The sequence below is a fragment of the Enterobacter cloacae complex sp. IR5458 genome, from assembly GCF_049238025.1.
GTDB classification, from domain to species: Bacteria; Pseudomonadota; Gammaproteobacteria; order Enterobacterales; family Enterobacteriaceae; genus Enterobacter; species Enterobacter kobei.
In genome coordinates, this window is the sequence record NZ_JBMKIF010000011.1 from 56263 (window position 1) to 113933 (window position 57671).

General features: G+C 56.8%; 50 protein-coding genes (1 of these 50 running past the window's edge). 22 read left to right on the plus strand and 28 right to left on the minus strand.

Features of this window, described 5'->3' with window-relative positions; translation table 11 throughout:
- Positions 1-58 precede the first annotated feature (58 nt).
- The 4 genes from yrfG to pckA all read left to right on the plus strand — a co-directional run bounded on the left by yrfG (position 59) and on the right by pckA (position 4024).
- Complete coding sequence (gene yrfG, locus ACOTYN_RS11405; RefSeq protein ID WP_332957822.1) at positions 59-742, plus strand: GMP/IMP nucleotidase; 684 nt, start codon at positions 59-61, stop codon at positions 740-742.
- Positions 739-1140, plus strand: coding sequence for a ribosome-associated heat shock protein Hsp15 (gene hslR / locus ACOTYN_RS11410; RefSeq protein ID WP_332957820.1), 402 nt, complete (start codon positions 739-741; stop codon positions 1138-1140). The genes yrfG and hslR overlap by 4 nt, the downstream gene beginning before the upstream one ends.
- 18 nt (positions 1141-1158) lie before the next feature.
- Positions 1159-2043 (plus strand): Hsp33 family molecular chaperone HslO, encoded by an 885-nt coding sequence (gene hslO / locus ACOTYN_RS11415; protein WP_162184515.1) that lies wholly within the window; start codon positions 1159-1161, stop codon positions 2041-2043.
- A gap of 361 nt (positions 2044-2404) precedes the next feature.
- Entirely contained in the window at positions 2405-4024 is a 1620-nt protein-coding gene (pckA, locus tag ACOTYN_RS11420) for a phosphoenolpyruvate carboxykinase (ATP) (protein ID WP_023338845.1), read from the plus strand.
- Positions 4025-4125: 101 nt separating this feature from the next.
- Here pckA and envZ read toward each other — a convergent pair whose 3' ends face one another.
- Positions 4126-5472, minus strand: a complete 1347-nt coding sequence (gene envZ, locus ACOTYN_RS11425) for a two-component system sensor histidine kinase EnvZ (RefSeq protein ID WP_014885538.1) — start codon at positions 5470-5472, stop codon at positions 4126-4128.
- Positions 5469-6188: a two-component system response regulator OmpR gene (gene ompR / locus ACOTYN_RS11430; protein WP_001157751.1), complete on the minus strand. Its 720-nt coding sequence runs from the start codon at positions 6186-6188 to the stop codon at positions 5469-5471. Before ompR ends, envZ begins: the two co-directional genes overlap by 4 nt.
- A 228-nt stretch (positions 6189-6416) precedes the next feature.
- On the opposite strand from ompR, the gene greB reads away from it, so the two are divergent.
- The 5 genes from greB (at position 6417) to feoC (ending at position 12450) form a co-directional block, all read left to right on the plus strand.
- Complete coding sequence (gene greB, locus ACOTYN_RS11435; protein ID WP_014885539.1) at positions 6417-6890, plus strand: transcription elongation factor GreB; 474 nt, start codon at positions 6417-6419, stop codon at positions 6888-6890.
- An 87-nt stretch (positions 6891-6977) separates the two neighbouring features.
- Positions 6978-9308, plus strand: coding sequence for a Tex family protein (locus tag ACOTYN_RS11440; protein ID WP_045268726.1), 2331 nt, complete (start codon positions 6978-6980; stop codon positions 9306-9308).
- Between the two features lie 318 nt (positions 9309-9626).
- On the plus strand, positions 9627-9854 hold the full coding sequence (feoA, locus tag ACOTYN_RS11445) for a ferrous iron transporter A (protein ID WP_008503050.1): 228 nt from the start codon (positions 9627-9629) through the stop codon (positions 9852-9854).
- Positions 9855-9884: 30 nt separating this feature from the next.
- Positions 9885-12203 (plus strand): Fe(2+) transporter permease subunit FeoB, encoded by a 2319-nt coding sequence (gene feoB / locus ACOTYN_RS11450; protein ID WP_045268725.1) that lies wholly within the window; start codon positions 9885-9887, stop codon positions 12201-12203.
- 10 nt (positions 12204-12213) lie between these two features.
- Positions 12214-12450: a [Fe-S]-dependent transcriptional repressor FeoC gene (feoC, locus tag ACOTYN_RS11455; protein WP_014885542.1), complete on the plus strand. Its 237-nt coding sequence runs from the start codon at positions 12214-12216 to the stop codon at positions 12448-12450.
- 44 nt (positions 12451-12494) lie between these two features.
- Here the strand turns inward: feoC and ACOTYN_RS11460 are convergent, their stop codons facing one another.
- On the minus strand, positions 12495-12764 hold the full coding sequence (locus ACOTYN_RS11460) for a YdgH/BhsA/McbA-like domain containing protein (protein ID WP_014885543.1): 270 nt from the start codon (positions 12762-12764) through the stop codon (positions 12495-12497).
- A 111-nt stretch (positions 12765-12875) separates the two neighbouring features.
- Positions 12876-13649 carry a pimeloyl-ACP methyl ester esterase BioH gene (gene bioH / locus ACOTYN_RS11465; RefSeq protein ID WP_023331493.1) on the minus strand — a complete coding sequence of 258 codons (774 nt, stop codon included), beginning with the start codon at positions 13647-13649 and terminating at the stop codon, positions 12876-12878.
- 36 nt (positions 13650-13685) lie between these two features.
- Between bioH and gntX the strand changes: the two genes are divergently transcribed.
- The 3 genes from gntX (at position 13686) to gntT (ending at position 16683) form a co-directional block, all read left to right on the plus strand.
- The gene (gntX, locus tag ACOTYN_RS11470) at positions 13686-14369 is read left to right on the plus strand and encodes a DNA utilization protein GntX (protein WP_234617351.1); all 684 of its coding nucleotides are present in this window, start codon (positions 13686-13688) and stop codon (positions 14367-14369) included.
- Positions 14370-14430: 61 nt separating this feature from the next.
- Positions 14431-15006, plus strand: coding sequence for a Fe-S biogenesis protein NfuA (gene nfuA, locus ACOTYN_RS11475; protein ID WP_003861601.1), 576 nt, complete (start codon positions 14431-14433; stop codon positions 15004-15006).
- Between the two features lie 360 nt (positions 15007-15366).
- A complete protein-coding gene (gene gntT / locus ACOTYN_RS11480) occupies positions 15367-16683 on the plus strand; it encodes a gluconate transporter (RefSeq protein WP_014885546.1) in 1317 nt (438 codons plus the stop codon).
- Positions 16684-16793: 110 nt separating this feature from the next.
- Here gntT and malQ read toward each other — a convergent pair whose 3' ends face one another.
- Both malQ and malP read right to left on the minus strand, forming a co-directional pair.
- Complete coding sequence (gene malQ, locus ACOTYN_RS11485) at positions 16794-18872, minus strand: 4-alpha-glucanotransferase (protein WP_050862876.1); 2079 nt, start codon at positions 18870-18872, stop codon at positions 16794-16796.
- Positions 18873-18881: 9 nt separating this feature from the next.
- Complete coding sequence (gene malP / locus ACOTYN_RS11490) at positions 18882-21275, minus strand: maltodextrin phosphorylase (RefSeq protein ID WP_047343549.1); 2394 nt, start codon at positions 21273-21275, stop codon at positions 18882-18884.
- A gap of 585 nt (positions 21276-21860) precedes the next feature.
- Here malP and malT point away from each other — a divergent pair.
- The gene (malT, locus tag ACOTYN_RS11495; RefSeq protein WP_014885549.1) at positions 21861-24566 is read left to right on the plus strand and encodes an HTH-type transcriptional regulator MalT; all 2706 of its coding nucleotides are present in this window, start codon (positions 21861-21863) and stop codon (positions 24564-24566) included.
- Between the two features lie 98 nt (positions 24567-24664).
- On the opposite strand, the gene ACOTYN_RS11500 is transcribed toward malT, so the two are convergent.
- From ACOTYN_RS11500 to glpE, 3 genes are read right to left on the minus strand one after another with little or no spacing between them, the layout of a single operon-like run.
- On the minus strand, positions 24665-25423 hold the full coding sequence (locus ACOTYN_RS11500) for a DeoR/GlpR family transcriptional regulator (RefSeq protein WP_014885550.1): 759 nt from the start codon (positions 25421-25423) through the stop codon (positions 24665-24667).
- 16 nt (positions 25424-25439) lie between these two features.
- On the minus strand, positions 25440-26270 hold the full coding sequence (gene glpG, locus ACOTYN_RS11505; protein WP_014885551.1) for a rhomboid family intramembrane serine protease GlpG: 831 nt from the start codon (positions 26268-26270) through the stop codon (positions 25440-25442).
- Positions 26271-26317: 47 nt separating this feature from the next.
- Positions 26318-26650, minus strand: a complete 333-nt coding sequence (gene glpE / locus ACOTYN_RS11510) for a thiosulfate sulfurtransferase GlpE (protein ID WP_014885552.1) — start codon at positions 26648-26650, stop codon at positions 26318-26320.
- 286 nt (positions 26651-26936) lie between these two features.
- Between glpE and glpD the strand changes: the two genes are divergently transcribed.
- Positions 26937-28445: a glycerol-3-phosphate dehydrogenase gene (gene glpD / locus ACOTYN_RS11515; protein WP_014885553.1), complete on the plus strand. Its 1509-nt coding sequence runs from the start codon at positions 26937-26939 to the stop codon at positions 28443-28445.
- Between the two features lie 86 nt (positions 28446-28531).
- Here the strand turns inward: glpD and glgP are convergent, their stop codons facing one another.
- The 6 genes from glgP to asd all read right to left on the minus strand — a co-directional run bounded on the left by glgP (position 28532) and on the right by asd (position 39234).
- The gene (glgP, locus tag ACOTYN_RS11520; protein ID WP_014885554.1) at positions 28532-30979 is read right to left on the minus strand and encodes a glycogen phosphorylase; all 2448 of its coding nucleotides are present in this window, start codon (positions 30977-30979) and stop codon (positions 28532-28534) included.
- An 18-nt stretch (positions 30980-30997) separates the two neighbouring features.
- Positions 30998-32431 carry a glycogen synthase GlgA gene (gene glgA, locus ACOTYN_RS11525; protein ID WP_023331499.1) on the minus strand — a complete coding sequence of 478 codons (1434 nt, stop codon included), beginning with the start codon at positions 32429-32431 and terminating at the stop codon, positions 30998-31000.
- Positions 32431-33726 carry a glucose-1-phosphate adenylyltransferase gene (gene glgC, locus ACOTYN_RS11530; protein ID WP_023337914.1) on the minus strand — a complete coding sequence of 432 codons (1296 nt, stop codon included), beginning with the start codon at positions 33724-33726 and terminating at the stop codon, positions 32431-32433. The genes glgA and glgC overlap by 1 nt, the downstream gene beginning before the upstream one ends.
- A 17-nt stretch (positions 33727-33743) precedes the next feature.
- On the minus strand, positions 33744-35717 hold the full coding sequence (gene glgX / locus ACOTYN_RS11535; RefSeq protein WP_071922817.1) for a glycogen debranching protein GlgX: 1974 nt from the start codon (positions 35715-35717) through the stop codon (positions 33744-33746).
- Positions 35714-37900: a 1,4-alpha-glucan branching enzyme gene (gene glgB, locus ACOTYN_RS11540; RefSeq protein ID WP_014885558.1), complete on the minus strand. Its 2187-nt coding sequence runs from the start codon at positions 37898-37900 to the stop codon at positions 35714-35716. The genes glgX and glgB overlap by 4 nt, the downstream gene beginning before the upstream one ends.
- 230 nt (positions 37901-38130) lie before the next feature.
- Positions 38131-39234, minus strand: coding sequence for an aspartate-semialdehyde dehydrogenase (asd, locus tag ACOTYN_RS11545; RefSeq protein WP_023331502.1), 1104 nt, complete (start codon positions 39232-39234; stop codon positions 38131-38133).
- 177 nt (positions 39235-39411) lie between these two features.
- Here asd and yhgN point away from each other — a divergent pair, with 177 nt between their 5' ends.
- On the plus strand, positions 39412-40005 hold the full coding sequence (yhgN, locus tag ACOTYN_RS11550; RefSeq protein WP_003861574.1) for an NAAT family transporter YhgN: 594 nt from the start codon (positions 39412-39414) through the stop codon (positions 40003-40005).
- Between the two features lie 100 nt (positions 40006-40105).
- Here the strand turns inward: yhgN and tusA are convergent, their stop codons facing one another.
- Positions 40106-40348 carry a sulfurtransferase TusA gene (gene tusA / locus ACOTYN_RS11555; protein WP_014885560.1) on the minus strand — a complete coding sequence of 81 codons (243 nt, stop codon included), beginning with the start codon at positions 40346-40348 and terminating at the stop codon, positions 40106-40108.
- A gap of 167 nt (positions 40349-40515) precedes the next feature.
- Here tusA and ACOTYN_RS11560 point away from each other — a divergent pair, with 167 nt between their 5' ends.
- On the plus strand, positions 40516-41181 hold the full coding sequence (locus tag ACOTYN_RS11560) for a 7-cyano-7-deazaguanine/7-aminomethyl-7-deazaguanine transporter (protein WP_014885561.1): 666 nt from the start codon (positions 40516-40518) through the stop codon (positions 41179-41181).
- Positions 41182-41253: 72 nt separating this feature from the next.
- The gene (locus ACOTYN_RS11565) at positions 41254-41811 is read left to right on the plus strand and encodes a DcrB family lipoprotein (RefSeq protein ID WP_023309515.1); all 558 of its coding nucleotides are present in this window, start codon (positions 41254-41256) and stop codon (positions 41809-41811) included.
- A 3-nt stretch (positions 41812-41814) separates the two neighbouring features.
- Here ACOTYN_RS11565 and ACOTYN_RS11570 read toward each other — a convergent pair whose 3' ends face one another.
- Positions 41815-43032, minus strand: coding sequence for an MFS transporter (locus ACOTYN_RS11570; protein ID WP_045135451.1), 1218 nt, complete (start codon positions 43030-43032; stop codon positions 41815-41817).
- A gap of 145 nt (positions 43033-43177) precedes the next feature.
- Here ACOTYN_RS11570 and ACOTYN_RS11575 point away from each other — a divergent pair, with 145 nt between their 5' ends.
- Positions 43178-44227 carry an AI-2E family transporter gene (locus ACOTYN_RS11575; RefSeq protein ID WP_014885564.1) on the plus strand — a complete coding sequence of 350 codons (1050 nt, stop codon included), beginning with the start codon at positions 43178-43180 and terminating at the stop codon, positions 44225-44227.
- Between the two features lie 100 nt (positions 44228-44327).
- Positions 44328-44924, plus strand: a complete 597-nt coding sequence (gene acpT / locus ACOTYN_RS11580; RefSeq protein ID WP_063434672.1) for a 4'-phosphopantetheinyl transferase AcpT — start codon at positions 44328-44330, stop codon at positions 44922-44924.
- Here acpT and arnF read toward each other — a convergent pair.
- From arnF to ACOTYN_RS11620, 8 genes are all read right to left on the minus strand, one after another.
- Complete coding sequence (gene arnF, locus ACOTYN_RS11585; RefSeq protein WP_069602432.1) at positions 44881-45285, minus strand: 4-amino-4-deoxy-L-arabinose-phosphoundecaprenol flippase subunit ArnF; 405 nt, start codon at positions 45283-45285, stop codon at positions 44881-44883. The two genes, acpT and arnF, sit on opposite strands and share 44 nt — an antisense overlap.
- Positions 45282-45617 carry a 4-amino-4-deoxy-L-arabinose-phosphoundecaprenol flippase subunit ArnE gene (arnE, locus tag ACOTYN_RS11590; protein WP_014885567.1) on the minus strand — a complete coding sequence of 112 codons (336 nt, stop codon included), beginning with the start codon at positions 45615-45617 and terminating at the stop codon, positions 45282-45284. The genes arnF and arnE overlap by 4 nt, the downstream gene beginning before the upstream one ends.
- Positions 45617-47272 (minus strand): lipid IV(A) 4-amino-4-deoxy-L-arabinosyltransferase, encoded by a 1656-nt coding sequence (gene arnT / locus ACOTYN_RS11595; protein WP_332957809.1) that lies wholly within the window; start codon positions 47270-47272, stop codon positions 45617-45619. The genes arnE and arnT overlap by 1 nt, the downstream gene beginning before the upstream one ends.
- On the minus strand, positions 47269-48171 hold the full coding sequence (gene arnD / locus ACOTYN_RS11600) for a 4-deoxy-4-formamido-L-arabinose-phosphoundecaprenol deformylase (protein WP_332957807.1): 903 nt from the start codon (positions 48169-48171) through the stop codon (positions 47269-47271). The genes arnT and arnD overlap by 4 nt, the downstream gene beginning before the upstream one ends.
- Complete coding sequence (gene arnA / locus ACOTYN_RS11605; protein WP_014885570.1) at positions 48168-50150, minus strand: bifunctional UDP-4-amino-4-deoxy-L-arabinose formyltransferase/UDP-glucuronic acid oxidase ArnA; 1983 nt, start codon at positions 50148-50150, stop codon at positions 48168-48170. The genes arnD and arnA overlap by 4 nt, the downstream gene beginning before the upstream one ends.
- Positions 50147-51130 carry an undecaprenyl-phosphate 4-deoxy-4-formamido-L-arabinose transferase gene (gene arnC / locus ACOTYN_RS11610; protein ID WP_045135446.1) on the minus strand — a complete coding sequence of 328 codons (984 nt, stop codon included), beginning with the start codon at positions 51128-51130 and terminating at the stop codon, positions 50147-50149. Before arnC ends, arnA begins: the two co-directional genes overlap by 4 nt.
- 1 nt (position 51131) lies before the next feature.
- Positions 51132-52271 carry a UDP-4-amino-4-deoxy-L-arabinose aminotransferase gene (gene arnB / locus ACOTYN_RS11615; protein WP_023331508.1) on the minus strand — a complete coding sequence of 380 codons (1140 nt, stop codon included), beginning with the start codon at positions 52269-52271 and terminating at the stop codon, positions 51132-51134.
- 323 nt (positions 52272-52594) lie between these two features.
- Positions 52595-53101: a phenolic acid decarboxylase gene (locus tag ACOTYN_RS11620; RefSeq protein ID WP_332957805.1), complete on the minus strand. Its 507-nt coding sequence runs from the start codon at positions 53099-53101 to the stop codon at positions 52595-52597.
- Positions 53102-53200: 99 nt separating this feature from the next.
- On the opposite strand from ACOTYN_RS11620, the gene ACOTYN_RS11625 reads away from it, so the two are divergent.
- Positions 53201-54082, plus strand: a complete 882-nt coding sequence (locus ACOTYN_RS11625; RefSeq protein ID WP_050861827.1) for a LysR family transcriptional regulator — start codon at positions 53201-53203, stop codon at positions 54080-54082.
- Between the two features lie 32 nt (positions 54083-54114).
- Entirely contained in the window at positions 54115-54909 is a 795-nt protein-coding gene (locus ACOTYN_RS11630) for an SDR family NAD(P)-dependent oxidoreductase (RefSeq protein ID WP_047027090.1), read from the plus strand.
- 5 nt (positions 54910-54914) lie between these two features.
- On the opposite strand, the gene ACOTYN_RS11635 is transcribed toward ACOTYN_RS11630, so the two are convergent.
- Positions 54915-55361: an NlpC/P60 family protein gene (locus ACOTYN_RS11635; protein WP_332957857.1), complete on the minus strand. Its 447-nt coding sequence runs from the start codon at positions 55359-55361 to the stop codon at positions 54915-54917.
- Between the two features lie 321 nt (positions 55362-55682).
- On the opposite strand from ACOTYN_RS11635, the gene ACOTYN_RS11640 reads away from it, so the two are divergent.
- The gene (locus ACOTYN_RS11640) at positions 55683-56345 is read left to right on the plus strand and encodes an HAD family hydrolase (protein WP_072093626.1); all 663 of its coding nucleotides are present in this window, start codon (positions 55683-55685) and stop codon (positions 56343-56345) included.
- Positions 56346-56405: 60 nt separating this feature from the next.
- On the opposite strand, the gene ACOTYN_RS11645 is transcribed toward ACOTYN_RS11640, so the two are convergent.
- Together ACOTYN_RS11645 and ACOTYN_RS11650 are read right to left on the minus strand one after the other, a co-directional pair.
- Entirely contained in the window at positions 56406-57431 is a 1026-nt protein-coding gene (locus ACOTYN_RS11645; protein WP_014885578.1) for a TerC/Alx family metal homeostasis membrane protein, read from the minus strand.
- A gap of 87 nt (positions 57432-57518) precedes the next feature.
- Positions 57519-57671, minus strand: the final stretch of a protein-coding gene (locus tag ACOTYN_RS11650) for an NAD(P)/FAD-dependent oxidoreductase (RefSeq protein WP_045135459.1). Its footprint extends 1047 nt past the window's final position; 153 of the gene's 1200 nt are visible here — the last part of the coding sequence; the start codon falls outside the window, past its right edge; its stop codon occupies positions 57519-57521.

Consider the following 57671-nt stretch of genomic DNA (forward strand, 5'->3'; position numbering starts at 1 on the left):
TGCGCGACAAGATGTGCTACCCTGTCGCGCACGTTTCTTCTGGCTGGAGTTCCCCCTTATGCATCTTGATATCGACTGGCAGCAGGTCGACACCGTTCTGCTGGATATGGACGGCACGCTGCTCGATCTCGCCTTTGATAACTATTTCTGGCAAAAGCTGGTACCGGAAACCTACGGCGAACAGCAGGGTATCTCCCCGGCAGAAGCACAGGCATTCATTCGTTCGCAATATAGCGCAGTGCAACATACGCTAAACTGGTACTGTCTTGACTACTGGAGCGAGCGCCTCGGTTTGGATATTTGTGCCATGACCACCGCCCAGGGCCCGCGCGCGGTACTGCGCGAAGATACGGTTCCGTTCCTGGACGCGCTGAAAGCCAGCGGCAAGCACCGTATTTTGCTGACCAACGCGCATCCACATAATCTGGCCGTGAAGCTGGAGCACACGGGGCTGGCATCGCACCTTGATTTATTGCTTTCTACCCACACATTTGGTTATCCGAAAGAGGATCAGCGGTTGTGGCATGCGGTGAAGGAAGAGACCGGCTTGCAGCCGGAACGCACGCTGTTCATTGACGACAGCGAGCCCATTCTGGATTCCGCGGCAACGTTTGGCATTCGCTATTGTCTGGGCGTCACCAATCCTGACTCTGGCCTGGCTGAAAAACGCTATCTGCGACATCCTGGACTGAACGACTACCGCCAGATGATCCCCTCACTGACCGTGAAGGAGACGCCATGAAAGAAAAATCCTCTGACGGGGTAAGACTGGATAAATGGCTGTGGGCGGCCCGTTTTTATAAAACGCGCGCCCTTGCCCGCGAGATGGTTGACGGCGGTAAAGTGCATTACAACGGCCAGCGCAGCAAGCCGAGCAAGCTGGTTGAGCTGAACGCCACCTTAACGCTACTCCAGGGCAACGATGAAAAAACGGTGGTGATTAAAACCATTACCGAACAACGTCGGCCCGCATCGGAAGCCGCACTGCTTTATGAAGAGACAGCGGAAAGCGTTGAGAAACGCGAGAAGACCGCGCTGGCGCGCAAAATGAATGCGCTAACCATGCCCCACCCGGACCGGCGGCCGGATAAAAAAGAGCGCCGCGATCTGATGAAATTTAAACACGGTGAGACAGAGTAACCCTCACCCGCACGAGAGATGAAAATGGCCCAACACGACCAATTACACCGCTATCTGTTTGAACAATTCGCCGTGCGCGGCGAACTGGTCACCGTATCCGAAACCTGGAAACAGATTCTGGAAAACCACAATTACCCGCTGCCGGTGAAGACCCTGTTGGGCGAACTGCTGGTTGCCACCAGCCTGCTGACCGCGACGCTGAAATTTGCCGGTGATATTACCGTGCAGTTGCAGGGTGACGGCCCAATGACGCTGGCAGTGATCAACGGCAATAACCAGCAGCAGATGCGCGGCGTCGCACGCGTTCAGGGCGATGTGCCTGAAAATGCAGACCTCAAAACGCTGGTGGGGAATGGCTACCTGGTGATCACCATCTCCCCTGAGGAAGGTGAACGCTATCAGGGCGTGGTCGGCCTCGAAGGGGATACCCTGGCAGCCTGCCTGGAAGATTACTTCATGCGTTCTGAACAGCTGCCGACGCGTCTGTTCATCCGCACCGGTGAAGTGGATGGTCAGCCTGCTGCAGGCGGTATGCTGCTGCAAGTTCTGCCAGCCCAGGACGCACAGACCAATGACTTCGAGCACCTGGCGACGCTGACCGAAACCGTCAAAGCAGAAGAGCTGTTTAACCTGTCGGCGACTGACGTGCTGTGGCGTCTGTACCACGAAGAAGAAGTGACCGTTTACGACCCGCAGGCAGTGGAGTTCAAATGCACCTGTTCTCGCGAACGCTGCGCGGGTGCGCTGAAAACCCTGCCAGATGAAGAGATCGACAGCATCATGGCGGAAGACGGCGAAATTGATATGCACTGTGACTACTGCGGTACGCACTATGTGTTCAATTCAATGGATATCGCTGAGATCCGCAACAACGCCTCCCCGGCGGATCCGCAGGTTCACTAATACCCTTCCCTCTCCCCATCCTGTTCTCTCTCCCTGTGGGAGAGGGAACTGGGTGAGGGCAAAAAACCTCGCTTAAGCTGAATCGTTTTCCGTATGTAACTCTTACGTAATTTTCTTACGTGTATGCGATTACATTCACATTCTCTCCGATAAAATCACCAGCCTTTAACCTTTTCGGAACATTTTCCCCAACCAAAAAGCGATTCCTGCGATAATCCGCCTGCACTGTGACTGGAGTCGCAGCGTTTTCCGTTAGTAAGGGTTTTGTCCAGATGCGTAAATCTATGAGCCCCGTCGCGGTTAACAACCCCAGAAAAACCCTACAATTTCAGGCAGTACATATTGGCTAAGGAGCAGTGATATGCGTGTTACTGGTTTAACCCCGCAAGATCTCAAGGCTTATGGTATTCACGACGTCCAGGAAGTCGTCTACAACCCCGACTACGATACGCTGTATCAGGAAGAGCTCAATCCAGCACTGGAAGGATACGAGCGCGGTGTGTTGACGAATCTTGGTGCTATCGCCGTCGATACCGGTATTTTTACCGGTCGTTCGCCGAAAGATAAGTATATCGTCCGAGACGAAACCACCCGCGATACGCTGTGGTGGGCTGACAAAGGCAAAGGGAAGAACGACAACAAACCGCTCTCCCCGGAAATCTGGCAGCATCTGAAAGGGCTCGTCACCCATCAACTTTCTGGCAAGCGTCTGTTTATCGTAGACGCTTTCTGCGGCGCTAACGCCGACACCCGTCTCTCCGTACGTTTCATTACCGAAGTAGCCTGGCAGGCGCATTTCGTGAAGAACATGTTTATTCGTCCAACCGACGAAGAGCTGCAGGACTTCACGCCTGACTTCATCGTAATGAACGGTGCGAAATGCACTAACCCGCAGTGGAAAGAGCAGGGCCTGAACTCCGAAAACTTTGTCGCCTTCAACCTGACCGAGCGTATCCAGCTGATCGGCGGTACCTGGTACGGCGGCGAGATGAAGAAAGGGATGTTCTCGGTCATGAACTACCTGCTGCCACTGCGCGGCATCGCGTCCATGCACTGCTCGGCGAACGTCGGCGAGAAAGGCGATGTGGCGGTGTTCTTCGGCCTTTCCGGCACAGGGAAAACCACCCTCTCCACCGACCCGAAACGTCGTCTGATTGGCGATGACGAACACGGCTGGGACGATGACGGCGTGTTTAACTTTGAAGGCGGCTGCTACGCGAAGACCATTCGCCTGTCTGAAGAGGCTGAGCCGGATATCTTCCACGCAATCCGTCGCGATGCGCTGCTGGAAAACGTCACCGTACGTGCCGACGGCTCTATCGACTTTGACGACGCCTCGAAAACCGAAAACACGCGCGTGTCATACCCGATCTACCACATCGACAACATCGTGAAGCCGGTGTCAAAAGCGGGTCATGCTACGAAGGTGATTTTCCTGACGGCGGATGCCTTTGGCGTGCTGCCTCCGGTATCTCGCCTGACCGCCAGCCAGACGCAGTACCACTTCCTTTCTGGCTTTACGGCCAAACTGGCGGGTACCGAGCGCGGCGTGACGGAGCCAACCCCAACCTTCTCCGCCTGCTTCGGCGCAGCATTCCTGTCGCTGCACCCGACGCAGTACGCTGAAGTGCTGGTGAAACGCATGCAGGCGTCTGGCGCGCAGGCCTACCTGGTGAACACCGGCTGGAACGGGACTGGCAAACGTATCTCTATCAAGGATACTCGCGCCATTATCGACGCCATTCTGGATGGTTCTCTCGATAACGCCGAAACCTTCACGCTGCCGATGTTTGACCTGGCCATTCCAACGTCGCTGCCGGGTGTGGATACGCATATCCTCGACCCGCGCAATACGTACGGATCGCCGGAACAGTGGCGCGAGAAGGCAGAATCGCTGGCGAAGCTGTTTATTGAGAACTTCGAGAAATATACCGATACACCAGCGGGCGAAGCGCTGGTGAGTGCGGGACCGAAGCTGTAGGTAAAAGCAAAAAGGCAACGAAAGTTGCCTTTTTTAATGTTTTCCCCCTCTCCCAGTGGGAGAGGGCCGGGGTGAGGGCATCAGGCCGCACCGTTTAATGATTAACTCTCTTTCACCTGTCCGCGCGTCACCGGCACCGGTAACCAGGCGCGAATGCTCAGCCCACCCCGCTCGCTGGTGCCGATCTCCAGCAATCCGTTATGGTTATCGATAATACGCTGCACAATCGCCAGGCCTAAGCCCGTACCACTGGTGCTGCGCGCACTGTCGCCACGCACAAACGGCTGGAACAGATGCTTACGCTGCTCGGGCTTAATACCCGGACCGTCATCTTCCACCTGGAACCAGGCGCGGTTGAGTTCAGACCCGCTGCTGACTTTAATCCAGCCGTTACCGTAGCGCGCCGCGTTGACCACCATGTTCGCCACCGCACGCTTAATGGAGAGCGGGTGCATACGGACCTGAATTTCACCGGCCTGAAGGGCAGTATCAATTTCACGTTCATAACCACTTTCCGCGGCCACCACTTCACCCAGCACCGCGTTCAGATCCGCCATCTCCATCGGCATCTCCTGCCCGGTACGGAGATAGTCGATGAACTGCTCGATGATGGCGTTACACTCTTCGATGTCCTTGTTGATGGACTCGGCGAGATAACCATCTTCTTCGCCCATCATCTCCGTTGCCAGACGGATACGCGTCAACGGCGTGCGCAGGTCATGACTGACGCCCGCCATCAGCAGCGTACGGTCATCCGCCAGCTGCTTCACGCCTGCGGCCATGTGGTTAAAGGCCCGCGTAACAGAACGCACTTCCGAGGCGCCATACTCGCGCAGCGGGGGAGGAATAATGCCTTTACCGACCTGCAGCGCAGCGTGCTCCAGGTCGACCAGCGGTCGGTTCTGTATACGGATAAACAGCCAGGCCCCGCCTATCGCCAGCAGCATAATGGCGAGCGTATAGCGGAACAGCGGCGAGAAATCGCCCTGATGGATTTCCGTCAGCGGAACGCGCACCCAGATGTTGGGTGACAGCCAGGTTTTCAGCCAGACGACAGGCGAGCTTTTGTTAACCTCAACGCGGACTTCCGTTGGGCCACCCAGCTGCTGCGCCATCTGCTGGCTAAGAAATTCGTAGTGCTGCGCCCAGCGCAAACCCGCGTCTTCTGCCGCCTCATTCGAGTAGAGCGAAATGCCCAGTTCACGGTAGATTTCACGGCGAAACGCCGGGGGAACGACCAGTTGCGTGCCGTCCTCCAGTTGCAGTTTATCGGTCATCAGCATACGGACTTCGTATGCCAGGACCTTATTAAACTGCTGGAGGCTCGGCAAAATCGCAAAGTTCAAAACCACCAGGTAGGTCGTCACCAGGCTGACGAACAGCAAGGTGACGATCAGTAACAGGGTGCGGGCAAATGAGCTTCGCGGCGAGAAGCGCATTCGCCTCATGCTTTAGAGCCGTCCGGAACGAACACGTAGCCCAGACCCCATACGGTCTGAATATAACGAGGATGCGCCGGATCTTCTTCCACCATGCGGCGCAGACGGGAGATCTGCACGTCGATGGAGCGTTCCATTGCCGAGTATTCGCGACCACGCGCCAGGTTCATCAGCTTGTCACGGGAAAGCGGCTCACGCGGGTGGCTGACCAGCGCTTTCAGCACCGCAAACTCACCGCTGGTGAGCGGCATTGGCTCGTCTTCACGGAACATCTCACGCGTACCGAGGTTCAGCTTGAACTTGCCGAAGGCAATCACCGCTTCTTCCTGCGACGGTGCGCCAGGCAGCTCGTTCGCCTGACGACGCAGCACGGCACGAATACGCGCCAGCAGTTCACGCGGGTTAAACGGTTTTGGAATGTAGTCATCCGCGCCGATTTCGAGGCCCACGATACGGTCAACTTCTTCACCCTTCGCGGTCACCATGATGATCGGCATCGGGTTACTCTGGCTACGCAGACGACGGCAGATAGAGAGCCCGTCCTCGCCCGGCAGCATCAGGTCGAGAACCATCAAATGGAAAGATTCACGGGTTAGCAGACGATCCATCTGCTCAGCGTTCGCGACGCTACGAACCTGGAAGCCCTGCTCGGTCAGATAACGCTCCAGCAGCGCACGCAGGCGCATGTCGTCATCCACGACCAGAATTTTGTAGTTCTCTTGCATTGTGTGTACTCCCAAAGGTTCGGATAGTCTTTGTGACAGCGTATTCTAAAAAAGTGCACGTATTCGACCAGCGAAATCTGGTATAAATTCTAGTCGAAATTGTTACAAAGCATATTTAACAGCAGCTTATCTGCTCATTTCATCACATAAATCATTATTAATCCTGTCTGTTACACTGTGTGGTACGTATTGTGCGCCAGACAGAAAACAGGCAGCAAAGGCTTTACCATGAAAACGCCCCTGATCACCCGCGAAGGGTACGAAAAACTCAAAAAAGAGATGGATTACCTGTGGCGAGAAGAGCGCCCTGAAGTAACCAAAAAGGTGACCTGGGCGGCAAGCCTGGGCGATCGCAGCGAAAATGCTGACTACCAGTACAACAAAAAGCGACTGCGTGAGATTGACCGTCGGGTACGCTACCTGACCAAGTGCCTTGAGAACCTGAAAATTGTCGATTACTCCCCGCAGCAGGAGGGCAAAGTGTTCTTCGGCGCGTGGGTGGAGATTGAAAACGACGACGGTGACACCCTGCGTTTTCGCATTGTCGGCTACGATGAAATTTTTGGTCGTAAGGATTACATCTCCATCGACTCCCCGATGGCCCGCGCGCTGCTGAAAAAGGAAGTGGGTGATTTGGCCGTCGTTCAGACTCCCGCCGGTGAAGCCAGCTGGTACGTCAATGAGATCGTCTACGTAAAATAGTCCGAGAGCGCCCTCCCCGGCTGGCATTTTGCCGTGTCAGCCCGTATAACTATCCCCTGATTTTTCGACTCAACAGATGATAAAGCCATGATGAAAGATTCGCTCTGCCGCATTATTGCGGGTGAACTTCAGGCCAGAGCCGAACAGGTAGAAGCTGCCGTTCGCCTGCTTGATGAAGGGAACACCGTGCCGTTTATTGCACGTTATCGTAAGGAAGTCACCGGCGGTCTGGATGACACGCAGCTGCGTAACCTGGAAACCCGTCTGGGATACCTGCGTGAACTGGAAGACCGTCGTCAGGCGATCCTCAAATCCATTGGCGAACAGGGCAAGCTGACCAGCGAACTGGAAAGCGCCATTAACGGCACCCTGAGCAAAACCGAACTCGAAGATCTCTATCTGCCTTACAAACCGAAGCGCCGCACGCGCGGGCAGATCGCGATTGAAGCAGGCCTTGAGCCGCTGGCCGACCTGCTGTGGAATGAGCCGTCCCACCATCCGGAAACTGAGGCGGTGAAATTCATCGATGCCGACAAAGGCGTCGCGGACACCAAGGCCGCCCTTGACGGTGCGCGTTACATTCTGATGGAACGCTTTGCCGAAGACGCAGCCCTGCTGGCTAAAGTGCGTGATTACCTGTGGAAGAATGCGCACATCGTCTCTACCGTCGTGGCGGGGAAAGAGGACGAAGGCGCGAAATTCCGCGACTACTTTGATCACCACGAACCGATTTCTACCACCCCTTCACACCGTGCGCTGGCAATGTTCCGCGGCCGCAACGAAGGTGTGCTGCAGCTCTCTCTGAACGCTGATCCGCAGTTTGACGAGCCGCCGAAAGAGAGCCACTGCGAGCAGATCATCATTGACCATCTCGGCCTGCGCCTGAACAACGCTCCGGCAGACAGCTGGCGCAAAGGCGTGGTGAGCTGGACCTGGCGCATCAAGGTGCTGATGCACCTCGAAACCGAGCTGATGGGCACCGTGCGCGAGCGCGCCGAAGATGAAGCGATCAACGTTTTCGCCCGTAACCTGCATGACCTGCTGATGGCGGCGCCTGCTGGCCTGCGCGCGACCATGGGTCTCGATCCGGGCCTGCGTACCGGCGTGAAAGTGGCGGTGGTTGACGGCACCGGCAAGCTGGTCGCCACTGACACCATCTATCCGCACACCGGACAGGCAGCGAAAGCGGCTGTCGTGGTTGCCGCTCTGTGTGAAAAATACAACGTCGAGCTGGTCGCCATCGGTAACGGTACGGCGTCCCGCGAGACTGAACGTTTCTTCCTCGACGTGCAGAAGCAGTTCCCGAAAGTCACGGCGCAGAAGGTGATCGTCAGCGAAGCGGGCGCATCAGTCTATTCCGCCTCCGAGCTGGCGGCGCAGGAATTCCCGGACCTGGACGTTTCATTGCGCGGCGCGGTATCTATCGCCCGTCGTTTGCAGGATCCGCTGGCGGAGCTGGTGAAAATTGATCCGAAATCCATCGGCGTGGGCCAGTACCAGCACGATGTGAGCCAGACTCAGCTGGCACGCAAGCTGGATGCGGTCGTAGAAGACTGCGTAAACGCCGTCGGTGTTGACCTGAATACCGCCTCCGTGCCGCTGCTGACCCGCGTGGCGGGCTTAACCCGCATGATGGCGCAGAACATCGTCGCCTGGCGTGATGAGAACGGCCAGTTCCAGAACCGTCAGCAGCTGCTGAAGGTGAGCCGTCTGGGGCCGAAAGCGTTTGAGCAATGCGCGGGCTTCCTGCGCATCAACCACGGCGATAACCCGCTGGATGCCTCCACCGTTCACCCGGAAGCCTACCCGGTGGTGGAACGTATTCTGGCCGCCACCCAGCAGGCGCTGAAGGACCTGATGGGCGATAGCAGTGCCCTGCGCAACCTCAAAGCGGTGGATTTCACCGACGACAAATTTGGTGTGCCAACCGTCACCGATATCATCAAAGAGCTGGAAAAACCGGGCCGCGATCCGCGTCCTGAGTTCAAAACGGCGACCTTTGCTGACGGCATCGAGACCATGAACGATCTGCTGCCCGGCATGGTGCTGGAAGGCGCGGTAACTAACGTCACCAACTTCGGCGCGTTTGTGGATATCGGCGTGCATCAGGATGGCCTGGTTCACATCTCTTCTCTCGCCGACAAGTTCGTTGAAGACCCGCACACCGTGGTCAAAGCGGGCGACATCGTGAAGGTGAAAGTGCTGGAAGTGGACCTACAGCGCAAACGTATCGCCCTGACCATGCGTCTGGACGAGCAGCCAGGCGACACCAACGCGCGTCGTGGCGGAAACGGCGGCGCTCGTGACTCCCAGCGCCCGGCCGCGAAAGCGGCAAAACCGCGCGGGCGTGATGCTCAGCCAGCGGGCAATAGCGCGATGATGGATGCGCTGGCGGCCGCGATGGGCAAGAAGCGCTAAGTGATAAACGCCCGGTGGCGCTACGCTTACCGGGCCTACGGTTTTGTAGGCCGGGCAAACGCAGTGCCGCCCGGCAAGCAGGCCGCAAAGAATTAAAACAAATAGAGTGCATCCATATTTAAACCACAAATTATCACTTCATTAACAAATAACTCTCTTCTCTTTATCTCCGCATTTCAGCAAATATTGAGCAAGGTCAAACAGGCCGTAAATTAATACACCAAACAACATTCCGTCACAGTTTTATTATTGCTGATAAAAACTATTCTCATTATCATCCCATAGTAGATAATTTAACCTTTCGTGGAAGCAGGCGTTATGCAATTCACTCCAGACAGTGCGTGGAAGATTACCGGTTTTACCCGCGAAATTAGCCCGGCCTATCGGCAAAAGCTGCTCTCGCTGGGCATGCTGCCCGGCTCGTCATTCCAGGTGGTGCGCGTGGCGCCGTTAGGCGATCCGGTTCACATTGAAACCCGACGCGTGAATCTGGTCCTGCGTAAAAAAGACCTCGCATTAATAGAAGTCGAAGCCTTATCCCGATAACGAGCCAGCGGTTTCAGTGAGTCTAAAAAAATGAAAAAATTAACTATTGGCTTAATTGGCAATCCTAATTCCGGCAAGACCACGCTATTTAACCAGCTCACGGGCGCGCGCCAGCGCGTCGGTAACTGGGCAGGCGTAACCGTTGAACGTAAAGAAGGCCAGTTCACGACAACGGATCATCAGGTCACTCTGGTTGACCTTCCCGGCACCTATTCCTTGACCACCATTTCGTCGCAGACCTCGCTCGATGAGCAAATTGCCTGCCACTACATTCTGAGCGGCGACGCGGATCTGCTGATCAACGTGGTCGACGCCTCCAACCTCGAGCGCAACCTCTACCTGACGCTGCAACTGCTGGAGCTGGGTATTCCCTGCATCGTGGCGCTCAACATGCTCGACATTGCAGAGAAACAAAAGCTGCGCATCGACGTCGATGCCCTCTCCGCGCGCCTGGGTTGCCCGGTAGTGCCGCTGGTATCAACGCGCGCTCGCGGGATTGATGCCCTGAAGCTGGCGATTGACCGTCACACGGGAAATCACGACGTTGAGCTGGTGCATTACGCCCGCCCGCTGCTGCGCGAAGCCGATCTGCTGGCGCAGGAGATGGACAAAAGCATGCCTGCAAAACAGCGCCAGTGGCTCGGCCTGCAGATGCTGGAAGGCGATATCTATAGCCGCGCCTATGCCGGACATGCGGCAGATAAACTGGACGCGACGGTGGCCCGTCTCGGCGACGAGCTGGACGACCCGGCGCTGCACATCGCCGATGCACGATACCAGGCCATCGCCTCGATTTGCGACGTGGTCAGTAATGCCCTGACGGCGGAACCCAGCCGCTTTACGGCGGCGGTGGATAAGATTGTACTCAACCGCTTCCTCGGTTTGCCGATCTTCCTGCTGGTGATGTACGTGATGTTCCTGCTCGCCATCAACATCGGCGGCGCACTCCAGCCGATTTTTGACGCCGGTTCCGTCGCGATCTTTGTACACGGGATTCAGTGGGTGGGTTACACCCTGCACTTCCCGGAGTGGCTGACCATTTTCCTCGCTCAGGGGCTCGGCGGGGGCATTAACACCGTTCTGCCGCTGGTACCGCAGATCGGCATGATGTATCTGTTCCTCTCGTTCCTGGAAGATTCAGGTTATATGGCGCGCGCCGCGTTCGTCATGGACCGCCTGATGCAGGCCCTGGGTCTGCCCGGCAAATCCTTCGTACCGCTGATTGTCGGCTTCGGCTGTAACGTGCCGTCGGTCATGGGTGCCCGTACCCTGGATGCTCCGCGTGAACGCCTGATGACCATTATGATGGCGCCGTTTATGTCCTGCGGTGCGCGTCTGGCCATCTTCGCCGTCTTTGCGGCCGCCTTCTTTGGTCAGCAGGGCGCGCTGGCAGTCTTCTCGCTGTATGTTCTGGGCATCGTGATGGCGATACTGACCGGTTTAATGCTCAAGCACACGATTATGCGCGGTGAAGCCTCACCGTTTGTCATGGAGCTGCCGGTCTATCACGTTCCACACCTGAAAAGCCTGGTGATCCAGACCTGGCAACGCCTGAAAGGGTTTGTGCTGCGCGCTGGTAAGGTGATTGTCATCGTCAGCATTTTCCTGAGCGCGCTGAACAGCTTCACCCTCAGCGGTCAGGCAGCAGATAACATCAACGATTCTGCCCTCGCCTCTGTCAGCCGCATCATCACGCCGGTCTTCAAACCGATTGGCGTGCATGAGGATAACTGGCAGGCGACCGTGGGCCTGTTCACCGGTGCGATGGCGAAAGAGGTGGTTGTCGGCACCCTGAACACGCTCTACACCGCGGAGAACATCCAGGAACAGGAATTTAATCCGGCAGCGTTTCACCTCGGTGATGAACTGCTGGGTGCCGTCGAGGAGACCTGGCAGAGCCTGAAAGATACCTTCAGCCTGAGCGTGCTGGCGAACCCGATTGAGGCCAGCAAAGGCGACGGTGAAATGGCGACGGGTGCCATGGGCGTGATGGGAGAGAAATTTGGTAGCGCATCTGCGGCCTACAGCTATCTCATCTTTGTTCTGCTCTATATTCCGTGCATCTCCGTCATGGGAGCGATTGCGCGTGAATCCAGTCGCGGCTGGATGGGCTTCTCCATTCTGTGGGGGCTAAATATCGCTTACTCGCTGGCGACGCTGTTTTATCAGACCGTTAATTTCAGTCAGCACCCACGCTACAGCCTGGTTTGTATCCTCGCGGTTGTCCTGTTTAACGTGGTTGTTCTTGGCCTGCTGCGCCGGGCACGCAGCCGCGTCGATATCGACCTGCTGGCAAATCGTAAAACCGCCGCGACCTGCTGCAACAGCCCGGCGGGCGACTGTCACTAAGGAGCACACCATGGCGTCATTGATTCAGGTGCGTGACATGCTGGCTCTGCAGGGCCGGATGGAGGCGAAACAGCTGAGCCTCAGCCTGCATACGCCCCAGCCGATGATCGATGCCATGCTGGAACGCCTTGAAGCCATGGGTAAAGCCGTGCGGATCCAGGAGGAGGCAGAGGGTTGCCTCTCTGGCAGTTGTAAAAGTTGTCCGGAAGGAAAGGCTTGCCTGCGGGAGTGGTGGGCACTGCGCTAATACTGCACTCATAAAGCCGGGCATCGCTGCCCGGCTTTATCATATTACTTATAGACGTCCGCGGTGGCGCGTACGTTTTTGGTCTGTTTTTCTGCACTGGTGACGACGTAGTACGTCCCGCCCATCTCATCCGCTTTCTTCGACAGCTCTTTTCTCGCATCCATCGGCGCGGTGGTGTCAGACGTAGAAATCTCACCGATTTTCGTCAGATTCATGCCGGCAACTTTATCTTTTTCCAGCTCTTTTGCCGCAAAGACGCCAAATGACAGTGACCCAATAACCAGAGAAGTGACAATACCTGTAACAAGTTTCATAGCCTGACTCTCCATAGGATTGTTGTTTTGATCATCGTAGGTATAACAACCGCAACGACATCTGGAGTATGGTTGCGGTGTGTTACTTTTTCCAGGCTGGATAGAAAATAATCAGTCTAAACGTTGACTTAACGCAATGAGCGCTGAACAAAATTCCGTCGGATGAGAGATAAACGGGGCATGCGCGGCTTTGGCAATGACCTGCGATTCGCTGTCCGGCCAGAGGGAGTCCAGCAAGGGCACCACTTTGCGCGGCACCAGCCCGTCAAGATAACCATAGATACGCAGATGCGGCATCGTCAGCGCGGCCAGCGGCTCACGCAGATCGACCGTTTTCAGAATTTCAAGGCCGCCGTTGAGCACCTCAACGTCCGGCATCGGCAAAGAGAGCACCACCTGCTTCAGCGCTCTGGCATCCTGTCGCGCGGTTTCGGTGCCCATCGTCTGTAGCGCGAGGAACCGCTCTACGGTCCGCTGGAAATCGTCACTCAGCTGCTGCTGGAAACCCGCCAGCACGTCAGGCTTTATGCCGGGCCACGTCTCCTGCGCGCTAAAGCAGGGCGATGAGGCCACCGTCACCAGCGCGTTTACGCGCTCGGGCCAGGAAAGCGCAATCTGGCTTGCCACCAGCCCACCCAGGCTCCAGCCCAGCCAGATGGCATGTTGTGGCGCCGCGTTCAGCACCTCCTGCGCCATCTCTTCGAGCGTCATCGCTCCATAACCGTGGCTACGGCCATACCCCGGTAGATCAACCAGATGTAACGTAAATTGCGAGGCTAGTTCCTCGTTTATGCAATGCCATACTTCTGCATTCAGGCCCCATCCGTGCAGCAGCACAAGATGGCAATTTCCTGTCCCTACGGTCTGCCACCACAGCGTCTTCATCAGTTACTGTTCTCTTTTTTCACATGGAGGTTGAACATGCTAACAGTGCCCGGCTTGTGCTGGCTATGCAAAATGCCGCTTGCCCTTAGCGCCTGGGGCGTCTGTTCCGTCTGCACGCGTTCGCTGGAAAGGCGTATCACCACCTGCCCACAATGTGGTTTACCCGCCGCGAACCGCTATTTACCCTGTGGCCGCTGCCTGAAAAAACCCCCGCCGTGGAGCGCACTGGTGGCGGTGGATGATTACGTTCGGCCGCTGAGCAGGCTGATTCACGCCCTGAAGTTTTCCGGCCAGAGTTCGCTGGCACCGCCCCTTGCCCGCCTGTTATTGCTGGCGGTTTTACAGGCACGGCGAACCCGCGCCCTGCCGAAAATTGATATGGTGGTCAATGTTCCCCTGTATCGCCGTCGCCACTGGCGGCGTGGTTACAATCAGAGCGACCTGCTCTGCCGTCCGCTCGCCCGCTGGCTCGGCTGTCGATACACTGCCAGCGCACTCACCCGCGTACATGCCACCGCCGTTCAGCATCAGCTCAACGCCCGGCTGCGCAAAAGAAACCTCAAAAATGCCTTTCGCCTTGAATTGGCGGTTAACGGCCTCCATATCGCGATTGTGGATGATGTCGTCACCACAGGCAGTACCGTTGCTGAACTTTCCCGACTGCTTTTGCGAAGCGGTGCCGCGTCGGTTCAGGTATGGTGTCTGTGCCGTACCTTGTAGCCCTTCTTCAATGGGCGTATGATTATACCCAGGTAATTTAGTCAACTATTAGGCCAAAGCTATGATCCGTATTTCCGATTCTGCACAAGCGCACTTTGCCAAACTGCTGGCAAATCAGGAAGAAGGGACGCAGATCCGCGTGTTTGTGATTAACCCGGGCACGCCGAATGCAGAATGCGGTGTCTCTTATTGTCCGCCAGACGCTGTGGAAGCAACTGACACTGCCCTTAAGTTTGAACAGCTCACCGCTTATGTTGATGAGCTGAGCGCGCCGTATCTTGAAGATGCGGAGATCGACTTCGTCACCGACCAGCTGGGCTCTCAGCTGACCCTGAAAGCGCCGAACGCCAAAATGCGTAAAGTCTCAGACGATGCCCCGCTGATGGAGCGCGTTGAATATCTGCTGCAATCCCAGATCAACCCCCAGCTGGCGGGTCATGGTGGTCGCGTTTCCCTGATGGAAATCACGGAAGACGGCCTGGCGATCCTGCAGTTTGGCGGCGGCTGTAACGGTTGCTCTATGGTCGATGTGACGCTGAAAGAAGGGATCGAGAAGCAGCTGCTGAACGAGTTCCCGGAACTGAAAGGCGTACGTGACCTGACCGAGCACCAGCGCGGCGAGCATTCTTACTACTAAGCCGTCTGCTTTTGCCCGGTGGCGCTGCGCTTACCGGGCCTACAAAACAGTTACTGCATCCGAATCGCAGGCCGGGTCAGGCGAAGCCGCCACCCGGCTTTTGTTTTCCCGCCGCGCCTCCTCTATATGTTGACCTGCGTCTCATAATTCACATTTTGCCTGCCAGGGTGATTCTCAATCACGCCATGTTACCCGTATCATTCTCGTGGGCACTAAGCACACTCATAACAGCCGACTAAACTTAATGGTTTGCAAGGCATCAGTATTAGTGCCGTTACTTCTCTGTTCCCAGTTGGGACAATCGGAATGTGTCGTTGAAACAATGACGTTACCCATAACAATTCAAAGGCCAGGTAAATCATGCCATTAGTCATCGTTGCTATCGGTGTTGTGTTATTACTGCTCTTGATGATCCGTTTCAAAATGAATGGATTTATCGCTCTGGTTCTGGTGGCACTTGCAGTCGGTCTGATGCAGGGTATGCCGCTGGTTAAAGTTATCAGCTCCATTAAAGCCGGTGTCGGCGGCACGCTCGGCAGCCTGGCGCTGATCATGGGCTTCGGTGCCATGCTCGGCAAAATGCTGGCAGACTGCGGCGGCGCGCAGCGTATTGCCACCACGCTTATCGACAAATTTGGTAAGAAGAACATTCAGTGGGCGGTGGTGTTGACCGGTTTTACCGTCGGTTTCGCGCTGTTCTATGAAGTGGGCTTCGTGCTGATGCTGCCACTGGTGTTCACCATCGCAGCGGCAGCTAACATTCCGCTGCTGTTTGTGGGTGTGCCAATGGCTGCGGCGCTGTCCGTGACCCACGGCTTCCTGCCACCTCACCCGGGCCCAACGGCAATCGCCACTATCTTCCACGCCGATATGGGTAAAACCCTGCTGTTCGGTACGATTCTGGCAATCCCGACCGTGATTCTGGCAGGCCCGGTATATGCCCGCTTCCTGAAAGGTATCGATAAGCCAATTCCGGAAGGTCTGTACAGCGCGAAAACCTTCACCGAAGAAGAGATGCCTGGCTTTGGCGTCAGCGTCTGGACCTCACTGGTACCGGTGATCCTGATGGCGATGCGCGCCGTGGCAGAGATGATCCTGCCGAAAGGTCATGCGTTCCTGGGCGTGGCAGAATTCCTGGGCGATCCGGTCATGGCTACGCTGATTGCCGTCCTGATCGCGATGTTCACCTTCGGTCTGAACCGGGGTCGTTCAATGGATCAGATCAACGACACATTGACCTCTTCCATCAAAATTATTGCCATGATGCTCCTGATCATCGGCGGTGGCGGTGCGTTCAAGCAGGTGCTGGTTGACAGCGGCGTGGACAAATACATCGCTGCGATGATGCATGAAACCAACGTGTCGCCGCTCCTGATGGCCTGGTCTATTGCCGCGGTTCTGCGTATTGCGCTGGGTTCTGCAACCGTTGCTGCGATTACTGCAGGCGGTATCGTTGCGCCGCTGATTGCCACCACGGGCGTCAGTCCTGAGCTGATGGTTATCGCGGTCGGTTCCGGTAGCGTGATTTTCTCTCACGTGAACGACCCGGGCTTCTGGCTGTTTAAGGAGTACTTCAACCTGACCATCGGTGAAACCATCAAGTCCTGGTCCGCGCTGGAAACCATTATTTCGGTGTGTGGCCTGGTTGGGGTGCTGCTGTTGAATATGGTGGTTTGATGTCATAAGTCGGGTGGCGGCTTCGCCTTACCCGACCTACTGGCTCCATGTAGGCCCGGTAAGCGTAGCGCCACCGGGCAATAAAAAACCCGCCACTGGCGGGTTTTTTATCACTTCTTAGCAGCCGCTTTTCGCCGCTTATCCAAATCCTTAATCAGCCTGTTCACCCCGTCATCGGCAAACATCTTCTCAAGCGTTGTGGACAATTTGCGACGCCAGTTCTTGTACTGATAGCTGGTGCCCGGGATGTTCACCGGCTCCGCCATATCAATCCAGTCTTCCGGCTGAAGGCCAAGCAGAGCGCTGTTGCTGTCGGCAATATAGCGCTGCAAACCGCGGTTGAGCGTTGGCGTCATCGCCATCAGCGACGCCTTGTGACCGGCGCGCTTCGGCAGGCAGCCATGCTTATGCAGCGCATCCAGCAGCCCCTGCTTCGCCAGCTCGCGATCCTGATACAGCCCGCGCAGAACCTCTTCATCAGGATAGAGACCCAGCGTTTTCCCGAGCGTCAGATCGCCGCTTTCCCAGTAGCCTCTGAGCGTAGGAAGATCATGCGTCGTCGCGACTGCCATTGACTGTTCTGGATACGCTTTCGGCGCGCGGAAGGTTTTCTCATGGTCGTTTTCAAAATAGAGCACTTTATAGGAGTACACGCCGCTGTCGCGGAGCTTGCTGACAATTTCCACCGGCACGGTACCGAGATCTTCCCCGATCACCATACACTGGTGACGCTTACTCTCCAGGGCCAGGATCGACAGCAGATCGTCTACCGGATACTGGACGTACGCGCCGTGATCGGCCGTTTCGCCGTAAGGGATCCACCACAGGCGCAGTACGGACATGACGTGGTCAATACGCAGCGCGCCACAGTTTTGCATGTTCGCACGCAGCAGGTCGATAAACGGCTCGTACGCGCGCGCCGCCATCACGTGCGGATCCATCGGCGGCAAGCCCCAGTTCTGACCGAGCGGCCCAAGGATATCCGGCGGCGCACCGACGGACGCTTTCAGGCAGTAAAGCTCACGGTCACACCAGGTTTCCGCGCCCCCTTCTGCCACGCCGACGGCCAGATCGCGATACAGGCCGATCGGCATGTTGTAGCCCTGGCTTACCTGCCAGCAGGCGGCAAACTGGCTATAGGCCAGCCACTGCAGCCACAGATAGAAGTCCACCTCGTCGGCATGCGTTTTACAGAAGGCTTTGACTTCCGGGGTGTCCACGGACTGGTACGCTTCCGGCCAGACCGGCCAGCCCCAGCGCATTTCGTCCTCTTTCACCTGATGCGCGTGCAGCGCATCGAATGCCGCCTGCCAGTAGAGGCTTTCGCCTTCCTGCGCCACAAACTGGCGGAAGGCCGCCATCTGATCGTCATTGCGCTTAGCAAAGCCTTTCCAGGCCAGACGCAGCGCCGCCATTTTTAGCGCGGTCACAGTAGCGTAATCGACCCAGTCCGCTTCGCGGGCCTGTTTCAGCATCTGCTTCGTGGTCTCAAGCTTCCACCACGCCTGCGCGTCTTTACTGTTTTTAAAATCATCCAACGCGTTAACGTCGATATAAATGACGTTCAGCCAGCGACGGGAGGACGGGCTGTACGGGCTGGCGCTTTCCGGGTTCGCCGGATAGAGCGCGTGGATCGGGTTGAGGCCGATGAACGCGCCGCCGCGCTCACCCACGGAGGCCAGCATATTCTTCAGATCGCCAAAATCGCCGATACCCCAGTTGCTGTCGGAACGCAGCGTGTAGAGCTGCACGCAGGCGCCCCACAGCTTTTTGCCTTCGAGCAGCGCCTGCGGCTCATAGCAGCGTTTTGGCGCGACGATCACCCGGCAGTGAAAACGCTGCTCGTCCTGGGTGAGCGTCAGGCTGTGATAGCCCTCCGGCAGTTTCGCCGGAAGGTTAAACGCTTTGCCGCCGGTGGCGTGGCCTTTATGCTGATGCCCCTCTTCGGTGGTGAGCAGCCAGCTAAACTCGCCGCGCCCCTCCACCGTTAGCGACATTTTTTTGCCCGCAGTAAAGACCTTTACGTTTGGCACCGGTAGTGCCGACGCTTTCGCGTCGGCTTTGTGCATGGCATTCAGCAAACGTCTTTTGGTGTCCGCACCAATAGACTGCGGTTTGCCGTGCGCATTGATGTAACTGAGGCTAATTCCCGCCGCCTGCGCGGCACTGTCCAGACGTTTACTCTCCATCGCGCTTCCTTAGCGTTTTGCCTGCCAGATACGAGCCTGATAATCACGGATTGAGCGGTCAGAGCTGAACATACCGCAGCGCGCCGTGTTCAGAATGCATGCCCGGGTCCACGCGTCCTGGTCGCGATACAGCACGTCGACCTGCTTTTGCGCGTCCACATAGGCAGTGAAATCGGCCATCACCAGATACGGGTCACCGCCATGCTTGTCCATGCTGTGCAGCATCTGGTCAAACGCGTGCTTGTCACCGTCGCTGTATTTACCGCTCTCCAGCTCTTTCAGCACCGCATCCAGCACTTTGTCTTTCTTACGCCATTTCACCGGGTCGTAGCCTTTGGCCTTGATGGCTTTCACCTCTTCCACGGTATGACCGAAGATGAAGATATTCTCTTCACCGACCTGCTCAGCGATTTCGACGTTCGCACCGTCCAGCGTGCCAACGGTCAGCGCACCGTTCAGCGCCAGCTTCATGTTACCGGTGCCGGAGGCCTCTTTCCCTGCGGTCGAGATCTGCTCGGAAATATCCGCCGCCGGGATCAGCATTTCAGCCGCCGAGACGCAGTAATCCGGCAGGAACACCACCTTCAGCTTGTCGCCCACCTTCGGATCGTTGTTGATCGCCGCCGCCACTTTATTAATGGCGAGGATGATATTTTTCGCCAGGTAGTAGCCCGGTGCCGCTTTCGCACCGAACAGGAACACGCGCGGCACGCGGTCGGCCTGCGGGTTCTCGCGGATCTCTTTATACAGCGCCAGGATGTGCAGCAGGTTAAGGTGCTGACGTTTGTACTCATGCAGGCGCTTGATCTGGATATCGAAAATGGCATTCGGGTTGATCTCAATCCCGGTGCGCGCTTTCACAAACGCTGCCAGACGAACTTTGTTCTCCAGCTTGATGGCACGGTACTGCTCGCGGAACTTCGCGTCATCCGCGTATTTTTCCAGGTTGATGAGCTGGTCCAGATCGTTGGCCCACTCTTTCTTCAGGGTCTTATCCAGCAGATCGGCCAGCAGCGGGTTGCACTGCTTGATCCAGCGACGCGGCGTGATGCCGTTGGTCACGTTGTGGAATTTGGTCGGCCACAGCTGGTGATATTCCGGGAACAGATCTTTAACCACCAGATCAGAGTGCAGGGCCGCTACGCCGTTCACCGCAAAGCCGCTCACCACGCACATGTTCGCCATGCGAACCTGCTTATCGTGGACCACTGCCAGCTTCGCCCAGACCGCTTTATTGCCTGGCCAGGTTTTATCCACCAGGGTTTTAAACCGATCGTTAATCTTGTTGATGATCTGCATATGGCGCGGCAGCAGCGCTTTCACCAGCTTCTCATCCCAGCACTCCAGCGCTTCCGGCATCAGGGTGTGGTTGGTGTAGGCGAAGGTGCGGCTGGTAATCGCCCAGGCGTCATCCCAGCTCAGCTGATGCTCGTCGATCAGCACGCGCAGCAGTTCAGGAATGGCGATGGTCGGGTGCGTGTCGTTGAGCTGAATCACTTCGAAGTCCGGCAGCTGTGCCAGCTTGCGACCCGCCAGGTGATGACGGCGCAGAATGTCCGCCACGGAGCAGGCGCACTGGAAATACTGCTGCATCAGACGCAGCTTTTTACCCGCCAGATGGTTGTCGTTCGGGTAGAGGACTTTGGTCAGCTTCTCGGCGTCGATACCCTGCTGCTCGGCACGCAGGAAATCGCCGTCGTTGAATTTGGTCAGGTTGAACGGATGAGCGTGCTTCGCCTGCCACAGGCGCAGCGGCTGCGCCACGCCGTTACGGTAGCCAAGCACCGGCAGATCCCAGGCTTCACCGGTGATGGTGAAAGCCGGTTCCCAGAGGCCTTGCTTTGTGACTTTCCCACCGATGCCGACCTGCACGTCCAGCTGCGCATTGTGGCGGAACCACGGGTAGGTATTGCGGTGCCAGTCATCTGGCGCTTCCATCTGGTGACCATCAGCGAACGACTGACGGAACAGGCCATACTGATAGTTGAGGCCATAGCCAATGGCGGACTGGCCAACCGTTGCCATGGAGTCAAGGAAGCAGGCCGCCAGGCGACCCAGACCACCGTTACCGAGAGCCGGGTCAATCTCTTCTTCCAGCAGGTCAGTCAGGTTGATGTCGTGCGCTTTAAGCACATCACCCACCTCCTGATACCACCCAAGGTTCAGCAGATTGTTGCCCGTCAGGCGGCCAATCAGGAATTCCATCGAGATATAGTTGACGTGACGCTGGCCTTTGACGGGCTTCGCCACGGGTTGAGCATCCAGCTGCTCTGCGAGCGCCCCGCTCACCGCCTGCCACCACTGGTGAGGCGTCATCTCGTTTGCAGCATGAAGGCCAAAACGCTGCCACTGACGCGTCAGGGCAGCCTGGAATTGAGCTTTGTTGAAGGTAGGCTGTGACATAGGGGATCGGCATCCTTTAGAAAGAAAACACAAGTTGGCGCTAGTGTGCCTGGCTCATTTCACCTCTTCCTCATCCTGTGGGGGATTAGACAGGGAGGAGTAGCGGGGATGAGCATAAAAGTGTGATCGAGGCCACTCTCAGAGCATAGCCTGAGTGTGCCCGGAAGAGGAAAACGTCACCGGGAAGAATGTCAAAGAAATGAAATGCAGTTTCGGATGAAATTAATCCGCGCTGAAATGATTACTTACGTAGAATAATATTTCTGCAATTGGGTCATATCTAAGGAGATTATTAAGCTCACTGAACTTTACCCGGACTTTATTAAATTTGGCGTCACTATCCCTTTCTGAAACCAGTTTCAGCATAACCGCAAGAGAACCATACAAGCCAGCACTGGCGCGGCGTCACAGCCCTTTCAGGAAAGTTCCATCATCTGCCTGAATGTTTTGTGACAGAGTGCAAATTCAGAGCCACCAAATCCAGACATAACTTGCAATAGTTCTCTATCTGTCCGACCTTATAGCTATTAATTACGAAGCGCAAAAAAAATAAAATCTCTCGTTCCCCACAGTGAAGTGAAACCTATGTTGATTCCGTCTAAATTAAGTCGCCCGGTTCGTCTCGACCATACAGTGGTCCGCGAGCGTCTGCTGGCTAAACTTTCCGGCGCGCATAATTTCCGACTGGCGCTGGTTACGAGCCCTGCAGGTTATGGAAAAACAACGCTCATTTCGCAATGGGCCGCAGGTAAGAGCGATCTTGGCTGGTACTCCCTTGATGAGGGCGATAACCAGCAAGAGCGTTTTGCCAGCTATCTGATTGCTGCCATTCAACAGGCCACGAATGGACACTGCGTCGCCAGTGAGGTGATGGTGCAAAAGCGCCAGTACGCCAGCCTGTCCTCCCTTTTCTCTCAGCTGTTCATTGAACTGGCTGAATGGCATCGCCCGCTTTATGTGGTAATTGATGATTATCATCTGATTTCAAATCCGGTTATCCACGAGTCGATGCGTTTCTTCCTGCGCCATCAACCGGAAAACCTGACCCTGGTGGTGCTGTCGCGCAACCTGCCGCAGCTGGGCATTGCCAACCTGCGCGTGCGCGATCAGCTGCTGGAGATTGGCAGCCAGCAGTTGGCCTTTACCCATCAGGAAGCGAAACAGTTCTTCGACTGTCGTCTGACCTCGCCGATTGAGGCCGCTGAAAGCAGCCGCCTGTGCGATGACGTCGCGGGCTGGGCCACGGCGTTGCAGCTGATTGCCCTCTCTGCGCGGCAAAACAACAGCCCGACACACCAGTCGGCACGGCGTCTGGCCGGTATCAACGCCAGCCATCTCTCTGATTATCTGGTGGACGAGGTGCTGGACAGCGTTGATCCTTCAACCCGTCATTTCCTGCTGAAAAGCTCCCTGCTGCGTTCGATGAACGACGCGCTGATCGTGCGCGTTACCGGCTGTGAAAACGGCCAGTTACAGCTGGAAGAGATTGAACGTCAGGGCCTGTTCCTGACACGCATGGACGATCCCGGCGAGTGGTTCAGCTACCATCCCTTGTTTGGTAGCTTCCTGCGCCAGCGCTGTCAGTGGGAGCTTGCCACAGAACTGCCGGAAATCCATCGCGCCGCCGCTGAAAGCTGGATGGCGCAAGGCTTCCCGAGCGAGGCCATTCACCACGCGCTGGCTGCCGGTGACGCCAGTATGCTGCGCGATATTCTGCTCAACCACGCGTGGGGGCTGTTTAACCACAGCGAACTGACGCTGCTGGAAGAGTCGCTGAAAGCCCTGCCGTGGGAGAGCCTGCTGGAGAACCCGCGTCTGGTTCTGCTGCAGGCCTGGCTGATGCAAAGCCAGCACCGCTACAGTGAGGTCAATACCCTGCTGGCGCGTGCCGAGCAGGAGATGGAAAGTGAAATGGATACTACCCTGCACGGCGAATTTAACGCCCTGCGGGCGCAGGTCGCAATTAACGACGGCGACCCGGATGAAGCGGAACGGCTGGCGATGGTCGCGCTGGATGAACTGCCGCTGGCTAATTTCTACAGCCGCATCGTGGCGACCTCGGTACACGGGGAAGTACTGCACTGCAAGGGCGAGCTGACGCGTTCCCTTTCCCTGATGCAGCAAACCGAGCAGATGGCGCGCCGCCATGATGTGTGGCACTACGCCCTGTGGAGTCTGATTCAGCAAAGTGAAATTTTATTCGCTCAGGGGTTCCTGCAGGCTGCCTGGGAAAATCAGGAAAAAGCGTTCCAGCTGATTCGTGAACAGCATCTGGAACAGCTGCCGATGCACGAGTTCCTGTTGCGCATTCGCGCTCAGCTGCTGTGGGCATGGTCGCGCCTCGATGAAGCAGAAAGCTGCGCCCGTCAGGGTGTGAACGTGCTCTCTGGCTTCCAGCCGCAGCAGCAGTTGCAGTGCCTGGCGCTGCTGGTGCAGTGCTCGCTGGCGCGCGGCGATCTCGATAACGCCCGCAATCACCTTAACCGTCTGGAAAACCTGCTCGGCAACGGCCAGTACCACAGCGACTGGGTGTCAAACGCCGATAAGGTCCGGGTGATTTACTGGCAGATGACGGGGGATAAAAAATCCGCCGCCAACTGGCTGCGTCATACGCCAAAACCAGAGTTTGCCAATAACCACTTCCTGCAAAGCCAGTGGCGCAACATCGCCCGCGTGCAGATCCTGCTGGGTGACTTCGAGCCTGCCGAGATCGTACTGGAAGAGTTAAACGAAAACGCCCGTAGCCTGCGCCTGATGAGCGATCTGAACCGCAACCTGCTGCTGCTTAACCAGCTTTACTGGCAGGCGGGACGCAAAAATGACGCCCAGCGCGTGCTGCTGGAAGCGCTGCAGCTGGCGAACCGTACCGGGTTTATCAGCCACTTTGTGATTGAAGGTGAAGTGATGGCGCAACAGCTGCGCCAGCTGATTCAGCTGAATACCCTGCCGGAGCTGGATCAGCATCGTGCTCAGCGTATTCTGCGCGAGATTAACCAGCATCATCGCCACAAATTTGCGCATTTTGATGAGAACTTCGTTGAACGTCTGCTGAACCATCCGGAAGTGCCGGAGCTTATTCGCACCAGCCCGCTCACCCAGCGGGAATGGCAGGTGCTGGGGCTGATCTATTCCGGCTACAGCAACGAGCAGATTGCCGGTGAGCTGGCGGTGGCGGCGACCACCATCAAAACGCACATTCGTAATCTGTATCAGAAGCTGGGTGTGGCGCATCGTCAGGATGCGGTACAGCATGCGCAGCAGCTCTTGAAGATGATGGGGTATGGCGTTTAGGTTTTGTGCGGCCTGATGCCCTCACCCCGGCCCTCTCCCACAGGGAGAGGGAGAACAATTTGTAGGTCGCGTAAGCGCAGCGCCACCCGACACAATTCCTAGCACAATTCTAACTGCAAATTATTATCTTTAATCACCTGCATCACGCCCGCTGGCGGCATCGCGTCGGTGTAGACCGCATCCACAATGCTGATGCTGCCCATGTTCACCATCGCGTTACGGCCAAACTTCGAATGGTCCACCACCAGCATCACGTGGCGTGAATTTTCAATAATCGCGCGCTTGGTGCGCACCTCGTGGTAATCAAACTCCAGCAGCGAGCCGTCGCTGTCGATACCGCTGATCCCCAGAATGCCGAAGTCGAGGCGGAACTGAGAGATAAAGTCGAGCGTCGCTTCACCGATAATGCCCCCGTCGCGGCTGCGCAGTTCACCACCGGCGAGGATGATCCGGAAATCGTCTTTCTGCATCAGAGTGTTGGCGACGTTCAGGTTGTTAGTGACCACGCGCAGGTTCTCGTGATCCAGCAGCGCGTGAGCAACCGCTTCCGGCGTGGTGCCGATGTCAATAAACAGCGTCGCCCCGTTTGGGATTTGGCTCGCCACTTTACGGGCTATGCGTTCTTTTTCCGCCGTCTGCGTGGCTTTACGGTCATGCCAGGAGGTGTTGACCGAGCTGGACGGCAGCGCCGCCCCGCCGTGGTGGCGCAAAATACGGTTCTGATCGGCCAGATCGTTCAGGTCACGACGGATCGTTTGCGGGCTGACGGCAAACTGCTCGACGAGCTCTTCGGTGCTGACGTATCCCTGTTTTTTGACCAGTTCGATAATGGCGTCATGACGTTGTGTTTGTTTCATCAATTATCCCTGAGAATTATGTTCGTTTTCGCGCATGGAGCGTGTCGGCAAGCGCCATTGCCAGCCCGACCGCCAGGCCAGTGACGTGCGCACCATTGGCGATAGACATACCAAACAGATCAAACCATCCGGCAATTAGCCATATTAACGCAAAGGCTATTAATCCGCGTTGTAAATAGATGCCGCTTTCCGGGTCGCGCTCTCCGCGAAGCCAGACATAGCCCATCAGGGCGTAGACGACGCCCGACAGACCACCGAACCACGGGCCGCTGAATTTATGCTGCACGTAGCCGCTCAACAGGGCGCTAATCACGGTGATTACGATCAGCTTACCGCTGCCGAGTCGCTTCTCGACAATCCCGCCGAGATACCACCACCACAGCAGGTTGAAGAGAATATGCATCACTGAGAAGTGCATCAGCGCATGAGTGAAGTAGCGCCAGACGTCAAACTCCAGAGAGGGGTCATACGGCCACGCCAGGGCGATCATCACGCTCTGGTCGCCCACCACGTTCATGATAATGAAGACGATAATACAGGCGGCCATCAGCAGCAGCGTAAACGGCCCTGCGCGCTCGCGAATCGTGGCAAGAAAAGGAAAACGACTGTAATGCAATCCGCTGCCCGTCTGGCCGGATTGCCAGCTTGCCGCCAGATAGCGCGGGTCGCCAGGATTCTCAAGAAAACGCGCCAGCTCCTCGTTTACCCGCCCGGCCTGGCTCTCATCGGCCAGCCAGACATCGGTCTGCGTATGTTGCTGAATGGTCAGAATAACGCCCTGCGTTGCCATATAGTCGACAAACGCCTGGGCGACGCGCGGATTGGTAAAAGAGGTGATCATCAACATGGGCAGCGGTCGCTTATTTCCACACAAAAGGGAACAGTATAGCGGGATTAGCGCTCAAAGGCGTATTCCACTTCTGCCGGGAAATGACGATGCCAGGCATCGAAGCCGCCGTCGACGCTGTACACCGCGTCGTAGCCCTGCTGAAGCAGATACTGCGCCGCGCCTTTGCTGCTGTTGCCGTGGTAACACATCACCATCACCGGCGTATCGAAGTCGTTATCGCGCATAAACGCGCCCAGCGTGTCGTTGGTGAGATGGAACGCGCCCGGCGTATGGCCCATCGCAAAACTCTGCGGATCGCGGATATCCACCAGCACCGCCGTTCCCTGGTGCATCTTCTGATGGGCTTCTTCTACGTTAATACATTCAAACTGATCCATGGTGTTCTCATCTTATATTCGGGTGTGGTGCGGTTTTCCCCCTCACCCTACCCTCTCCCGGAGGGAGAGGGAAACGGATCCCCCTCTCCCCGTGGGAGAGGGCTGGGGTGAGGGCATCAGACCGCACTATTTTACCCCGTAGTGTACGTCCTGGCGGCGGGTAAACGCCATTATGTTATCCATATCACTCTAAATTGTTTTTTTGATGTTACCAAAAGCGCGTTCCTTTGCTATTATGAGCGATATCGAACATTTTTGAGCTTTAACGAAAGTGCATGAGGGTGTTATGGAAACCAAAGATCTGATTGTGATAGGCGGTGGCATCAACGGTGCCGGTATTGCGGTCGATGCCGCAGGACGCGGTTTATCCGTGCTGATGCTGGAAGCTAACGATCTCGCCTGCGCGACGTCGTCCGCCAGCTCCAAGCTGATCCACGGTGGCCTGCGCTACCTGGAACACTACGAATTCCGCCTGGTCAGTGAAGCGCTGGCCGAACGTGAAGTGCTGCTAAAAATGGCGCCGCATCTGGCGATCCCGATGCGTTTCCGTCTGCCCCATCGCCCGCACCTGCGTCCGGCGTGGATGATCCGAATTGGTCTGTTTATGTACGATCATCTGGGTAAACGCACCAGCCTGCCGGGTTCGAACGGTTTGCGTTTTGGCTCAGAATCGGTCCTGAAGCCTGAAATCGTGCGCGGTTTCGAATATTCCGACTGCTGGGTGGACGATGCACGTCTCGTGCTGGCGAATGCGCAGATGGTGGAGAAGAAAGGTGGCGAGGTGAAAACCCGTACCCGCGCTACCGCCGCGCGCCGTGAAAACGGCCTGTGGATCGTCGAAGCAGAAGACATTGATACCGGCGAGAAATTCAGCTGGAAAGCGCGCGGTCTGGTGAACGCCACCGGTCCGTGGGTGAAGCAGTTCTTCGACGACGGCATGCATCTGCCTTCGCCGTACGGCATCCGCCTGATCAAGGGCAGCCATATTGTGGTGCCGCGCGTACACACGCAAAAACAAGCGTACATTCTACAGAACGAAGATAAGCGCATCGTGTTTGTGATCCCGTGGATGGACGAATTCTCGATCATCGGCACCACCGACGTGGAGTACAAAGGCGATCCGAAAAACGTTGAGATCGACGAGAGCGAAGTGAACTACCTCCTTAAAGTGTATAACGCACACTTTAAGAAACAGCTGTCCCGCGATGACGTGGTATGGACTTACTCCGGCGTGCGTCCTCTGTGCGATGACGAGTCTGACTCACCGCAGGCCATCACCCGCGACTATACGCTCGATATTCACGACGTAGACGGCCAGGCGCCGCTGCTGTCGGTGTTTGGCGGCAAGCTCACCACCTACCGCAAGCTGGCGGAGCACGCGCTGGAAAAACTGGCTCCGTACTATAAGGGCATTGGCCCGGCATGGACCAAAGGGGCGGTATTGCCCGGCGGTGATATCGGCGACAACCGCGACGATTATGCCGCGAAGCTGCGCCGTCGCTTCCCGTTCATTACCGAAGGCATGGCGCGCCACTACGCACGCACCTACGGCAGCAATACCGAGCTGTTCCTCGGTGATGCGAAGGACATTGCGGATCTGGGCGAGCATTTCGGTCACGAGCTGTACGAAGCCGAGCTGCGTTACCTGGTCGAGCACGAGTGGGTTCGCCGCCTGGACGACGCCATCTGGCGCCGTACCAAAGAAGGGATGTGGCTGAATGCCGAACAGCAGTCGCGTGTGGCGCAGTGGCTGCAGCAGCATGCGGGAAAGCGTGAGCTGTCGTTAGCGTCTTGATGTAAAAAAGCCCGGTGGCGCTACGCTTACCGGGCCTACGGGATCGAGTAGGCCGGGTAAGGCGAAGCCGCCACCCGGCTATGTTTTTACAGCCTCACCGGATCAATATGCCAGATCGTCTCGGCATACTCCTTAATGGTCCTGTCGGACGAGAAATACCCCATATTGGCGATGTTATGCATCGCAGCACTGGTCCACTTCTCCTGCTGACGGTACAGTTCGTCCACCTTATCCTGACAGTCCACGTAGCTGCGATAATCCGCCAGCACCTGGTAGTGATCGCCAAAGTTAATCAGCGAATCCACCAGATCGCGATAGCGGCCCGGCTCGTCCGGGCTGAATACACCGGTCGCGATCTGCGTCAGTACCTGACGTAACTCTTCATCTTTTTCATAGAACTCACGCGGCGAGTAGCCTTTTCTGCGCAGCGCCTCCACTTCTTCCGTGGTGTTCCCGAAGATAAAGATGTTCTCAGCCCCTACGTGCTCCAGCATCTCAACGTTCGCCCCGTCCAGGGTGCCAATGGTCAGCGCACCGTTGAGGGCAAACTTCATGTTACTGGTCCCGGAGGCTTCCGTACCCGCCGTCGAAATCTGCTCAGAGAGATCCGCCGCCGGGATGATCAGCTGCGCCAGGCTTACGCTGTAGTTCGGGATGAACACCACCTTCAGCTTGTCGCCAATATCCGGATCCAGGTTGACGACCTTCGCCACATCGTTGATGAGATGGATAATGTGCTTCGCCATGTAATAGGCGGAAGCGGCTTTACCGGCGAAGATTTTCACGCGCGGCACCCACTCGGCCGTCGGGTCGGCCTTAATCCGGTTGTAGTGGGTAATCACATGCAGCACGTTCATCAGCTGACGCTTGTACTCGTGAATACGTTTGATCTGCACGTCAAACAACGCTTTCGGGTTGGCGACCACGTTCAGATGCAGCGCAAGGTAAACCGACAAACGCTTTTTGTTCAGCAGCTTGGCTTCGCGCACGGCTTTGTTCACCGTCGGGAAATCAATATGCTGTTCCAGCTCGCTCAGCTGGCTCAGGTCGGTGCGCCAGGTGCGGCCAATGTTCTGATCCAGCACGTCAGAAAGCGGCTGGTTCGCCAGCGCCAGCCAGCGACGCGGCGTGACGCCGTTGGTCACGTTGCAGAAACGCGTCGGGAAGATCTTCGCGAAATCCGCAAACAGCGACTGCACCATCAGGTTTGAGTGGAGCTCAGACACGCCGTTTACCTTGTGGCTGATCACTACCGCCAGCCAGGCCATGCGTACGCGACGACCGTTGGATTCATCAATGATCGACGCCCGGCTCAGCAGGCCGGTATCGTTCGGGTACTGCTCCTGCAGCGTCTTGAGGAAGTAGTCGTTAATCTCGAAGATAATCTGCAGATGGCGCGGCAGGATTTTGCCGAGCATATCCACCGGCCAGGTTTCCAGCGCTTCGCTCATCAGCGTGTGGTTGGTGTACGAGAACACCTGGCAGGTCACTTCGAATGCCTCATCCCAGCTGAACTTATGCTCGTCGATAAGCAAGCGCATCAGCTCTGGAATAGAGAGCACCGGGTGCGTGTCGTTGAGGTGAATCGCGGTTTTCTCCGCCAGATTGGCGTAGGTTTTGTGCAGCTGGTGATGGCGGCTGAGAATATCCTGAATCGTCGCCGAGACGAGGAAATACTCCTGGCGCAGGCGCAGCTCGCGGCCGGAGTAGGTTGAGTCATCGGGATAGAGCACTCGGGACACGTTTTCAGAGTGGTTTTTATCTTCCACCGCGGCGAAATAGTCACCCTGATTAAATTTACCGAGGTTAATCTCGCTACTGGCCTGGGCGCTCCACAGGCGCAGCGTGTTGGTGGCATCGGTGTCATACCCGGGGATGATCTGGTCGTAGGCCACGGCCAGGATCTCTTCGGTCTCCACCCAGCGGGATTTTTTACCTTCCTGCTGAATACGCCCGCCAAAGCGCACCTTGTAGCGGGTATTGTGACGCTTGAACTCCCACGGGTTGCCATACTCCAGCCAGTAGTCCGGCGACTCTTTCTGACGCCCGTCGACGATGTTCTGCTTGAACATGCCGTAGTCGTAGCGAATGCCGTACCCGCGTCCCGGCAGCGCCAGGGTCGCCAGCGAGTCGAGGAAGCAGGCGGCAAGACGCCCCAGGCCGCCGTTGCCGAGGCCTGGGTCGTTCTCTTCGTCAATCAGCTCTTCTAAATCCAGCCCCATCTCTTCGAGGGCGGTTTTAACGTCGTCGTAAATGCCGAGCGACAGCAGCGCGTTGGAGAGCGTGCGGCCAATCAAAAATTCCATCGACAGGTAGTAAACCTGACGCGTTTCCTGCGAGAGCTGGGCGCGGTTTGATCGCAGCCAGCGTTCAACTAAACGGTCGCGCACCGCAAACAGAGTGGCGTTCAGCCACTCGTGTTTGTTGGCGATGACCGGATCTTTCCCGATGGTGAACATCAGCTTATAGGCGATGGAGTGCTTTAACGCCTCAACGCTGAGCGTGGGTGAAGAGTAGCTAAATGGAGCATTCATATCAGTAACTTCGCCTCGTTACATCAAGCGTTGATAAAGATCGCGGTACGACTGCGCCGCAACGTGCCAGCTAAAGTCCATGGACATCGCCTGACGTTGTACGTAACGCCACAGCGACGGACGGGACCACAAGACGAAAGCACGCCGAATCGCCCGAAGCAGCGACCAGGCATTACTGTCTTCAAAAACAAACCCGCTGGCGATACCGTCCGCCAGATTTTCCAGTGAGCTATCAGACACCGTATCCGCCAGCCCGCCCGTGCGGCGTACCAGCGGCAGGGTGCCGTATTTCAGGCCATAGAGCTGCGTCAGGCCGCAGGGCTCGAAGCGGCTTGGCACCAGAATGACGTCTGCGCCGCCCATAATGCGGTGCGAAAATGCCTCGTGGTAACCAATCTGCACGCCCACCTGCCCCGGGTGTTCCGCTGCCGCCGCGAGGAAACCTTCCTGCAGCACCGGGTCGCCTGCGCCGAGCAGCGCCAGCTGTCCGCCCTGCTCGAGCAAGCCGGGCAGCGCCTCCAGCACCAGGTCCAGCCCTTTCTGGCTGGTCAGGCGGCTCACCACCGCGAAGAGCGGCACTTTGTCGTTGACCTTCAGCCCCATTGCAATCTGCAGCTGGCGTTTGTTTTCCGCTTTGTCTTCCACGGAATCGCGACCATAGCGTGCCGCCAGCAAGAGATCGGTTTCCGGACTCCAGATCTGTTCATCCACGCCGTTCAGAATGCCCGACAGGCGGCCTTCCCGATGGCGCTGTTGCAGTAGCCCTTCCATGCCGTAGCCAAACTCCGGCTGGGTGATTTCTCGCGCATAGGTTGGGCTGACCGCCGTGATGTGATCGGCGTAGTACAGCCCCGCCTTCAGGAACGAAATCTGCCCCTTAAACTCCAGCCCGTGCATGTTATAGAACGACCATGGCAGATCGATGTCATTCATATGATGCGCGTAGTACATCCCCTGATAGGCGAGGTTATGCACCGTAAAGACCGATTTTGCCGGGTGACCGCGCGCGGCGAGATACGCCGGAGCCAGCCCGGCATGCCAGTCGTGCGCGTGCACCACATCCGGACGCCAGAAAGGATCCAGCCCCGTCGCCATTTCTGCACCGACCCAGCCGAGCAGCGCAAAGCGCAGCACGTTGTCGGTATAGGCGAACAGGTTCGTATCGTGATACGGGCTGCCCGGTCGGTCGTATAAGTGTGGCGCGTCGATCAGGTAAATCCCTACGCCATTGTAATGTCCAAACAGCAGGGTGATGCGTCCGGCAAACGTCTCACGGCGGGTCACAACCTTTGCATCAGGAATGCCGCGCCGGATATCCGGGAAGGCAGGCAGCAGGACTCGGGTATCCACGCCTCCGGCGATTTGTGCCGCCGGTAATGCACCAAGAACATCCGCCAGACCGCCCGTTTTTAACAACGGGAACATCTCAGAACATACGTGTAAAACCTGCATCATCGCTCCTGTTTGATCTGCAGCTTCCGCAACATTTCCCGTGTGACTAACACGATCCCCTCTTCCGAACGGTAGAAACGACGCGCGTCTTCTTCCGCGTTTTCACCGATGACCATCCCCTCAGGGATGACGCAGGCGCGGTCGATCACGCAACGACGCAGACGACACGAACGCCCTACCCAGACATCCGGCAATAAGACCGCCGAATCGATATTACAGAATGAATTTATCCGCACGCGCGGGAACAGCACGGACTGCACCACCACCGAACCGGAGATAATGCACCCGCCAGAGACCAGCGAGTTCAGCGTCATACCGTGGCTGCCGGAGCGGTCCTGCACGAATTTGGCCGGCGGCAAGGATTCCATGTGGGTACGAATCGGCCAGTTCTGGTCGTACATATCCAGCTCAGGCGTGACTGAGGCCAGATCGAGGTTCGCTTTCCAGTACGCTTCCAGCGTGCCCACATCGCGCCAGTAAGGCTCGGCATTCGGGTCTGACTGCACGCAGGACAGCGGGAAAGGATGTGCATACGCCATGCCAGCTTTGGTGATTTTCGGGATGATGTCTTTACCGAAGTCGTGGCTGGAGTTTTCGTCTTTGTCGTCGTCTTCCAGCAGCTCATAAAGATAATCTGCATCAAAGACATAGATCCCCATGCTGGCGAGGGATTTGGTGTCATCGCCCGGCATGGTTGGCGGGTTCGCCGGTTTTTCGACGAAGTCGATGATTTTATCGTCGGCGTCCACGTGCATCACGCCAAACGCCGTCGCCTCGGCAACGGGCACCGGCAGACACGCCACGGTGCAGCGCGCCCCTTTTTCGACGTGGTCGATGAGCATGTGGGAGTAATCTTGCTTGTAGATGTGATCCCCGGCGAGGATCACAATGTATTCCGCGTTATAGCGACGAATGATGTCGAGGTTCTGCGTCACCGCATCCGCCGTCCCGCGATACCAGTTCTCGCCGTGAACACGTTGCTGAGCAGGAAGGAGATCGACAAACTCGTTCATCTCTTCACTGAAGAATGACCAGCCGCGCTGAATATGCTGAACCAGCGTGTGCGACTGATACTGCGTAATGACGCCAATACGGCGAATGCCTGAGTTCAGGCAGTTGGAGAGCGCAAAGTCGATGATGCGGAACTTACCACCAAAGTGAACGGCCGGCTTGGCGCGCTTGATGGTCAAATCTTTCAGACGGGTACCACGCCCGCCCGCAAGTATCAGGGCAACCGTTTTTAATGGTAGCTGGCGTGCCAACATTAAGGGATCGTTCTTCTCTAATCTAACCATGACTAACTCCTTTTTTATCATCTTTGGAATACGCACACTCCGTGCGCAGGCCCGTGCCAGACAGCCATTACTACCGGATTATCCGCTCCGGCAAAGGGGGGAACAGCGCGCCATTCCCCGTCAGGTAAAACAATCTCTGCGACGTCATCCGTCGCGTTCAGCGTCACCAGCCACTTATCCGACAGCAGGATTTGCAGACAGGTGATGCCGTGTTGCCACTCTTGCGCACTCAACGGTTGCGCGTCTTTATTCAGCCAGCGAACGTTGCCGTCGCACTCTTCCCACCAGCGATCGGCGGTGAGCGCGGGGATCTGCTGGCGAAGGTGGATCAGCGCTGCGGTGAAATGGGTCAGTCCACTGTTCGCCTCACCCCAGTCGAGCCAGGTCAGGGTATTGTCCTGGCAATAGGCGTTATTGTTGCCGTGCTGACTGTGGCCGTGCTCATCGCCCGCCAGCAGCATCGGCGTGCCCTGCGATAACAAAAGCGTCGTCAGCAGCGCATGAACGCTGGCGCGACGCCGCTCAATCACGTCCAGGCTCCCGCCTAATCCTTCTATACCATGATTAAAGCTATGGTTATTGTTAGTGCCATCGCGATTCTCTTCGCCGTTCGCTTCATTGTGTTTCTGATTGAAACAAACGCAGTCGCGCAGCGTAAAACCGTCGTGCGCCGTCACCAGATTAATGGTGGCCGACGGCCGTTTGCCGTCGCGCCTGAAGAGATCGCTGGAGGCGGCAAAGCGCCCGGCGAACTCCCCCAGTGACAGATCGCGCGCCAGCCAGAAGCGGCGCATGGCATCGCGATAATGGTCGTTCCACTCGGCAAACAGCGGCGGGAAATTCCCCACCTGATAGCCACCCTCACCGATGTCCCACGGCTCGGCGATCAGTTTCACCTGCGAGAGCATCGGGCAATTTTTGATGGCCTCAAACAGAGGAGCCTGCTGGCTGAATGCCGGCGTGCGCCCCATGACGGGCGCCAGGTCGAAACGAAAACCGTCGACGTGGAACGTCTCAACCCAGTATTTCAGGCATTCATAAGCAAAATGCGTGACCGCTGGATGGCTGAGGTTGAGGGTGTTACCGCAGCCGGTCCAGTTCTCGTAATCGCCATCCTCTCTGATCCAATAATAGCTACGGTTATCAATTCCGCGCATGGAGAGCGTCGGGCCGTCGAGATCGCTTTCAGCGCTGTGGTTCAGCACCACGTCCAGAATGACCTCAATGCCCGCCGCGTGCAGCGCCTTCACCGCATCACGAAACTCGTCCCGCGCCGTCTCCGGATGGGCGGCGTAGCGGGGTTCAAGGGCAAACATCGCCAGCGGGTTGTAGCCCCAGTAGTTGCTCAGCCCCAGCCGCTGCAGACGGGGTTCATTGGCGAAATGGGCGACGGGGAGCAGTTCCAGCGCGGTGATACCGAGGTGTTTCAGATAGGCAATCATCGTCGGATGGCCGAGTGCCTGATAGGTGCCGCGCATCGCGTTGGGTATCGACGGGTGCAGCCAGGTCAGCCCTTTGACATGCGCTTCATAAATCACGGTGTTGCCCCACGGCGTGCGCGGCGGAGCATCGTCTTCCCAGTCGTAGAGGTCGTTCACCACCACGCTTTTGGGCACGACCGGCGCGCTGTCGCGGTGGTCGGGCTCACCGTAGCCGACGTGAAACAGCGGGTCGTCTTTAAACTCGCCATCGACGCGGTGCGCGCACGGGTCAATCAACAGCTTCGCCGGGTTAAACCAGTGCCCCTGAGCCGGTTGCCACGGACCGTGTACGCGAAAACCGTAATGCATCCCCGGACGCCCGCCGGACAGGTACCCGTGCCAGATATCCCCTGTGCGAGACGGTAAATCGTAACGGTGCTCGTTACCTTCCCCGTCAAACACACAAAGTTCCACCCGCTCCGCGTGAGCGGAAAAGAGCGAGAAGTTCACGCCCTTACCGTCAAAACGCGCGCCGAGCGGTTCGGGATGACCTGCCGTAAGCTGCGTCATTCACCCTCCCGCATCAGCCAGATAGTGCCAAGCGGCGGCAGCGTCAGGCTCAGGGAGTTTGGCCGCCCGTGGCTTTCGATGGCGTCGCTCTGTACCAGCCCGCCGTTACCGGCGTTGCTGCCGTGGTAGTGCATGGAATCGGTATTCAGAATTTCGCGCCATTTCCCCGGCTGGTTAATGCCAAAGCGGTAGTGTTCGCGCGGTACCGGCGTGAAGTTACTGGCGACGATGATTTCGTTGCCGGCTTTATCACGACGCACAAAGACAAATACCGAACGCTCATGGTCGTCCACTACCAGCCACTCGAAGCCGTAGGGGTCGAAATCCAGCTCGTGGAGGGCTTTGTGATGGCGATAGGTCAGGTTCAGGTCACGCACCAGACGCTGCACGCCGTGGTGCCAGTTGTCGCCGCCTTCCAGCAAATGCCAGTCGAGACTGGAGTCGTGGTTCCACTCGCGCCCCTGGGCAAATTCATTGCCCATAAACAGCAGTTTTTTACCCGGGAAGGCAAACATCCAGCCGTAGTAGGCGCGCAGGTTGGCAAACTTCTGCCACGCATCGCCCGGCATACGGTCGAGAATGGATTTTTTGCCGTGCACCACTTCATCGTGCGACAGCGGCAGCATGAAGTTTTCGGTGTAGTTATAGAGCAAGCCGAAGGTGAGCTTGTCGTGATGGTACTGACGGTACACCGGGTCGAGCTTCATGTAGTCGAGCGTGTCGTGCATCCAGCCCAGGTTCCACTTATACCAGAACCCCAGACCGCCTGATGACGGGGGTCGGGAGACGCCTGCAAAGTCCGTCGACTCCTCCGCCATGGTAACCGCACCCTCGACCTGCTCACCGATAATACGGTTAGTGCTGCGCAGGAATTCAATCGCTTCCAGGTTTTCGCGGCCGCCATACTCGTTCGGGATCCACTCGCCCTCTTTGCGGCTGTAGTCGCGGTAGATCATTGACGCCACCGCATCCACGCGCAGGGCATCAATGCCGAAGCGCTCAATCCAGTACAGGGCATTACCGACCAGATAGTTCGCGACTTCACGACGACCATAGTTGTAGATCAGCGTGTTCCAGTCCTGGTGATAGCCTTCGCGCGGGTCGCTGTGCTCGTACAGTTTTGTGCCGTCAAACTCTGCCAGCGCAAAGTCATCAGAAGGGAAATGACCAGGCACCCAGTCGAGGATCACGTTCAGCCCGGCGGCGTGCGCGGCATTAATGAAATAGCGGAAGTCATCGCGCGTGCCGAAGCGGCGTGTTGGGGCATACAGCCCGGTTGGCTGGTAGCCCCAGCTGCCGTCGAACGGATGCTCGTTAACCGGCAGCAGTTCGAGGTGGGTAAAGCCCATCCATTTAGCGTACGGCACCAGCTGGTCGGCGAGTTCCCGGTAGCTCAGCCAGAAGTTGTTATCGGTGTGGCGGCGCCAGGAGCCGAGATGCACTTCATAGACGGAGATCGGCGCATCAAAGCGGTTGGCCTGTTTACGCTCTTCCGTCTGGACCACCTTCTCCGGCAGGCCGCAAATCAGCGACGCCGTGTCCGGACGCATCTGCGCCTCGAAAGCATACGGGTCGGCTTTAATGCGCAGCTTGCCGTGAGCATCGATCATTTCGAATTTGTAGAGCTGGCCGTTATGCGCCCCCGGGATAAACAGCTCCCAGATGCCCGTCTCCCGGCGCAGACGCATCGGATGGCGACGACCGTCCCAGTAGTTGAACTGCCCGACAACGGAGACGCGCTGGGCGTTAGGCGCCCACACCGCAAAACGCGTGCCGGTGATGCCGTCCATGGTATCCGCATGAGCACCCAGCGTTTCATAAGGGCGCAGATGCGTACCTTCAGACAGCAGCCAGGCGTCCATCTCTTTTAAGAGCGGACCGAAGCTGTAAGGATCATCAATCAGGTTTTGCTGGCCGTGCCAGATAACGGCGAGTTGATAACGAAAGGGGTTTTTACGACGGGGCATGATGCCCGAGAAGAAGCCACGCGAGTCGAGGCATTCAAGATTGGCCACCTTGCGGCCGGTTTTGGGCTCAATGACCCACACTTCGGTCGCATCCGGTAACAACGCCCGAACTTCCAGCCCGGCCTCTGTACGGTGCATCCCCAGCACGGAAAAGGGGTCGGCAAAATGACCCGCAATAAGCGCATTAATCACGTCTCTATCCACACGATCGGACATGGTATTCATCCTGTTTTTTATGTCGTCCTTTTTTAGCGCCTGGGACGACTTTAATGTGACCTGACGGGTATCCACTCAGTCCCGTCCTAACCTCAGGTAAGAAATGACTCTTCCTTAAAGCATAGCCAACGCTCTACATGACTCCTGATAAAAAATAAGACATACGCGTGTTACTCCATGTAGTACGCAAAAAAAGGGGGTGAAAATCACCCCCGGTCATTAACAAATTATTACGCCAGCTGGCGTAGCATGCGGCGCAGCGGTTCGGCGGCGCCCCACAGGAGCTGGTCACCGACGGTGAACGCGGAGAGGTACTCCGGCCCCATGTTCAGCTTACGCAGACGGCCAACCGGCGTGGTCAGCGTGCCGGTGACGGCAGCCGGGGTCAGCTCACGCATGGTGATATCGCGATCGTTTGGTACCACTTTCGCCCACGGGTTGTGCGCGGCCAGCAGCTCTTCCACGGTCGGAATAGACACATCTTTTTTCAGTTTAATGGTGAAGGCCTGGCTGTGGCAGCGCAGTGCGCCGATACGCACGCACAGACCGTCAACCGGAATGGTGTTCGCGGTATTGAGGATTTTGTTGGTCTCAGCCTGACCTTTCCACTCTTCGCGGGTCTGGCCGTTATCCAGCTGTTTGTCGATCCACGGGATCAGGCCACCGGCCAGCGGTACGCCAAAGTTATCCACCGGCAGCGCGCCGCTGCGGGTCAGATCGGTGACTTTACGCTCGATATCGAGGATCGCGGATGCCGGGTTTGCCAGCTCGGTTGCGACGCTGTGGTGCAGCTGGCCCATCTGGGTCAGCAGCTCGCGCATATGACGCGCGCCGCCGCCGGACGCGGCCTGGTAGGTCGCCACGGAAACCCATTCAACCAGATCCTGCGCAAACAGGCCGCCAAGGGACATCAGCATCAGGCTGACGGTGCAGTTACCACCGACAAAGGTTTTCACACCGTTGTTCAGGCCATCGGTGATCACGCCCTGGTTAACCGGGTCGAGAATAATGATGGCATCGTCTTTCATGCGCAGCGAAGAGGCCGCGTCAATCCAGTAGCCCTGCCAGCCGCTTTCACGCAGCTTTGGATAGATTTCGTTGGTATAATCGCCGCCCTGGCAGGTCACAATAATATCAAGTGCCTTCAACGCTTCCAGATCGTAAGCATCCTGCAACGTGCCTGTGGTACCACCAAAGGACGGTGCAGCCTGGCCGAGCTGGGAAGTGGAGAAGAAGACCGGGCGGATAGCGTCGAAATCGCGCTCTTCAACCATGCGTTGCATGAGTACAGAGCCGACCATACCGCGCCAGCCGATGAAACCAACGTTTTTCATAGCATTTTTTTCCTGCTGAGGGTGTGTGCTGATTGTGCAAGCCAGTATTGAACTGGGATATGCTTCACATTACAAAATGCTGCCAAAGTCGCAAGCGAAATTAATCGATGATTGCCCGGCAATCAGAAATACAGCTAATTATCATAATAACCATAGAGATGTTCAGGGATAATTTACATGAGTGAAATCATTTCCGCAGCGGTTTTATTGATCCTGATAATGGATCCACTGGGCAACCTGCCTATCTTCATGTCGGTGCTGAAGCACACTGAGCCGAAGCGCCGCCGGGCGATCATGATCCGCGAGCTGCTCATCGCCCTGCTGGTGATGTTTATCTTCCTGTTTGCGGGAGAAAAGATCCTCGCCTTCCTGAACCTGCGCGCAGAAACGGTCTCCATTTCCGGCGGGATTATTCTGTTCCTGATTGCCATTAAGATGATTTTCCCGAGCGCCGAAGGGAGCAGCAGCGGCCTGCCCGCGGGCGAAGAGCCGTTTATCGTACCGCTGGCGATTCCCCTCGTCGCCGGGCCGACCATTCTGGCCACCCTGATGCTGCTGTCACATCAGTATCCGAATCAAATGAGCCACCTGGTGATTGCCCTGCTTATCGCCTGGGGCGGGACATTTATCATCCTGCTGCAATCGTCGCTGTTCTTGCGCCTGCTGGGGGAGAAAGGGGTTAACGCGCTGGAGCGCCTGATGGGGCTGATTCTGGTGATGATGGCGACGCAGATGTTCCTGGACGGGATCCGCGCGTGGATGAAAGGCTAGGTAAAAGCAAAATGGCCACGCAGTGGCCATTTTTAGTGTTTGCCCCCTCTCCCCGTGGGAGAGGCCGGGGTGAGGGCATCAGACCGCAGCGGCGGACCACCTACCCCTTACGAATCAAATACCGGTACGGCAGCGCTTCTGTCTGCTGCGCCACAAGCTCATGCTCCATAAAGGTACAAAACCCGGGAATATCGCGGGTCGTGGCCGGGTCGTCTGCAATAATCAGCAGCGTTTCACCGGGCTGCATGTTACGCACGGTCTTGCGTACCATCATTACCGGCTCCGGGCAGCGAAGGCCCTGAGCATCAAGGGTATGGTCTGGGCTGGAAAACAGGTCGGTCATGGTCTTCTCGGTCTGGTAAAAACGGCTGTAGTTTACGCCCGGTGGCGGACAATGCAAACCAGGTTAACGATTGCGCAAAAATCAACCATTGCAATGTCCAGCCAAAGCAGTATCATGCTGCGGTTTTTATTGGGTTCCCTCACCCCAACGTATAAAAAGGTCACAATATGACGCAGTTCTCTGAATCACAGCGCGTTAAAGCGTTGTTCTGGCTTTCGCTTTTTCATTTACTGGTGATCACGTCCAGTAACTATCTGGTGCAGCTCCCCATCTCCATCTTTGGTTTTCATACCACCTGGGGCGCGTTCAGTTTTCCGTTTATTTTCCTCGCCACGGATTTGACCGTGCGTATTTTTGGCGCACCGCTGGCCCGCCGCATTATTTTTGCGGTCATGCTTCCGGCGCTGTTCATCTCATACGTGGTGTCGTCCCTGTTTTATATGGGAAGCTGGCAGGGCGTTGAGGCGCTGACGCACTTCAACCTGTTTGTCGCCCGTATCGCCGCGGCAAGCTTTATGGCCTACGCGCTGGGGCAGATCCTTGACGTGCACGTGTTTAACCGTCTGCGCCAGAACCATCGCTGGTGGATGGCGCCTACCGCCTCCACGCTATTCGGTAACGTGAGCGATACGCTGGCCTTCTTCTTCATCGCTTTCTGGCGCAGCCCGGATGCCTTTATGGCCGAGCACTGGATGGAAATTGCGCTGGTGGACTACTGCTTCAAGGTCCTCATCAGCATTGTCTTCTTCCTGCCAATGTACGGCGTGCTGCTGAATATGCTGCTGAAAAGGCTGGCAGATAAATCTGAAATCACGGCATTGCAGGCTGGTTAAGGGTTCGCTTTATCAGTTGTGATAAGATGGACGAATGAGCCGTTATGGCCGTTTATCGAAAGGAAGAAGTCAATGCGCAATCTGGTTAAATATGTCGGGATTGGCCTGCTGGTTGTGGGTCTTGCAGCCTGTGATAACAGCGACACGAAAACGCCTGCTCAGGGCGCATCCGCAGAGAGCAACGCGACCGGCCAGCCGGTGAATCTGATGGATGGCAAACTCAGTTTCTCTCTGCCAGCCGATATGACTGACCAGAGCGGCAAGCTGGGTACCCAGGCGAACAACATGCACGTTTACTCCGACGCAACCGGTCAGAAAGCGGTCATTGTGATTGTGGGCGACGACACCAGCGAAGACCTGGCCGTCCTGTCTAAACGTCTGGAAGATCAGCAGCGCGGCCGCGATCCGCAGCTGCAGGTGGTGACCAATAAATCCATCGAGCTGAAAGGCCACACGCTGCAACAGCTGGACAGCATCATCTCTGCCAAAGGCCAGACCGCTTACTCTTCTGTGGTGCTGGGCAAGGTGGATAACAAACTGCTGACCCTGCAGATCACCCTGCCAGCGGAAGATCAGCAGAAAGCGCAGACGGCGGCTGAAAACATCATTAACACCATCGTGATCCAGTAACCTTCACGATGATGACGTGGCCTCCGGTGCTTGCACCGGGGGCCATTTTTTTAGCCGCCACGTCAGTAACAAGGCAATTATCACCAGACCCGCTGCGGCAAGATAAATCACCGGTACCCCTGCCCAGGCCATCACCAGCCCCGCCAGCGGCCCGGTAATGCCTAACGACATATCCATAAATACCGTATAGGTCGCCAGCGCCGCGCCCTGGTTCTGCTGCGGCACCGCTTTCACCGCCACCACGCCCAGCGCCGGGAAGACCAGCGAGAAACCGGCCCCCGCAAGGAAGACACCCATTTTCGCCATCCAGGGTGCACTGGCGATACCGGTCAACAGCAGCCCGACTATCTCGACCGCAAAGCAGATCATCGCCACATTCAGCCCACCCAGACGGTTGATGCCGTTCGGGAAAAGCAGGCGCGCGCCAACAAACGCCACGCTAAAGAGGGTTAACGCAAAGGCCGCGCCCTCCCAGCCTTTGGCGTCATAGAACAGGGTAATGAAGGTCGCAATGACGCCGAAGCCGGTCGTCGCCAGGGCCAGTGCCATACCGTACGGCCATACGCGGCCCAGCACAGCCCGAAACGGCAGTGGCTTGCCCTTGCTGGCCTTTACTTTCGGGCGCGGCAGGGCAAACAGAATCGCCAGAAGCGCGACCACCATAATGGTGATGGCGAGTCCATAGAGCCCGCCAAAGGCATAACAGGCCACGCCGAGCGGTGCACCGAGCGCCATCGCGCCGTAGGTAACAATTCCGTTCCAGGAGATCACCCGGCCAATGTGTGATGCGCCGACAACGCCCACGCCCCACAGCGTGGAGCCGGTTCCCGCCAGACTTTGCCCAATACCGAGGATGACGCGGCCCAGGCAGAGGAGCGTCAGACTGACCAGCGGCCAGGCGCTGGTTGTGGCCGCCAGCAGGTAGCTCAGGCCACTGAGGAAACAGCCGCACAACCCCACCACGACGATGCTTTTTGGTCCGAACATGTCCGCGTAGCGCCCGGCATGCGGCCGGCTTAACAGCGTGGCGAAATACTGCAGGCTAATCACCAGCCCCGCCCAGAATGCGCTAAACCCCATTACGTCGTGGACATAGCCCGGCAAGACCGCCAGCGGCAGACCAATGGTCAGATAACTGGCAAAGTTGAAAATGACGACGGAAACAATACGCAGATTGAGGCGCAATCCGCTCAGCGCCGGTTCAGCGGCAGGTTCGGGCATGGAGTTAGACCTGAATTTTTTGCAACAGTGTTTCACTATTACCACGACGCCATCAGAAAATCAGCCCCGACTTTCAGATTATCGGTGCCAGACGAAGCGGAAGCCAGGCACTACACTTAATGCGTCATCTTACTAAGGAACGCGCATGATCTCCCCCCAGCCCGATAAAGCAGGACTCCACATTTTATTAAAACTCGCCTGTCTGGTGGTTATCCTTGCGGGTATTCATGCTGCCGCTGACATTATCGTCCAGCTTCTGCTGGCACTCTTTTTTGCCATTGTTCTCAATCCGCTGGTGACCTGGTTTTTACGCCGGGGCGTTAGCCGCCCGGTGGCCATCACTATTGTGGTGATTGTAATGCTGATTGGCCTGACGGCACTCTTCGGCGTACTGGCCGCATCGCTGAGCGAATTCTCCACCATGCTGCCGCAGTACAATAAAGAGCTGACGCGCAAAATCATCGCCCTGCAGGAGATGATGCCCTTTCTTAATCTGCATATCTCGCCAGAACGGATGCTGCGCAGGATGGATTCAGAGAAAGTTATGACCTACGCCACCACGCTGATGACCGGTCTTTCCGGCGCGATGGCCAGCATTTTGCTGCTGGTCATGACGGTGGTGTTCATGCTGTTCGAAGTCCGTCATGTGCCCTACAAGCTGCGTTTTGCATTAAATAACCCGCAAATCCATATTGCCGGTTTACACCGCGCGCTGAAGGGCGTGTCCAAATATCTGGCGCTGAAAACGCTGTTGAGCGTATGGACCGGGATCATTGTCTGGCTGGGGCTGATGCTGATGGGCGTCCAGTTCGCCCTGATGTGGGGGGTGCTGGCATTTCTGCTGAACTACGTTCCCAACATTGGCGCCGTGCTCTCCGCCGTGCCGCCGATGATTCAGGCGTTTCTGTTTAATGGATTTTATGAATGTATGCTGGTCGGCGCGCTGTTCCTCGTCGTGCATATGGTGCTGGGGAATATTCTCGAGCCGCGCATGATGGGGCACCGGCTGGGCATGTCGACGCTGGTGGTATTTTTATCCTTACTGATTTGGGGATGGCTGCTGGGCCCGGTTGGGATGCTGCTGTCGGTTCCGCTGACCAGCGTATGTAAAATCTGGATGGAGACCACCAAAGGGGGCAGCAAGCTGGCGATCCTGCTGGGGCCGGGACGACCCAAAAGCCGGTTGCCGGGCTAAGCCGCTGGTCGGGTTAGCCATTATCGGGGACAATAGATTATAGTAATGGTTTCGCCGCGCAACTTTGCGACTCTCTGTTTGACTGAAGGCCAGACGTTATATGTACCAGGTTTTTCTGGGAAAAATCTCCTCGCTGAGCACCAACCGCTGGGCTCAAGCGCTCTCCCGACACGCGCCCGAAGGCGCCCATCGCGCGCGCTGGCTCGCTGGACGCGGGTTGCTTTCGCGTCTGTTGGCGCCGACGCCACTCCCGGAGATTATCCACAACGAACAGGGGAAACCCCTTTTTGCCGGCGACTATCCGCTGTGGTTCAGCCTTAGCCACTCGGGAGATGAGATTGCGTTAATTATCAGTGACGAAGGTAACGTGGGCTGTTCCCTGGAACGTATTCGCCCGCAGGATAACTGGCGCACGCTCGCTAATGCCGTCTTCAGCGGCGCCGAGCATGAAGAGCTGGAAAAGGAAACGCCAGAGCGCCAGCTTACGGCATTCTGGCGTATCTGGACGCGAAAAGAAGCGATCGTTAAACAGTGCGGCGGTCACGCCTGGCAAATGGTTAGCATTGACAGTACCGCCAGCGCGTTTCATTCAGTCAGCCACTGCCGCATAGACTCGCTGAGTCTTGCGGTCTGTACCGCAACGCCCTTCGAACTTAGCGCCGGCCTGATTCATTCTGCTGACGACGTGCTGGCCTAAAAATCGTTAGTACACCCAGCATAATAAACCCGACGCCCACCAGCCCGTGCCAGGAGAAGTGTTCCCCCCAGCCGGGCAGGACGATTGCCGCGGCCCACACCAGAATATAACTGAGGCTCAGCAAGGCATATGCTTTGCTGAGCGCCATTCGATGCAGCGCCAGATACCAGCAGCCCATAGAGGCCACATACCCCATCAACCCCAGCAGCAGCGCGCCCGTGCCGGATGAGAAGTGCCACAGCGCGGAAATAAGCGCCAGAACATCGCTGACCGGCGGCAGTGCCTGCATGGCATCGCGCAGCAACAGCTGTGCGGCGCTGACTAACAGCACGCTGCATAACGCCCAGAACGCGCCTTTCACAGGCTTCCTCCCAGCACGATAATCCCAATGATGATAAACCCGACCCCCAGCCAGTGGTGCGCAGCAACGTGTTCGCGCCAGAATACTTTTGCCGCCAGCGTTACCCAGACAAAGTTGAGGCTCAGCATAGGATAGGCGACGCCAACGGGCAGGCGTTGCAGCACCACCAGCCAGACCAGCATTCCGCTACCCAGCGCCAGCCCTGCCAGACCCAGCCACAACATAATGTGCGCGCCGCGCCGCCCGGCTTTCGCCGGACGGGTGGCCTGTTTCTGGCATAACTGCCCCGCGCAGCTGAGCAAGCTTGCCAGTACCAGCCAGGTCCAGGTCATCACTTCGGCAGATACTCCAGCAAGGCAAACCGTCCCTGGATATAGAGATTGTCCGGCTGCGGTAAATTCGCCCGTGAGATATCGTCACGCTTTGACAGCAGAACCACCAGCGACACACGCCCCTGCTGACGATGCGTCGCCAGCCACTGCGCGAAGTCATCTTTGTCGACGTAACGATCTTTCACATCGGGATAATCCAGCCCGTAACGCAGTTCGCCGCTCTGACCAAACAGCGTAATGTCATTACGCTTCAGCTCCCACGCCAGACCCGCGGCCACGCCAACGTTATTGGCCAGCACAAATCGGCTTTCCCGAAGCGGCTCGCGCACGGTATCGACCAGCGACTGCGGCTGTTTGGAATCCACCACCAGGTTAGGAATGGCAAAACCAATCAGCAATGCCAGGCCTGCAGGACACAAGGCTGCCAGCCACCAGCGCTGCTGACTCTGTCTGAACGTAAACCAGCCCACCGCGGCCCAGAAGAGGAACGCCACCACTGCACAGAACACTTTGTACAGTTCGACCGGCGTCCAGACCGGATGCTTAGCCAGCCCCCATGGCGAGACCACCAGCGCCGCAATCACGCCGATCACCCCAAACGCCAGGTTAATCCCACCGTTAATGCGCAACGCTCTCGCACCTTTTTCCGCCGCGACGCAGGCATAGCGCGCCATCAGGATAGCCAGCGGGGCAAAACAGGGCAGGATGTAGGTCGGCAGTTTGCCTTTGGCGATGCTGAAGAACAGCAGCGGCATCACCACCCAGCCCAGCAGATAGAATCCTCCCCCCGCGCTTTGTCTGTCATTCCAGCCGAGACGAAACGCGCCCGGCAGCAGTGCCAGCCACGGCAGGCTGCCCGCGAGCAGGAACGGCAGGTAATACCAGAACGGGGCTTTATGCTGGGCGTCGCTCTGGGCAAAACGCTGAATATGTTCAACCCAGAAGAAGTAACGCCAGAAATCAGGCTCCCGATGTGCAATCGCCAGCGCCCACGGCAGGACAATCAGCACGCAGCTCAGGATCGCGAGCCAGCCAAAAATCAGCACCTCTTTCCAGCGCTTCTGGACGATCACCCACGGCAGCACGCCAATCACCGGAACGGCCAGCGCGAGGAAGCCTTTGGTCATCACCCCCATCCCGCAGGCCAGCCCAAGCAGCACATAGCCACCCGCTTTTCCGGCCACGGTTTGGGCCTGCGAGGCCAGCCAGAAGCTGCACATCGCCGCCACCAGCCACAGGGTGATGATAGGATCCAGCACCGCATACGTGCCGATACCGTACACCAGGAACAGGGTCAGGAAGATAAGGCCGGAGAAAATGGCTACTCGCTTATCCCGCCAGAGACGCCAGGCCATCCAGATCACCAGCAGCGCCGTTAACCCGGTGGAGAATATCGCCCCGGCGCGTACGGCAAAGTTGGTGTGCCCGAACAGCAACTGCCCGAGACTGTTGATCCAGTAGCCAGCAATCGGTTTTTCAAAGTAACGCAGCCCCAGAAAATGCGGGACGACCCAGTCACCCGATGCCAGCATTTCGCGGCTGATTTCCGCATAGCGCGTTTCGTCAGGCTGCCACAGCAGGCGGACATCGACAGGAATGAGGTAGTAAACGATAAACAGTGCGAGAAGCGCTAAGCCATAACGGGCTGTTTTCATGGGACCGGACTCACGGTGTGTTGATGGCCAAGCCAGCCTTCCCGGCCAGCCAGTTCATTACGGACAATTTTTCCCACAGGCAGGGTGCTGAGGTCGTCGGGCAGCAGCTCGCTCAACGGGCAGAATTCAATGCCCTCCTGAGCGGCCAGGGTCAGCAACGCATCGAAATCATGCTGATACGCAATCCCCTCTACTTCTGCATGGATGGTATACACCGGCGTACCCGTATCGCGATACATACGGTCCAGAATATAACGATTAAATTCTTCCGCCTTCACCTCACGTCCGACCACTTCATCCCAGGTGGGAAGCGTGACCGGAATTTGCACCGTACCGTAGTGATTTGCGCCTAACAGCGGCAAAAACGGCCCGGTTCCGCGGCAATCGCTGTTGTAGCGAAACGCAAAGGCTTCTTTGGCCTTTACGACCCGTTGATCCGCACGCCATCCTGCCACGGCGGAACAGCGCACGGGCTGACCGGTGATGGCCTCCAGCTCCAGCATCCCACGTTCGACTTCACGGGAGAGACGCGGGATATCCCAGACGCCTGCCCACGCCTGCCAGGCGTGATGATCCCAGGCATGCAGGCCGACCTCATGCTGCTGCGCCGCCTCACGGATAACCGCTTCGTTACCCGCGCCGATGCGTCTACCGGGCCAGGCGGTGCCGGCCAGCAGAATATCCCAGCCGTAGAGAGATGCTGCGCGTGAGCGCAGCATTTTGAACAGAAATGCCGGTTTAATCAGACGCCATAAATGGCGTCCCATGTTGTCAGGCCCCACGCTGAAGAAGATGCTGGCACGCACACCGTGCTTGCTCAGCAGTTCCAGCAGCCTGGGGACGCCGTCACGCGTTCCCCTGAAGGTGTCGACATCAATGCGTAAACCGACTTTTTTCATGAGACCTGTTCCGACAGCTCCACGGTGCGCAGGAAGAAATCGAGCGTCTCGTCAATGGTTTGCTCCATCTTCACCGTCGGTGTCCAGTTCAGGCAGCGCTTCGCATTGCGAATGCTCGGCTTACGGTGCTCAACGTCCTGGTAGCCTTTACCGTAGTAGCTGCTGCTTTCCACTTCGCGGAAACCGGCAAACGGTGGGAATTTATCTCGCAGCGGATGGCGCTCAAAGCTGGCCAGCAGCATCTCAGCCAGTTCGCGAATGCTCGCTTCGTTGTCAGGGTTCCCGATGTTGATGATTTGACCGTTGCAGCGGTTATCTTTGTTTTCGATGATGCGGAACAGCGCTTCGATACCGTCGCTGATATCCGTGAAGCAGCGTTTCTGTTTGCCGCCTTCAATAAGCTTAATCGGTGAGCCTTCCACCAGGTTCAGGATCAGCTGGGTGATCGCACGGGAGCTACCGATACGCGCCGCGTTCAGGTTATCCAGACGCGGGCCCATCCAGTTGAACGGACGGAACAGGGTAAAGCGCAGCCCCTCTTTCTCACCGTAGGCCCAAATCACGCGGTCCAGCAGTTGTTTGGAAACAGAGTAGATCCAGCGCTGTTTGTTGATCGGCCCGACCACCAGGTTAGAGGTGTCTTCGTCGAAGTTTTTGTCGGTACACATGCCGTACACTTCAGAGGTGGACGGGAAGATGATGCGCTTGTCGTATTTCACGCAGTCGCGAATGATCTTCAGGTTCTCCTCGAAGTCCAGCTCGAACACGCGCAGCGGGTTACGGGTGTACTCAATAGGCGTGGCGATGGCGACCAGCGGCAGTACCACGTCACATTTTTTAATGTGGTATTCAATCCACTCGGAATGGATGCTGATATCCCCTTCCACGAAGTGGAAGCGTGGGTTGTCGAGGAAACGACTGATCGCATCCGCGCCAATATCCAGGCCATAGATTTCGTAGTTATCGTCTTTGAGCAGGCGTTCAGTCAGGTGGTTACCGATAAAGCCGTTCACGCCGAGGATCAGCACGCGGGTGCGGCGTTTAACAGCAACCACCGGGGCGCTTGTGATCAGCGCCCCGGCGACCAGCCCCAGAGACTGGGCCAGCTGCGTGCCCTGCACGTAAAGACCGCTGTCGGTTTGCCCGGTAATAATCTCCAGCGCCTGCTCGCCGCAGCTTACAATCAGCGGGGAGACGGAGACAACGGTGCCCGGTTTTGCCGCCGGGATGTCGTCGCGCACGCGGGATTTCCAGACGATAAACTTGCTCACGCCCGCAAAGCTGTATGCCCCCGGCCATGGGTCGGTCACGGCGCGCACCAGGTTGTGAAGCTGGCGAGCAGGTTGGTTCCAGTCCAGACGACCATCCTCCGGCGTGCGGCGACCGAAGGTACTTGCTTTGCTCTCATCCTGCGCGGTCTCGCTGAAGGTGCCGTTCAGGATAGCTGGCAGCGCGTCGCGCAGCAGGCTTTGTGCCACGGTGCAAAGTTTCTGGTGCAGCTGCAGCGCCGTTTCATCCGCATCGATTGCCACGCGGTGCTGGGCAATGATGGCCCCCGCATCCGCACGGTGGACCATCCGGTGCAGGGTCACGCCCGTTTCCGTTTCGCCGTTCACCAGCACCCAGTTCAGCGGCGCGCGCCCACGGTAGGCTGGCAGCAGTGAGCCGTGAAGGTTAAATGCTCCTTTTGCGGCCAGGCCGAGGATCTCGTCGCAGATCAGGTTGCGATAGTAAAACGAGAAGATGACATCAGGGGCAAGCGCGCGGATGCGCTCCACCCACAGCGGATGGTTCACGTCGTCCGGGGCATAAACCGGAATCCCCCGCTCGGCGGCGATGCGCGCCACTGAGCTGAAAAAGTGATTTTCGCCCGCCGTGTCCGGATGGGTAAAGATTGCCGCAATGTCATAGCCCGCTTCCAGCAGGGCCAGCGTGCCCGTGCAACCCATATCGTGATAGGCAAATACAACAGCTTTCATGGGTGGATTTCCTCTTGAGATGCTTTGTGTTCCTGACGGACAACACGTTGAATAAAGTAGCGCGGACGTGCGCGGACATCGTTATAAATTCGGCCAATGTATTCACCGAGCAGGCCCATGCCGACAAACTGGGCACCGATGAACATAAACAGCACGGCAAAAAGCATGAAGACCCCTTCAGCCGCCCACTGCGGGCCAAAGACCAGCCGCAGCACCACCAGCAGGACGGAGAGCGCGAACCCCGCCAGCGCGATGATGCTGCCGAAAACGCTCAGCAGACGCAGCGGCGTGGTGGTCAGGCAGGTGATAAGGTCGTACATCAGGTTGATGAGACGCATGAAGCTGTACTTCGATTCCCCGTGCTCGCGCTCGGCATGCAGGACCGGGATTTCCGTTGCCTTACGGGCGAACGTGTTAGCGAGGATCGGAATAAACGTGCTGCGCTCGTGGCAATGCAGCATGGCGTCGACAATATGACGGCGGTAAGCGCGCAGCATGCAGCCGTAATCGCCCATCGCTTTACCGGTCGTACGCTGGATAAGACGGTTGATAGTGCGTGAGGCCAGCTTGCGGAACAGGCTGTCCTGACGGTTCTGACGCACCGTGCCGACCACGTCATAGCCTTCATCGGCTTTCGCCACCAGGCGTGGGATCTCCTCCGGCGGGTTTTGCAGATCCGCGTCCAGAGTGATGATCAGATCGCCCGTAACGTGGCTAAATCCGGCCATGATCGCCGAGTGCTGGCCGTAGTTACGGTTCAGCAGCACGGCAACAATATGGCTGCCTTCAGCCTGGGCAGCATCGGTCAGCATCATTGCGGAGTCATCGCTACTGCCGTCGTCCACCAGAAGAATTTCATACGCTTTGCCAAGCGTCTCGCAGGCGGCCGTCGTGCGGCGAATCAGTTCAGGCAGGCTCTCCTGTTCGTTATAAACAGGAATGACGACGGAAACTTTTTGTACGGGTGGTGCACTGAACATATCAATGTCCTGCAAGCTGATGGAGCGCGGTAATGACGCGGGTTGTGTCGTCATGAGTCATGTCCGGGAAAAGAGGGAGAGAACAAATACGCGCGCTATTCCATTCCGAATTCGGGAGCGATACATCAGGAAAACGCTCGCGGTAGTATTTTTGAGTGTGCGCCGCACGGAAGTGCAGGCCGGTACCGATGCCCTTCTCCTTCAGCGCCGCCATCAGGTTGTCGCGTGAAATACCGCAGCGGGCTTCATCAACGCGAATAATAAACAGGTGCCAGGCGTGAACGTGCGGCCATGCTGGAATGGTCAGCGGCTGGAACGGCGTATCGGCCAGCTCCCGCAGGTAGCGTTGCGCGATTTCCTCACGGCGTTTGTTGGCCTCTTTTAATTTGCCCAACTGCACCAGCGCCAGCGCGGCGTTAATATCCGCCAGGTTGTATTTATAGCCCGGCGAGATCACTTCAGCCTGCGGTGCACGACCGTGCGTCTGGCGGTCATAGGCATCCACCCCCAGGCCGTGGAATTTCAGACTGCGGATCCGCGCAGCAAGCTGAGCGTTATCCGTGACAACTAAACCGCCTTCTGCACAGGTCATATTTTTAATGGCGTGGAAGGAAAAAATCGCCGTCCCTTTCCAGCCCACATGGCGGTTCTTGTAATAGGTTCCGGCGGCATGGGCAGCATCTTCAATAACGGGAATACCGTGACGTTCGCCAATGGCATGAATCGCGTCGATGTCACACGGTGCGCCAGCATAATGGACGGGGATAATGGCTTTAGTACGCGAGGTTATCGCCGCTTCAACGGCGTCAGGCGTCACCATCAACGTGTCGTTGTCCACATCAATCATCACCGGTGTGGCACCCAGCAACACGATCATATTTAGCGTGGAAACCCAGGTCTGGGAGGGGGTGATCACTTCATCGCCGGGGCCAATATTCAGCGCCATCAGCGTGACATGCATGCCCGCGGTGGCAGAACAGACGGCAATCGCATGCTGATTGCCCGTCAGGTGACAAAATGCCTCTTCAAGCTCCTGATTTTTAGGCCCCGTGGTGATCCAGCCCGACATCAAAACGTCCTGAACCGCCGCCATTTCTTCGGCACCCATTGAGGGTCGCGAAAAGGGCAGAAAATCACTCATTATTAATTTCCTTGCAATAAAAATGGCACGTTTTTGATATTAACCAAATGCCGGTCCGTTTATTTCAACGAACCATAAACTCATATCAAAATAGCTTTCATTTCTTAGGGAAAAATTAAGACAACGTTTATAACGTTATAGAACTACTAGCAGACACTTTAAAAACAACAAGTTAAATTAATATTAAATATTTTTTATTGTGATCTTCACAACGTTTTGCCAGGAAATGATTTAAACCAAACATCAACAAACAAAAAAAATCCCGGCCATTTCAAAATAATATGAAATAGCCGGGAACTTTTCTTTTTAGTTAATTGTCGCGCTTATTTTAAGTTTTCTGGAAAGTTTTCAGGTAACTCGCTGGCCGCACAGGCAATCACGCTGTCATCATTTGGACCACAGTCGCGCACAAAGGTGATTGTCGCGAATTCATCAATCACTTCTGTGGGATATGCCGGACCGGCATCGCGATAGCTATTCATCAGCGGAATATGATCGTTCTGGAAACAGACGGTTTTTTCCGGATTGTTCATTACCCAGCGCGGGAAGAAGATGGTGCCGTAGAACAGGTTGTCGCCCAGGTTAACTATCAGGCTCACGTCAGTACCGGTTGGCTCTGTCCAGGAGATTTTATAGATGCTCTCCCCGACGCGAACGATATACGCCTGCTGATCTTTTACCCAACGGTTTCCGACCAGGCCGCTGTGAATACGGTAGTCGAGGGTGTTTTCATTTTTGACGTAAATCTCGTAGTTCCAGCCGTTATCGTAGGTATAAACCAGATGTTTGCCGACGAAGCCGCTTAAGTCATGTTTGTCGAAGTTGCTCATGATGTGTCTCCTTTGTTTTGATGAACGTATCGTACCCCTTCAAAAAATGAATGAATAACGCTATGTTTGAATCAAATTAATTCAAAAATTAGATATGTCATGCATAAAACAACTCTTGAACAGTGGTCACTCCTGGAAAAAGTGGTCGAGGCCGGGAGTTTTGCCAAAGCGGCAGAACAGACACACCGCAGCCAGTCTTCCGTCAGTTACAACCTCTCTTTACTCCAGGAGCGCCTGGGCATTGCGCTGCTGGTGGTGGAAGGGAGACGGGCAGTCCTCACGCCCGCAGGAGAATTATTGCTGAATCAGGTAAAACCGCTGCTGAAAGCGTTCTCTTATGTTGAGACGCGCGCCGCGACGCTGCATAGCGGCATGCGCACCCGAGTCGATCTGATCGTAGACAGTATTTTTCCCCGCCGCAGGCTGTTCGCGATTTTAAGACAATTCCAGCAACGGTATCCGCAAACCCAGGTGCGCCTTACCGAGGTGCTGGAAAATAGCCGCGCGGACACGATAAACGACGAAGCGGACGTGATGGTCCTGACCCGCCGCCAGGACATTACCGGGCTTGGCGAGTGGCTGATGAATATCGACTTTGTCGCCGTGGCGCATTACCAGCATCCGCTCTTTTGTCTTGATGCACCGCTTAATGATGAGATGCTGCGCCCGTGGCCGCTTATCCAGATTGCGGACAGCCAGAACGCCGCGCGGGCTGCCGGCGAGTCGTGGACGTTCTCCACCATTGATGCTGCCATAGAGGCGGTTGTCTCTCAGGTCGGCTACGGCTGGCTGCCAGAGGAACGCATCCAGCCCCTGCTGGAGCGAGGCTTACTGAAAATCCTTCCGCTGAACCACGGTGTCCGCCGGGCCACGCCGCTGCATTTGATCGTGAAACGTACCCTCGCCCCGCTGGATGAGCAGGTTGAAACCCTGCTGCGCCTTTTTAGTCAGGAGCCGTCATCACCACCTGCTACGCTTTAAGGTCCGAACGCTAAAACGATAAGGAGCAGAAGATGAAAATCGACTTTGCGGGGAAAGTGGCGCTGGTGACTGCCTCAACCGGCGGTATCGGGTTCGCCATTGCCAGAGGCCTGGCGGAAAGCGGCGCGGAAGTGATCGTGAATGGCCGCAGCATCGACTCGGTGAACAAGGGTATTCAGCAGTTACAGCAGGTTGTACCCGGCGTACAGGTGCGTGCCGCCATTGCCGATCTCAGTACGGCAGAAGGGGTGGAGTCGCTGCTGAAGGTCGCAAGTGATGTCGATATTCTGGTGAACAACGCCGGAATTTACGGCCCGCAGGACTTCTATAGCACCGACGATGAAACCTGGGAGCGTTACTGGCAGACCAACGTGATGTCCGGCGTGCGTCTTTCCCGCGCTCTGCTGCCAGGCATGGTGAAAAAAGGCTGGGGACGGGTGGTGTTTATCTCTTCCGAATCGGCATGCAATATTCCGGCGGATATGATCCACTACGGGGTGACCAAAACGGCACAGCTCTCGCTCGCGCGCGGGCTGGCGAAGTTCGTGGCGGGAAGCGGCGTGACGGTGAACAGCGTACTGCCGGGGCCCACCCTGTCGGACGGTTTCGCTGAAATGATGAAAGATGAAATCGAGAAAACCGGGAAATCGCTGGAGCAGCTGGCGAAAGAATTTGTCATGGCCAACCGCCCCAGCTCGGTTATCCAGCGTGCGGCCACGGTAGAAGAGGTGGCCAATATGGTGATTTATGTCTGTTCGCCTCAGGCCTCCGCCACCTCGGGCGCAGCGTTGCGCGTTGACGGTGGCGTGGTGGATGACATCATCTGATCCCGTTACGCCGCACTGCCCGTCACGCGGCGGGCCGTGATGTTATGTGCTTGCCAGTAGTCATCGGTCAGGGTTGACACCGCCACCCCCTGGCTGCTGGAGGCGTGAATAAACCGGTTGTCACCGATGTAGACACCGACATGCTTTCGGTTTGGCCCCGTCTGGAAGAAGACCAGGTCGCCGGCCTTAAGACGGTACTGCGCCACCTGCACGCCGCGATGGATTTGCTCGCTGGTCGTGCGCGGCAAATTAAGATTCGCCGCATCGCTGAACAGGTGCTGCATCAGTGCAGAGCAATCCACGCCGCGGTGGCTCGTGCCGCCCCACTGATACTGGGTTCCCTTCCACTTCTGGTATTGATCGAGAATGCGCGAGCGCAGCGGGCCCGTTTCCTGATGAAACAGCGCCGATTTCGCGGGTGATTCCGCAAACGCAGAATTCATCGAGATCATCGATGCAGGCAGTTGAAAACTCATTGCAGAAAACGAAGCAAAACTGAGTGTGAGGATTGAAATAAGCGATCTTAACGTCATATCAAAAATTGTGGCTTAGAGTGAATTTTTCCTTACGCGTGGGGGCCAATGTTCCCCCGAAATATCTTTCGATGTGGCGATAATATAGACAGCTCATTTTTTCACCAACGACTATCGAGGCCAAAAATGGACTCACTTTTAGATCGCAAGATCGTGAAAAAAAGAGTGGTGATGTAAGGACTGTTCAGATAAAGCAGGTAAACTGATCCGCAGAATGTGTATTTCAGCTAAGACGTATTTATGACCAATATGATTGCCGACGAGACGGTGGCTAAATCCAGCGTGCTCTCTGTCTTTGATTTTGATGGGACACTAACGCACCACGATAGCTTTATCCCTTTCCTGCGTTTTGCCTTTGGGAAACGCTACTTCGCAGGCCGCCTGGTGCGCATGGCGTTACCTACGCTGCACTGCGTTCGCCGCAAGCTGACCCGGGATGAGCTCAAGGAAGTGCTGATCAAAACATTCCTGACGGGAGTGGATGAGCACTGGCTGCGCCAGCAGGCGGAAGCATTTTGCGAAAAATACTGGAACAAGCTGATGCGCCCCGAAGGGGTTCTGGCCGTGGCGGCGGAGGTGAATTCCGGTGCGGAGGTGACGATCTGTTCTGCCTCTCCGGCGCTGGTGCTTCAGCCCTGGGCGGATAAGCTCGGTATTAAGCTGATTGGCACCCAGCTGGAAGTGAAAGACGGCAAGCTGACAGGACGCATCACCGGCAATAACTGCCGCTGTGCCCAGAAAGTCGCAAGACTGGAAAAAGTGTATGGCGATCTGAAGGCCTATCACCTGCGCGCCTGGGGAGATACCCGCGGCGACCACGAGCTGCTGGCCGCGGCGCAGGATCCTCACTGGCGGCATTTCCACCACCCGCGCAAGCGCCGGAATTCGCCGATTAAGGGTTAGGTGCGGTCTGGTGCCCTCACCCCAGCCCTCTCCCACGGGGAGAGGGAGAAAGGCAAAGCATCAGGCCTCACGTTTCCCAGGGAACATCACGCTCGCAATAATCCCCAGCGCCAGCACGCCTAAGACCACAAACAGGCTCGCCGTCGCGCCAATGCTGTACCCGTGATGCCAGAAGTGATCGGTGGCATTTAACCCCAGCTTGAACGCCACGAAGAACAGCAGCAACACCACGGCTTTCTCAAGGTGGACCAGATACTGCTTCAGCGCTTCCAGCACAAAGTAGAGGGTACGCAGGCCGAGAATGGCGAACATCATGGCGCTATAGATAATCAGCGGCTCGCGGCTCACGGCAATAATGGCCGGTACGGAGTCAAATGCGAACATCACGTCAGAAAGTTCCACCACTGCCACGCAAAGCAGCAGCGGCGTCGCGTAGCGTTTCGCCTTCTTCACGCGCCCGACCATGACGTCCTGGTTTTCCGGCTTTTCAAGCTCCGCATCCACCTCTTTCTGGGTCAGGATAAAGGCATTGCTGCTGATTTTCGGCCAGACCGGATAGAAGCGCTTCACCAGGCGGTACGCGAGATGGCCGGAGTAATCTTCCACTTCGTCACTCTCTTCATTGCGTTTGAGCATCATCACCGCCGTCCAGCCGACAACCAGCGCAAAAATGACCTCCACGTACGGCCCCAGGCTCAGCAGGCTGGTTCCGATCGCCACGAAAATACCGCGGAAAACAATCGCCCCCAGCACACCCCAGTAGAGCACGCGGTGACGGTACTTATCCGGCACGCCGAACCAGGCGAAAATCGCCATCATCACAAACAGGTTATCGACGGAAAGCACCTCTTCCAGCGCATAGCCGGTGAGGAACAGGCTCGCCATCTCTGCACCGTGGTGGACATACAGGAACCCGGCGAACGCCATCGCCATCATGACCCAGAAGATGGACCACATCGCCGCGCTTTTCAGCGAGACAGGTTTATCGTGACGGTGCATAAAGAGGTCGATAAACATCGCCCCAACGGCCATCACCACAAAGACAACAACGGTTTCCGTCGGGAAACCGAGATGAGCAGCTGACATACACAACCCTTTTTTGGATACAAAACACCATGCAGACAATAAAAAGCGCGAGCCCGTTAAGGGCACAGCACGCAAAAAAAATAAATATTAACTGTTCTTTTCGGCCAGCGCCTGCGCACACGCCCAGGCACTTGCCCACGCCCACTGGAAGTTATACCCGCCGAGCCAGCCGGTGACGTCCATCACTTCGCCGATAAAGTAGAGCCCCGGCACGTTGCGGGCTTCCATGGTGCGCGAGGA

What these genes read in the sequence shown, in the direction of transcription:
- yrfG (WP_332957822.1), top strand. Translation starts at nt 59, where the DNA reads ATGCATCTTGATATCGACTGGCAGCAGGTCGACACCGTTCTGCTGGAT.
- hslR (WP_332957820.1), top strand. Translation starts at nt 739, where the DNA reads ATGAAAGAAAAATCCTCTGACGGGGTAAGACTGGATAAATGGCTGTGG.
- hslO (WP_162184515.1), top strand. Translation starts at nt 1,159, where the DNA reads ATGAAAATGGCCCAACACGACCAATTACACCGCTATCTGTTTGAACAA.
- pckA (WP_023338845.1), top strand. Translation starts at nt 2,405, where the DNA reads ATGCGTGTTACTGGTTTAACCCCGCAAGATCTCAAGGCTTATGGTATT.
- envZ (WP_014885538.1), bottom strand. Translation starts at nt 5,472, where the DNA reads ATGAGGCGAATGCGCTTCTCGCCGCGAAGCTCATTTGCCCGCACCCTG.
- ompR (WP_001157751.1), bottom strand. Translation starts at nt 6,188, where the DNA reads ATGCAAGAGAACTACAAAATTCTGGTCGTGGATGACGACATGCGCCTG.
- greB (WP_014885539.1), top strand. Translation starts at nt 6,417, where the DNA reads ATGAAAACGCCCCTGATCACCCGCGAAGGGTACGAAAAACTCAAAAAA.
- ACOTYN_RS11440 (WP_045268726.1), top strand. Translation starts at nt 6,978, where the DNA reads ATGATGAAAGATTCGCTCTGCCGCATTATTGCGGGTGAACTTCAGGCC.
- feoA (WP_008503050.1), top strand. Translation starts at nt 9,627, where the DNA reads ATGCAATTCACTCCAGACAGTGCGTGGAAGATTACCGGTTTTACCCGC.
- feoB (WP_045268725.1), top strand. Translation starts at nt 9,885, where the DNA reads ATGAAAAAATTAACTATTGGCTTAATTGGCAATCCTAATTCCGGCAAG.
- feoC (WP_014885542.1), top strand. Translation starts at nt 12,214, where the DNA reads ATGGCGTCATTGATTCAGGTGCGTGACATGCTGGCTCTGCAGGGCCGG.
- ACOTYN_RS11460 (WP_014885543.1), bottom strand. Translation starts at nt 12,764, where the DNA reads ATGAAACTTGTTACAGGTATTGTCACTTCTCTGGTTATTGGGTCACTG.
- bioH (WP_023331493.1), bottom strand. Translation starts at nt 13,649, where the DNA reads ATGAAGACGCTGTGGTGGCAGACCGTAGGGACAGGAAATTGCCATCTT.
- gntX (WP_234617351.1), top strand. Translation starts at nt 13,686, where the DNA reads ATGCTAACAGTGCCCGGCTTGTGCTGGCTATGCAAAATGCCGCTTGCC.
- nfuA (WP_003861601.1), top strand. Translation starts at nt 14,431, where the DNA reads ATGATCCGTATTTCCGATTCTGCACAAGCGCACTTTGCCAAACTGCTG.
- gntT (WP_014885546.1), top strand. Translation starts at nt 15,367, where the DNA reads ATGCCATTAGTCATCGTTGCTATCGGTGTTGTGTTATTACTGCTCTTG.
- malQ (WP_050862876.1), bottom strand. Translation starts at nt 18,872, where the DNA reads ATGGAGAGTAAACGTCTGGACAGTGCCGCGCAGGCGGCGGGAATTAGC.
- malP (WP_047343549.1), bottom strand. Translation starts at nt 21,275, where the DNA reads ATGTCACAGCCTACCTTCAACAAAGCTCAATTCCAGGCTGCCCTGACG.
- malT (WP_014885549.1), top strand. Translation starts at nt 21,861, where the DNA reads ATGTTGATTCCGTCTAAATTAAGTCGCCCGGTTCGTCTCGACCATACA.
- ACOTYN_RS11500 (WP_014885550.1), bottom strand. Translation starts at nt 25,423, where the DNA reads ATGAAACAAACACAACGTCATGACGCCATTATCGAACTGGTCAAAAAA.
- glpG (WP_014885551.1), bottom strand. Translation starts at nt 26,270, where the DNA reads ATGTTGATGATCACCTCTTTTACCAATCCGCGCGTCGCCCAGGCGTTT.
- glpE (WP_014885552.1), bottom strand. Translation starts at nt 26,650, where the DNA reads ATGGATCAGTTTGAATGTATTAACGTAGAAGAAGCCCATCAGAAGATG.
- glpD (WP_014885553.1), top strand. Translation starts at nt 26,937, where the DNA reads ATGGAAACCAAAGATCTGATTGTGATAGGCGGTGGCATCAACGGTGCC.
- glgP (WP_014885554.1), bottom strand. Translation starts at nt 30,979, where the DNA reads ATGAATGCTCCATTTAGCTACTCTTCACCCACGCTCAGCGTTGAGGCG.
- glgA (WP_023331499.1), bottom strand. Translation starts at nt 32,431, where the DNA reads ATGCAGGTTTTACACGTATGTTCTGAGATGTTCCCGTTGTTAAAAACG.
- glgC (WP_023337914.1), bottom strand. Translation starts at nt 33,726, where the DNA reads ATGGTTAGATTAGAGAAGAACGATCCCTTAATGTTGGCACGCCAGCTA.
- glgX (WP_071922817.1), bottom strand. Translation starts at nt 35,717, where the DNA reads ATGACGCAGCTTACGGCAGGTCATCCCGAACCGCTCGGCGCGCGTTTT.
- glgB (WP_014885558.1), bottom strand. Translation starts at nt 37,900, where the DNA reads ATGTCCGATCGTGTGGATAGAGACGTGATTAATGCGCTTATTGCGGGT.
- asd (WP_023331502.1), bottom strand. Translation starts at nt 39,234, where the DNA reads ATGAAAAACGTTGGTTTCATCGGCTGGCGCGGTATGGTCGGCTCTGTA.
- yhgN (WP_003861574.1), top strand. Translation starts at nt 39,412, where the DNA reads ATGAGTGAAATCATTTCCGCAGCGGTTTTATTGATCCTGATAATGGAT.
- tusA (WP_014885560.1), bottom strand. Translation starts at nt 40,348, where the DNA reads ATGACCGACCTGTTTTCCAGCCCAGACCATACCCTTGATGCTCAGGGC.
- ACOTYN_RS11560 (WP_014885561.1), top strand. Translation starts at nt 40,516, where the DNA reads ATGACGCAGTTCTCTGAATCACAGCGCGTTAAAGCGTTGTTCTGGCTT.
- ACOTYN_RS11565 (WP_023309515.1), top strand. Translation starts at nt 41,254, where the DNA reads ATGCGCAATCTGGTTAAATATGTCGGGATTGGCCTGCTGGTTGTGGGT.
- ACOTYN_RS11570 (WP_045135451.1), bottom strand. Translation starts at nt 43,032, where the DNA reads ATGCCCGAACCTGCCGCTGAACCGGCGCTGAGCGGATTGCGCCTCAAT.
- ACOTYN_RS11575 (WP_014885564.1), top strand. Translation starts at nt 43,178, where the DNA reads ATGATCTCCCCCCAGCCCGATAAAGCAGGACTCCACATTTTATTAAAA.
- acpT (WP_063434672.1), top strand. Translation starts at nt 44,328, where the DNA reads ATGTACCAGGTTTTTCTGGGAAAAATCTCCTCGCTGAGCACCAACCGC.
- arnE (WP_014885567.1), bottom strand. Translation starts at nt 45,617, where the DNA reads ATGACCTGGACCTGGCTGGTACTGGCAAGCTTGCTCAGCTGCGCGGGG.
- arnT (WP_332957809.1), bottom strand. Translation starts at nt 47,272, where the DNA reads ATGAAAACAGCCCGTTATGGCTTAGCGCTTCTCGCACTGTTTATCGTT.
- arnD (WP_332957807.1), bottom strand. Translation starts at nt 48,171, where the DNA reads ATGAAAAAAGTCGGTTTACGCATTGATGTCGACACCTTCAGGGGAACG.
- arnA (WP_014885570.1), bottom strand. Translation starts at nt 50,150, where the DNA reads ATGAAAGCTGTTGTATTTGCCTATCACGATATGGGTTGCACGGGCACG.
- arnC (WP_045135446.1), bottom strand. Translation starts at nt 51,130, where the DNA reads ATGTTCAGTGCACCACCCGTACAAAAAGTTTCCGTCGTCATTCCTGTT.
- arnB (WP_023331508.1), bottom strand. Translation starts at nt 52,271, where the DNA reads ATGAGTGATTTTCTGCCCTTTTCGCGACCCTCAATGGGTGCCGAAGAA.
- ACOTYN_RS11620 (WP_332957805.1), bottom strand. Translation starts at nt 53,101, where the DNA reads ATGAGCAACTTCGACAAACATGACTTAAGCGGCTTCGTCGGCAAACAT.
- ACOTYN_RS11625 (WP_050861827.1), top strand. Translation starts at nt 53,201, where the DNA reads ATGCATAAAACAACTCTTGAACAGTGGTCACTCCTGGAAAAAGTGGTC.
- ACOTYN_RS11630 (WP_047027090.1), top strand. Translation starts at nt 54,115, where the DNA reads ATGAAAATCGACTTTGCGGGGAAAGTGGCGCTGGTGACTGCCTCAACC.
- ACOTYN_RS11635 (WP_332957857.1), bottom strand. Translation starts at nt 55,361, where the DNA reads ATGATCTCGATGAATTCTGCGTTTGCGGAATCACCCGCGAAATCGGCG.
- ACOTYN_RS11640 (WP_072093626.1), top strand. Translation starts at nt 55,683, where the DNA reads ATGACCAATATGATTGCCGACGAGACGGTGGCTAAATCCAGCGTGCTC.
- ACOTYN_RS11645 (WP_014885578.1), bottom strand. Translation starts at nt 57,431, where the DNA reads ATGTCAGCTGCTCATCTCGGTTTCCCGACGGAAACCGTTGTTGTCTTT.